The sequence below is a fragment of the Providencia sp. Je.9.19 genome, assembly GCF_051129765.1.
GTDB lineage: Bacteria > Pseudomonadota > Gammaproteobacteria > Enterobacterales > Enterobacteriaceae > Providencia.
This window is the reverse complement of the sequence record NZ_JBCPSS010000008.1, coordinates 1-57,671: the sequence shown is the minus strand read 5'-3', so window position 1 is coordinate 57,671 and position 57,671 is coordinate 1. Positions and strand designations below refer to the sequence as shown.

Sequence of the window (57,671 nt, the reverse complement as noted above, 5' to 3'; positions counted from 1 at the left end):
ACCAAACCCATTGTATTGCTTGAAGGTTTTTTTGAGCCTGCTGATTTACAGTTAATGGTTAAGTACCATATTGATACCGTGATCCATTGTACTGAACAGCTCGAAATGCTGGAAAATGCTGAATTGTCTAAATCGCTTAATGTTTGGATGAAGCTCGATACCGGTATGCACCGCTTAGGTGTACTACCTAAAGATGCCGAAGTATTTTATCAACGTTTACAGTCTTGCGAAAATGTTGAATTGCCTATCAATATTGTTAGCCATTTTTGTCAGGCTGATGCGCCTGAATTAGCGACTACAGCGAATCAAATAGCCTGCTTTAAACAATTTATTGCTAACAAAGCGGGAGCTAAATCCATTGCCGCATCAGCGGGTATTTTATTGTGGCCAGAAGCGCATTATGACTGGGTTCGCCCGGGTATCATCATGTATGGTGCATCTCCACAAGAGGGCAAAAGTGCCCAAGATTTTGGTTTACAGCCTGTTATGACATTAAAATCTTCACTCATAGCGGTCAGAGAGCATTTCGCTGGGCAAAGCGTTGGTTATGGCGAAACCTGGTGCAGTGAAAGAGATACTCGTTTAGGTGTGGTGGCAATAGGTTATGGGGACGGATATCCGCGTAATGTGCCGTCAGGCACACCAGTATTAATTAATGGTCGAAAAGTGCCTATCATTGGTCGGATTTCAATGGATATGACTGTCGTTGATTTAGGTCCTAATGCAGAAGATAAAGTGGGCGATAATGTTATTTTATGGGGAAGTGAACTACCTGTGGAAGAAATTGCAGCACAAACAGGCATCATCAACTATGAACTCTTAACTAAGCTGACATCACGAGTTGCAATGGAATATGTAGACGAATAGCTGACAAAGGGTTATTTTCACAATACAAAGCAAAATGATAACAATCCAGTAGGAGATATCCTGTGTTCCAACATGTTGATGCATACCCGGGCGATCCAATTTTATCGCTGATGGATGAATTTAATAAAGATACTCGCGATAACAAAATCAATTTAAGTATCGGTTTGTACTATGATGGTGAGGGCAAAACGCCTGAGCTTGGTACAGTCGGTACAGCTAAAGCGAAACTGCAAAAACTGCCCGCGAGCGCTTCATTATATTTACCGATGGAAGGTTTTAAAGATTATCGTACTGAGTTACAAAAATTAGTATTTGGTGAAGATTGCCCGTTACTTGCACAGGAACGCATTGCTACTGTTCAAACTATTGGTGGCTCAGGTGCATTAAAGTTGGGTGCTGATTTTTTAAGTATCTACTTCCCTAATTCTGACGTTTGGTGTAGCGATCCTACATGGGAAAATCACGCCTCCATTTTTTCTGGTGCAGGGACGAAAGTCCATTATTACCCTTATTTTGATGAGAAAACCAAAGGGGTAAAATTTGATGAAATGTTGGTAACCTTTAAGACATTGCCAGCAGATAGCATCATTTTGATGCATCCGTGTTGTCATAATCCTACAGGTTCTGATTTGACGCCTGCTCAGTGGGATGAAGTTACCAAAGTTGCACTAGAACACAAACTTATTCCATTCTTAGATATTGCTTATCAAGGCTTTGCGCAAGGGATTGATGAAGATGCATATGCCATTAGAACAATGGTAAAAGCAGGATTACCTGTCTTTGTGAGTAATTCATTCTCTAAAATTTTTGGTATCTATGGTGAACGTGCCGGTGGCTTATCTGTTATTTGTAAAAATACAGATGAACGCGACCGTGTACTGGGGCAATTAAAAGCAGGAGTACGTCGCCTGTATTCAAGCCCTCCATCAAATGGTGCAAAAATTGTTGCTGCGGTTTTAACTGACAGTGCAGAAAAAGCGAAATGGTTGGAAGAAGTTGAAGCAATGCGATTGCGTATTTTAGAGATGCGTACCGTATTGGTTGATGAATTGAAAAAAGCACTACCAGAGAAAAATTTTGATCATCTGTTAAAACAACGTGGTATGTTCAGTTATACGGGCTTTTCTAAAGAACAAGTTGCGCGTTTAAAAGATGAATTTGCGGTGTATTTAGTTGGTACAGGCCGTGTTTGTATGGCAGGTGTTAACCGTCGAAACGTACCACGTATTGTTGAAGCGTTTGCAGCGGTAAACCAATAATGAGCTTATTGATGACGTGATAAATTGATACGTTATCAGCTATAAAAAAACGCAGGATTTTCCTGCGTTTTTTATTGTCAAAAATGGTCTCAACTAAAAATAACTCTCGATATACGAGAAATTAGTAGCCACGATCCAAGATAGCTTTTAAGAAAGGTGCTGTATGAGACTTTTTACACTCAGCCACTTCTTCTGGGGTGCCTGCAATTAGAATTTCACCACCACCGCTACCCCCTTCAGGGCCTAAATCGACAATCCAGTCAGCGGTTTTAATTACATCAAGGTTATGTTCAATAACCACAATTGTATTACCTTGATCACGTAGTTGATGTAAAACAACTAAAAGCTGTTGAATATCCGCAAAATGCAGACCTGTCGTCGGTTCATCAAGGATATAAATGGTTTGTCCTGTCCCGCGCTTAGAAAGCTCTCGAGATAACTTAACTCGCTGCGCTTCACCGCCTGACAATGTGGTAGCAGATTGACCAAGACGAATATAAGATAGCCCGACATCCATTAAGGTTTGCAGCCTACGAGCAAGTGCTGGTACGGCATCAAAGAATTCACGAGACTCTTCGATAGTCATATCTAACACTTCATGAATACTCTTACCTTTATATTTAATTTCTAAGGTTTCGCGATTATAGCGTTTACCTTTACATTGGTCGCAAGGTACGTATACATCGGGTAAAAAGTGCATTTCGACTTTAATTACACCATCACCCTGACAGGCTTCACAACGGCCACCCTTGACGTTAAAGCTGAAGCGTCCTGGATTATAACCACGTGTACGTGATTCAGGAACGCCTGAAAATAGCTCACGGATGGGGGTAAAAATACCCGTATAAGTAGCTGGATTTGAGCGAGGCGTACGACCGATAGGACTTTGGTCGATATCAATCACTTTATCGAAGTGCTCTAATCCTTCAACATCTAAGTAAGGCGCAGGTGTAATGACGGTTGCACCGTTCAGTTGGCGCTGTGCAATAGGGAACAAAGTATCATTGATCAGTGTCGATTTACCTGATCCAGAAACGCCCGTTACGCAAGTAAATAGACCGACAGGTATTTTCAATGTGACATTTTTAAGGTTATTACCTTTTGCCCCAAACACCGTGAGCGTTTTATCTTTATTGATAGGCACGCGTTTTTCAGGAATTTCTATTCTACGTTCGCCGCTTAAAAACTTACCGGTTAATGAGTCAGGGTTAGAAAGAATATCGTCTAATTTACCTTGAGCAACAATTTGCCCACCGTGAACACCGGCACCCGGTCCGATATCAATGACATGATCGGCTGCACGAATTGCATCTTCATCATGTTCAACAACAATGACAGTATTACCCAAATTACGTAGGTGAATCAGCGTTTCAAGTAAACGATCGTTATCACGTTGATGCAGGCCGATTGATGGTTCATCAAGCACATACATGACACCTACAAGACCCGCCCCGATTTGGCTTGCAAGACGGATACGCTGAGCTTCACCACCTGATAAGGTATCCGCTGAACGGGACAGGGAGAGATAATTTAGTCCAACATTGACTAAAAACTTCAAGCGGTCGCCAATTTCTTTTAAGATTTTTTCAGCAATTTGTGCCCGTTGCCCACTGAGTTTCAAGTTTTGGAAAAACGTCATTGCGTGACCAATACTGTAATCAGCAATTTCAGGTAAGGTGGTATTTTCAACAAAAACAAAACGTGCTTCTTTACGTAAACGTGCTCCATTACAGGAGATACAAGGACGATTACTGATATATTTTGCTAATTCTTCGCGAACTGCGGTTGATTCAGTTTCTTTATAACGGCGCTCCATATTGTTGAGCACCCCTTCGAATGGATGATGGCGAACGGTAATATCACCTCTATCATTACGATATTTGAATTCGATGGTCTCTTTGCCTGAACCGGAAAGAATAATTTTTTGAATCTCAGGGGACAGCTCATCATAAGGCGTTTCAACATTGAATTTATAATGTTCCGCTAATGACATAAGCATTTGGAAGTAATAGAAATTACGACGATCCCAACCACGAATAGCACCACCTGCAAGTGAAATTTCGCTATTTTGGATGACTCTTTCAGGATCAAAAAATTGTTGCACACCTAAACCATCACAACTTGGGCAAGCCCCTGCGGGATTGTTAAATGAAAACAAACGTGGTTCAAGTTCCATCATGCTATAACCACAAATGGAACAAGCAAAGTTAGCTGAAAAAATTAACTCTTCAGCGCTGGGATCGTCCATATCCGCAACAATGGCAGTACCGCCCGAGAGTTCTAAGGCAGTTTCGAATGATTCGGCTAAACGTTGGGCAATATCATCACGAATTTTGAAACGATCGACCACAACTTCAATGGTATGTTTTTTTTGTAATTCAAGTTTAGGGGGATCGGAAAGATCGCAAACTTCACCATCGATTCTAGCGCGGATATAGCCTTGGGTTGCCAAGTTATCGAGTAACTTAACATGCTCACCTTTACGTTCTTTAACCACAGGCGCAAGTAGCATCATACGACGATCACTTGTCAACGCTAAAACGTTATCAACCATTTGACTGACCGTTTGTGCAGCAAGCGGAATATCATGATCAGGACAGCGTGGTTCACCAACACGGGCAAACAATAAACGCAAATAGTCATGAATTTCAGTAATCGTCCCCACCGTTGAGCGTGGATTATGAGAGGTTGATTTTTGTTCAATCGAAATCGCAGGTGACAGACCTTCTATATGGTCAACATCAGGCTTTTCCATTAAAGATAGAAATTGCCGTGCATAGGCAGATAGAGACTCAACATAGCGACGCTGCCCCTCTGCGTACAGGGTATCAAATGCGAGTGATGATTTTCCTGAGCCAGATAAACCTGTAATAACAATCAGTTTGTCGCGAGGGATGGTGAGATTGATATTTTTCAGATTATGAGTGCGGGCACCGCGTACTTCTATATTATCCATTTACCACTTCCCGGATGATTTGATAGTGAACAATCTTCAGTCAGATATTATCTCATAGTTTTTCCTGATTGGATATACAGTGTTTCTATACTCGTCATATTTATACTCGTCATATTTCAAGCCGCAGCGTTGTTGGCTGCATTCGCTAACCTCGGTCACATACTTGTGTATGCTCCCAAGGATTAACTCAATTGCCGCCTAGCTGCAACTTGAACTATTTAGAGTATATGTCATGAAGGTTAGGTTATATTTCAAGCCGCAGCGTTGTTGGCTGCATTCGCTAACCTCGGTCACATACTTGTGTATGCTCCCAAGGATTAACTCAATTGCCGCCTAGCTGCAACTTGAACTATTTAGAGTATATGTCATGAATGTTAGGTCATATTTCAAGCCGCAGCGTTGTTGGCTGCATTCGCTAACCTCGGTCACATACTGGTGTATGCTCCCAAGGATTAACCCAATTGCCGCCTAGCTGCAACTTGAACTATTTAGAGTATATGTCATGAATGTTAGGTCATATTTCAAGCCGCAGCGTTGTTGGCTGCATTCGCTAACCTCGGTCACATACTTGTGTATGCTCCCAAGGATTAACTCAATTGCCGCCTAGCTGCAACTTGAACTATTTAGAGTATATGTTATGAAGGTTAGGTTATATTTCAAGCCGCAGCGTTGTTGGCTGCATTCGCTAACCTCGGTCACATACTTGTGTATTCTCCCAAGGATTAACTCAATTGCCGCCTAGCTGCAACTTGAACTATTTAGAGTATATGTCATGAAGGTTAGGTTATATTTCAAGCCGCGGCGTTGTTGGCTACCGTTCTAATTATTTAGTGCCTATACTGAAATTAGCACGACAAATCTTGCTGCGATTTGGAAAGCGCTTCGCAAGTTAAATTTCTTGTTGTCAATTTCGTGGTGCAATACAGACAGGTCGTGGTAAACTTCACGACTAATCCAAAGATTAAATTGAATGCATCAGGAGTGTTAAATGGCCAGCAGAGGCGTAAATAAAGTAATTCTAATCGGGAACCTAGGACAAGATCCAGAAATCCGTTATATGCCTAACGGCGGAGCCGTGGCTAACCTGACTCTGGCAACTTCTGAAAGCTGGCGCGATAAGCAAACCGGTGAAACTCGTGAAAAAACAGAATGGCACCGTGTTGCTATCTTCGGAAAACTTGCTGAAATCGCTGGCGAATATCTGAAAAAAGGTTCACAAGTTTATATCGAAGGTGCTTTGCAGACGCGTAAATGGCAAGACCAGAGTGGTCAAGATCGCTATACCACAGAAGTTGTGGTTAATGTTGGCGGTTCAATGCAAATGCTTGGTGGACGTGGCGGCGACATGCCATCACAAAGCCAAGGTGGCCAAGGTGGTTGGGGTCAACCTCAGCAACCTCAAGCTCCAGCTCAACAATTTAGCGGCGGTGGTGCACCAGCACGTTCATCTGCGCCAGCACCACAAACTAATGAGCCACCAATCGACTTTGATGACGATATTCCGTTCTGATAATTGACCTAAAAGTCATTTAGCTGAAAATATAAGATCATAGCTTATATAATGCACCCCAACGTTGGAATTCAACTTTGGGGTGTTTTTTTATCGCTGAACTTGTTTAATTTTCGTTTTGGTACAGATTCTGACATCAGTATTAAAATAAATGATTTTGCAAAAGAGTGTGAATCATCCGCTTTTACGTATTATTATCGCAATATGGTAACAATATTAGCTGAGAGAAATATCATGATAATTAGAAACCTGATTAATGGGGAAGAAATGCAGTTATTTAAGGTCTTTAGCTGCGCAATACATGATATCGCATCAAAGGATTATACTCAGGAACAGATAAATGCGTGGGTACCTAAAAATACCGACATGGCTTTATGGACCTCTCGTATCAGAGCGTTAAAGCCTTATGTTGCGGTTATTAATGAGGAAATTGTTGGATATTCCGATTTACAACCTAATGGCTATATTGACCATTTTTTTGTTTCAGGGGACTATGCTAGACAAGGCGTTGGTACATCACTCATGAAGCATATTCATGAAGAGGCTAAGCTTCGTGGTATTAGCACTCTGACCGCAGATGTCAGTAAAACCGCCGAGGCATTTTTTCTACATAATGGCTTTTATGTTGTTGAGCGAAAATTTCCTGTGCGACATGGGGTTGTATTAGAAAATGCATCAATGAAAAAAATACTTATATCTTAACTAAAACATTAAAAATAACGCCTATCATTGAGTTTTACTCAAGACAAAGCCTGCAACAGTAGCAAATCAAACATCATCACTAAATTTGATTCGAATGAAGATATTTCAATAGTATCATTGTGATAGCTCACAGCATCGTCATAGATAGGGAAATGCAAATCTGACATGGACGCTAAACTGTTTGCGCTTGCACGGGTAAAGGCTACTACCGTCATACCTATTGTTTTTGCTATGCGTACTTTTTCTAAAACTTGCTCAGTTTCTCCTGAGCGCGAAACCGCTAAAAATACTGAGTAGCGAGATGCATTATTTATAAAGATATTTTTGCTATCACTGAGCCCAGATAAAAAGGCTTCTTTGCCTAATAACTGTAAACGCTTACTGATATATTGGGCAAATATATGCGAAAACCCCGCTCCATAAATAAAAAAAGCATTTTGCTCATTAATTAATTTAATAAAGGCGTGTTTTGTTACATCAGGTATTAAAGATTGTGTGTTTTGGTAATTGAGCTGAAATTGAGAAAATAAAGGATCGCGATTTTCAATGGATGATAAAGCAGGGCGCTCTTTTTGTGGGTTTGCAAGTTGTTGCTTACAATAATAAATTAGTTCACTGTAACCAGAAAAATCGAGCTTTTTACACAGCCGCATAATGGTAGTGGTAGAAACATAGTTGAGCGTTGCAAGCTCTCGGATCGTGAGTTGTCCTATTTTTTCAGGATGATGAGTCAGAAAAGAGAGTATACGGTATTCAGCTTTCGTTAAATCACCGGCCTTTGCAACCAAAGAGGCTAATCGATTGGACACTGAGATTTTCCCCTCTTCAAGTCATCTGAGAAATAAGATAAAAGAATGCTGATTGATAGTTAAGATTATCAGCATTCTTTATCCATTTCAGATGAAGTGCAAGTAAAGAGTTGTTTCTCTATTTAAGTCACAACCTTTGACGCTGATTACGCTATCAATTTACCTTCTTGATATTGTTTACGCAGCTCAGGCCAATAAGCTTTGTTCTCTTCAATCATATCATCCAGAATTTTTTTCGCGTGAACCATAGATGGAACGGTCTTATTTAATGTAAAAGCTTGTAACGCTTTTTCGTAATTTCCTTCAAGAGTCGCTTCAACTAATAGTTGTTCAGAGGCTAATTGTTGCTCTAACAGCGCTTGATGGAAACGTGGAATTTCACCAATACGAATTGGTTCTGGACCATGGGCTGTAATGTAAGCGGGAACTTCGACCATTGCATCGAAAGGTAGGCTAGCAATTGCCCCTTTATTTTCAACAATCACTAGATGACGTTGACGTAAATTAAAGGCTAATGAGCAAGCAACATCAACGATAAAGGAACCATGGACACCAACGTGGAAAGCATCAGGTAAAATACCGGTTTCTTTATAAACGCGAGCCGCTTCGAATAAACGCTTTTCACGACCATCCATCACTTCATTGGCACGAGTATACTCAGGATTTTGGTGCTCAACCATATCATTAGCCATTAAATAATATTGCAGATATGGGTTAGGAATATAATCTGGGAATGCTTCCATTAGAGGCTGAATATTACGCCAAGTTTTGACCCATGAAGGGTCTGAGTGTTGTGGATCAGTTTGTGCGGCATCTTCCGTTAATAAGCCAAATTTTGCGATGTGCTCACGTAACTGAGGCAGTTTCTCTTCACCTTTAACGCGTATAGATGTGAACCAACCAAAGTGATTTAGTCCAAAATAGTCTACATCAAGGTCATGGCGGTCAACATTGAGGATCGCTGCCATATTACGCATCGCAGCGACTGGCATGTCACAAATATTGAGTACTTTTGCATGAGGGCGTAAACGGCGAACACCTTCTGCCACAATAGCCGCAGGGTTAGAATAGTTCACAATCCATGCGTTATCAGCATATTTTTCTACAAAATCAATTAACTCAACCATTGGCAAAATGGTACGCAGTCCATAGGCTAGACCACCAGGGCCGCAAGTTTCTTGACCTACAACACCATGGCGCAGTGGGATTTTTTCATCTTGTTCACGCATGGCATACTGGCCTACGCGCATTTGAGCAAACACAAAATGTGCTCCACTGAATGCCGTTTCTGGATCTGTGGTGACGGTAAATTTAATGGTTTCGCTATGATCGCGAATTACTTTTTCGACTACTGGTGCGATAACATTTTGGCGATCAGCATCAATATCGTACAACCGAATTTCAGCAATTGGAAAGTCAGTTAAGCGCACCATTAGGCTTTTTACAATTCCTGGCGTATAGGTACTGCCGCCACCCGCGATACTCAGAATGAATGGGGGTTTATTCATGTTATTTCTCCTATTAAAGTACGGCTTCAACCGCTTCTCTCATTTTTTTGACATGCAGTCCATAGACTACCTGTACACTATTCCCATGGCGCACAACGCCTTTGGCACCTGTTTGTTTTAACGTTTCTTCATTGATGACATCAGCATCTTTTACAGTGACTCGCAAACGGGTGTAGCAGTTGTCAACACTGTCGATATTTTCTCTTCCACCCAGTCCTGCAATAATTTGCTCACCGACAGGTCCGGTTTCAGTAAGCGGTGTCGTGGACGGTGTAGTAGATTGCGGTTGTTGCTGATAATCCGCTTTACTATAGAGGCGCGTTTCTTCGTCATCCGCTTCACGTCCTGGTGTTTTAAGGTTGAATTTTAAAATTAGGAAACGGAAGGTGACAAAATAGAGCGCAGCCATAATCACACCGACTAAGATATACATAGGCCAGTTTGACTTTTCGATGCCTAATGGCAGGTTATATAAGACAAAATCGATGACGCCATTTGCGCCGATAGCATGGACATCGAATAGGTAGAACAGCATCATGCCGATGCCTGTTAAAATGGCATGAGCAAAGAAAAGGATTGGGGCGACAAAGAGAAATGAAAATTCTAAAGGTTCGGTGACACCCAGTAAAAGGGACGTTGCAGCAGCGGGGATCAAAATAGCCTTGGCGATTTGTTTTTTCTCTTTCTTAGCTAACATAATCATTGCTGCTGCGGCAGCGGTTAGGCCAAACATTTTTGAAATACCACGGGCATCCCACACCACGGTAGGGCTAAGCTTAGTGACCGACGGACACGCCATTTCAGCAAAATAAATATTGCGTGCGCCTTGGTATACGGTGCCACAAACTTCTTGTACGCCACCAAGCTCGGTATAGAGGAATGGGGTATAAACGAGGTGGTGTAAGCCCGTTGGGATCAGTATGCGTTCGAGAAAGCCATAAATCATCGGCCCGAAAGCACCTGCACCATGAATGCCAAGAGCCAGTTTGGTGATCCCGGCTTGAACAAATGGCCAAATTTCGCTCATCAGCACGCCAAGTAAGATCATAAAAGGAATGGTGATAATAGAGACAAAACAATGGCCTGAGTAGATTGCCATGATGCCGTTGAATTGACGGCCTGAATATTTGTTATAGAGCCAACCTGAAAATCCGCCCGTTAATATGCCTGCAAAAACGCCCATTTCTAGCACTTGTACGCCAAGTACTAAACCGTGACCTGCTGCTCTCATTGTTTCTATAGGCAGTAATTTATCTTGCTGGGTTAGTATGATATTCATAGCATTAATAAAAATGATAAATGCGACAAGACCAATAAGTCCTGCATAACCTTTATCTTTTTTAGCCAGTCCTACCGGGATACCAACGGCAAAAATGAGCGCTAAGTTACTGAGAAGGGATACCGCTGATTTAGCGAGTAATTGACCGGTTCCTTGGATAATAGGGTGATTTAAAAAAGGTAAGTATTCAGCAAGATTACCGTTACCAAATAGATTACCGAGTGCAATATACAATCCCACAATGGGCAAGATCAGTACGGGGCCATAAAGTGATTTACCAAAAGCCTGCAAGGCATTAATAATATTTTTCATAAAGTGTCTCGTTATTGTTATTTCACACTCAATACCATTTCAGCATCTTGCGTCGCCGACTAATCAAAATCAAGCTATCTAATTGATTTAAAAACATATCACTTTAAAAGTAACATGTTACCTTTTGCCATGTGATATAGCTCACTGACGGAATTTTAAATTTCCAATTTTTATACGGTGGAAAAACTAGAACTCATTTTAATTATTTAAGTAAGGAAGGTTTGAAGTAGTGACATAAAGAGCACGTATGAATTGACGCTGAATGCTTTAGGGTTGCTAGTATGGCTAAACATACAGATAAATATAATGTCATCTGACATTGATAAAATACTGAGTTTTAATTAAAGGAAAAAACAAGTGTCGACAATCATTTTAGCTATTATTCTCGGTATTGGTGCTACGATAGTGATGGATATTTGGTCATTAGTACTGAAATTATTCAAAATACCAACTCTTGGTATGTCTATGATTGGTCGATGGGTCGGTTATTTATTTAAAGGACGCTTTTTTCACTATCCTATTATGAAAAGTGACGCGATATATGGTGAAAGTGCGCTTGGCTGGGCTGCTCATTACGGTATTGGTATCATTTTTTCATTTATTTTTATCTATTTTGTAGGGGATAGTTGGTTTGCTCAACCTACATTTTGGCCCGCTTATATTTGGGGTGTTATTACAGTTTCGGCACCTTATTTTATGATGCAACCAGGATTTGGTTTCGGGGTTATGGGGTGTAAAACGCCGCATCCAAATAAAGTCCGTTTAATGAGTTTTCTGGCTCATAGTGCATTTGGTCTTGGACTTTATCTTACGGGATTAGTGATTAGCGACGTTATCTAAAAAAACGATAATAATAAATCCTAATTATTACTTTAACAAAATTATAAATTTATTTTTTATTCTAATAATATCAAAAATAAAAAATAGAACATTAAGAGTTTATTAATTTTAATTTTTAAATAGATTAAGCTCTAGTGGTATTTTACATAGAGCTTACTTTAATTGAGAGAATTTACGATTTTAAAATAATATTTTATCATATTGAACTATCAAGCTACCTTGGACCTTAGCAACAATGGGTCATTGTGTCTAAAACCCGAAACTCGATATATGGATGGTGATGTACCTAAATATGTTCTAAATCGTTTCGCGAATGATTGTTGAGAATCAAACTGGTATTTTAAAGCTATATCAATGATTTGAAGGTTTGTTGAGCAGAGGTCCTTTGCTGCTTCACTGATCCTTCTACGGCGAATATATTCACCAAGCGGCATGCCAACTATTTTTCGAAATACACGTTGTAAGTGCCATTTTGTGTATCCTGACTTTTTAGCAATATCATCAAGCAATAAACAACAAGTTAAATTTACTTCTATCCAATCAATTAATTCATTAATAATGATTGATTGGAATTGAGTGTGTTTTTGGCTATATAAAACTAATATTTCTTTATGCATAATTTATTTCCTACGGTTCTTATTTGCAGCATATCCCTCATTGTGTTGTTTTAAAATAAATAAAGATTAAACAAAGTATAATACAAATCGTGATTATGTAGTAACGAGTTTATTTATAAAAAATAAGTAAATTAAAATACATATTTCATATAAAACCAGCTATTAACATTCATGCTAAGTTGAGTGATAAGCGATTTTTCATATTTATCTACTGTAAATCCTAAATTTTCATATAGCTTTTTTGCACCAGTATTATTCTGTGCAACATATAATGAGATGTAATCTATATTATTGTTTTTACTTATGTATTCCATAATCCAGCGTAGAATATATTTACCAATTCCTTTACCTTGGAATTGGTTACTTACCCCAATGTAAGAGATATAGGCTTCATGATCATCCGGTGAGTGGTTGAATAACGAACAGATCCATGTGGCTTTTATTGTTTTTAATAACCCAAATTGTCGACTTAGTTTGAGTGCTGAACTTGCAAAATTTAGGTTTGTTACTGGCTTATCAGTTGCCATGCAGATACCAAAGGCTGCTATGATTTCGCCTTTATAAGAGGCAACAAATTGTTGCTCAGATTGTTCAATAAAATGTAATTTCCATAATTCATTGAACAAAGATTGTTGTTCGGCTTTTGACGAAAATTTAAGTTTGTTAAATTTATTAGCAAAAGACTGAAAAAATAGCACTGACGATGCTAAAACTGAGTTCTCAGAAAGAGGTTCTATGATTAAGCCGCTAACATCGAAATCCGATTTTTCATCTAACATTTTCAATCCCTTTTTAATTATAGCAACAAGTGTTTTAAACTCAGTAAATTGGACTTATTGCTATTCGACTAGTTTATAAAACTGATATTTTACATGATTCTCTTAGTGATCGCTTAGCTAGGAATGTGCGCTTTTAACCGCCAGTAGGTTAAAAGAATTAGCAGCGAAATGGCGATGGAGAGAATATTCATGCTTTGCCACCCTAAAGTGAAAAATAACACACCGGCACCAAGGCTTCCAACCCCACCAAAAAAGTAGATCAAAAAATCAGTCATACCTTGCACTTTGGCTTTTTCATGAGGTTCATAGCAGTGAGGTAATAAATTTGTAGTACTGATTAATATTAAATTCCAAGCAACACCAACAAAGATACCCGCTAATAAATAGTGATAAAAACTATGACCAATCAAGTTCATGACGGCAGATAACATAAGTAAAATGACGCCACAAAAAATAATACGCTTAGCCCCGAGATGATGTACGAGTAGTCCAGTAAAGAAAGAAGGGGCAAACATACCTAAAATATGAAATTGGAAAACAATTGCGATTGATGAAAAAGGAAAGTCATGCTGTTTCATCGACAGTGGAATTGAAGCGAAAGTGAAAACGACAATCGCGTAACCCACGGCACTGACAAAGGCAGTTAATCTTAATATTGGTTGAGAATACAAAATTTTATAACTGCGTTTTACTGCATTTTTCTCTTCGGATGTTTTAGTGATTTTCTTCAATGGAACGATGAGCAGCAAAAGAAATGCAATCAAATAAATACCGATTAACGCAGTGAACGGCCCTGCAAATGGATACTTTGCAAAAAATCCTTGAGTTGTTATTGCGAGGGTCGGCCCTATGAGCGCGGCGACAATACCACCACTCATGACTAACCCAATTGCTTTGGCATGTAGGTATTTAGGGGCTTCATCTAATGCCGCAAAACGAAATTGCTGTGCAGTACCAATTGCAATTCCTGTAAAGAATAAGCCAATCGAAAAATAAATGAGATTACTTTCTAAAACACCAATAATTGATAGAATAGCACCGATTAACCCGCCAATATTTCCAATAATAAAACCTATCCTTCTTGAATACCTTTGCATTAAATAAGCAATTGGAATGGTGGCCATAATTAGGCCAACATATTGACTTAATAAGGGAATTGTTGAATAGGTCGGATCTGTCGCGAGAGATTCTCCGATCACGACAGCAACAGAAAGTACAATCGCATTTCCAGTTATAAACAAAGAAAGAGAAATGGCTAACCACCAAACTGATTTTGGCATGAGATCCTCAATATATTAAAAATAAATGTTATTGTTATTGCTGTATTAAATGGAGTTTTCATGCTGTTATTTTTATAACTGCAATCATTTTGGTTTAAGTCATGAATCGAATCTTACAACTTCAAGTTGACTTTAAGTCAAGAGGGATTCGCAATATTTTCACTTTATTTTTATTGGTGATTTATTCTTATATTTTAAATAATATCAGAGTATTCAACTAATAGAATGGTTTGTGATTTAGATCTCATTTAATGCGTGTACGTTATAAAAATAAAAAAAAGGATTGTCAGGGGAAAAAAATTATGTTTTCTTAAAGACAGTTAAAAAATAAAAATGAATAATTTAAACAAGATAGATTAAACAGGAAGAACCCGTGAATATGACGACTAATCACTTAAACCTACTACTACTTACCGCGCCATGTGCCGCGGTGGTCGTGCGTGTGGTCGTGGTCGTGGGCTTAGCGCCGTAACGGGTCAAATCAACGCAGATTTTGAAACCCCGCCGGCGCAAACCGAGCGGGGTTTTTTATGACTCTTCGCTTGGACCCGCAGGCAAGTGAAGGATAAAAATTATGAGCGAGTCGGATACAATATCACCACGGAAAACCCGTTATACAGGCGCGGAATTAATTGTTCACCTCTTAGAAAAACATGGTATTACGCTTGTTTCCGGTATACCAGGTGGCGCGGCATTACCTTTCTACGATGCTTTAGGGCAAAGTAAAAAAATACATCACATTCTTGCACGCCATGAACAAGGCGCAGGTTTTATTGCTCAAGGGATTGCCCGCACAACGGGTAAAGCAGCGGTATGTATATCATCAAGTGGGCCGGGAGCTACTAATCTTGTTACGGCTATCGCCGATGCAAAACTAGATTCTATCCCTTTAGTTTGTATTACTGGCCAAGTTCCTTCTTCCATGATCGGTACTGATGCATTCCAAGAAGTGGATACTTATGGTATTTCCATTCCTGTGACTAAACATAATTATTTGGTACGTAATATCAATGAATTGCCACAAGTTATTTGTGATGCATTTCGTATCGCAGAATCGGGGCGTCCGGGACCCGTATGGATTGATATTCCAAAGGACGTTCAAACCGCAACCATAGAATTAGCTGAATTGCCTGATATTTCGCCTAAAGATAAACCACCTAGCTTTGAGATGGAAAAAGTCATTCAAGCAGCGAAAATGATCAATGAATCTAAGCATCCCGTTCTTTATTTAGGTGGCGGTGTTATTAGTTCCGAGTCAACGAGTACAGCTATCGCTTTTGCAGAAAAAGCTTCATTACCGACTACCATGACATTAATGGCTTTGGGGACGTTACCGATTCAGCACCCGCTTTATCTGGGGATGTTAGGTATGCACGCTGCTCGTAGTACTAATATGGTGATGGAAGAATCTGATTTACTGATTGTTATCGGTGCTCGATTTGATGACCGTGCGATTGGTCGCGCTGAAAAATTTTGTCCGAATGCAAAAATCATTCATGTTGATATCGATAAAGCCGAAATCAGCAAAATTAAGCGACCAGACATTGCTATCCATGCAGATGCAGGACAAATATTGGAATTACTGTTACCACTTGTCGAACGAAATGAGCGTAAAGAATGGTTGCAGCAAGTTAATGAATTAAAACAAAATTATGCTTTAGATCTAAGCGAAGCAGATAATCCACTTAGTCATTATGGGTTAGTACTTGCCACAGCGCGTGCTGCTGGGGAAGAGGCCATTGTGACCACGGATGTGGGGCAGCACCAAATGTGGGCCGCACAAGTTTATCCTTTGACGCGCTCACGCCAATGGTTAACGTCGGGTGGGTTAGGCACGATGGGTTTCGGTCTGCCCGCGGCCATTGGTGCAGCGCTAGCAAATCCGGATAAAACCGTGGTTTGTTTTACGGGTGATGGAAGTTTAATGATGAATATTCAGGAGTTGGCAACTGCGGCGGAGCACAATCTCAATATAAAAATCGTGTTAATGAATAATCAAGCTTTAGGAATGGTACATCAGCAACAAAATTTGTTTTTTGAAAATCGTATATTTGCTGCAGCTTATCCGTATCAGACTGACTTTGTTAAAATTGCGGCAGGCTTTGGTTTACAAACTTGTGACTTAAATAATGAAGCTGATCCTGAAATGGCGCTTGAGGCCATGATGAATAGAAAAGGCCCTTGTTTAATTCATGCCTTGATCGATGTAAATCAGAAGGTCTATCCAATGGTTCCACCCGGTGCCGCTAATATTGACATGATCGGAGCGTAATTATGACACTTGAATATCAACCAATTGCATTAGAGTTAATCGTTCGTAACCATCCGGGGGTGATGTCACATATTTGTGGTTTGTTTGCCCGCCGCGCATTTAACGTTGACGGCATTCTCTGTATGCCTATAAAAGGTAAAGATGAAAGCCGTATTTGGCTATTAGTTCAAAATGACGAACGTTTATCTCAGATGGTTAATCAAGTCGAAAAACTTGAAGATGTAAAAGAGGTTCGTTTTAGCGATGATTTACGTTTGTTTGAGACCATGCAAAATTATTTGCAGTAAGACTTAATTCTTCCTTTTAATCAGTCTGCAATCTGTGTTCAATTTTTTATGAACATAGATTACAGGCTGATTTTTATTTTAGAGTACGCTACTTTTATAGTGATATAAACGGTATTGAATCTCAAAATTGCAACATTTGTTTGTTTCTAGATTGAATTGTTTCTTAAAACGAACGGTAGTGATATAACAAGGTCATTGAAAAAAGAATCTCCATAAAGACGTCACTTATTGGGGAAAGCATTTATAAAGGCTGATTTTTATGCAGAATAATATTTATCTTACTGATACTTATCAATATGAAGTGGAAACGATACTACTAGCACAAGGAGAAGATGAAGAAGGGCGCTGGGTCGCTCTAACAGATAATATTTTTCATCCTCAAGGTGGTGGGCAACCCGTTGATACTGCTTGGATAAACAATGAGCCTGTTCGAATTAAGAAACAGCTTAATGGTTTAATTATTGCTTATATTCCGAATGAATTAGTTCTGAATGAAGGTGAACAAGTTAAAGCGCATATTGATGGTGAAAAGCGTCGTCGCTATGCGGCTCTGCATACAGCTGGGCATTTGTTAAACTGGGAATTGCGACGCTTTGGTTGGATGGCTCAAAAAGGACATCATTTTCCTGATGAATCACGCGTTGAGTTCACCATGTACTCTGATGATGCGACGCCTTTTGAACAGTTAGATAGTCAGCAAATTGAATTAATTGTTAATCAAAGCCTAAACAGTCAACGAGTTGTAGAAATCATTCAAAAGGGTGAACTACGCATTAGTTATATTGATCAAACGGAAGAAATGCCTTGTGGTGGTACGCATGTAAATGCATTGGAATGTATTGAGGATTTTTCTATAAAATCAATGAAATATAAGAAAAATGTATTGCGCATTAGCTATGATGCAAAACATATCGCGGTTTAAATGCCATCACTAAGATGGGAATACGTCATCACAACGGTGGCTTGTACATCTTCTTCCATGCATAAGTAGGCGTGGGGCAAATCACCACTAAATGCATAAAAATCACCTGCTTCCAGTACAATAGTTTGAGAGTCATTCAAACGTAACATGAGTGAACCTGAATGCAACATAATGTGTTCATGGGTTCCACTCATGTGTGCGGGGCTATTAATAAGAGCCCCTCGTTTCATATTCAGTTGCCAAATTTCTGAAATATTTCCCATATTAATGCGAAATTTAAACTGTTGTGAGTAATCTTCGTCAGAAGGCGATGATTTTACCAAATAGGGGTAGGCCTCATGCTGGCGAGTGAATAAATCACTTAAAGGAAAGCGTAAAGCAATCGCAATTGCCTCTAAAGTATCAATGCGCGGGTTAGAGCCGCCGGATTCTAATTTAGATAATGCGGCTTTAGATATTCCAGATAGGCGAGATAATTCATTTAAGGAAAGGTTTCTAGCTTGCCTTAGGAGGCGCACTTTTTGCCCAATCTTTATATTAATCCTTTTATCCATGACTCATCTTTCCTTAAGCTCTAATTTATTCTGTTAATTCTACCATCATGAAAATGAAATGTCAGAAAATCACCGATATAGACATATTATTTTGCAGATAATGTAGGGTTATTAATAATAAATATTTGATATTTTAACTGCAAAAAAAATAACACTATTTAATGTGCTTGGAAGAATTTATAGTAGGAAAATTGAAAAATTAAGGAATTCACGACTATGCCATTTGAATTATTATCTCTTGATATGGCAATTTGTTTTGTCACATTATTGTTTGCTTATTTAGTCTTTGGTATGGCAGGTTTTGGTTCCGCATTAATTGCAACGCCAGTATTGGCACTTTATCTACCTTTAAGCATGATTGTCCCCATATTAGCGTTGATCGATTTAACCGCGGCGGTTTTAAATTTGTTTAAAGATGGAAAAAATGCAGATTATCAGGAAATAAAATGGATTATTCCATTAATGGTAGTTGGAAGTTTAATTGGTGCAGCTATTTTATTAAAAACACGTCCTGATATTCTTGTTTTATTACTGGGGATTTTTGTTATTGGTTATGTGTTGAATGCTTTTTTTTCAAAGAAGAAAAAAACCCCGTTTTCTAAAGCGTATGTTGTGCCATTTAGCCTCGTTGGTGGGGTTTTTAGTGCTTTATTTGGCAGTGGTGGTTTTATCTACGCGATGTATTTATCGAGTCGAATTGAAGATAAACAGCGGTTTCGTACAACTCAAATGACATTAATTGGCTTTAGTACCTTAACTCGAGTGATTATCTTTTTAGTGATGGGCGTTTACCTTAACCTTGATATCTTATTGGTAGCTCTTGCTTTTTCACCCGCGATGTTGATAGGTACATGGGCAGGACGACATATTACATTAAGAATATCTCGAGAAGCTTTCTTGAAGACAATTAATATTGTTATATTAGTTTCAGGTATCGCTTTGTTATATCGCTATTTTTTTGTTCTTTAATTTTTATTACTCTATTAAGAACACAAATACATAATAAATTATTTTTATTTAATTTAGCGGGGTAATCTATAGGTTATGCTACAATTACCACATGCATTATGCTTTTTATTTAATTATTCGTGATTTTTAATCTCAACTAAATATTGTTTTTATGGAGTTTAATTCTGTTGCTTTTATTCAAGTAAGCAGATTAATGTCAAAATGAGTCCTGATAATCAGCGTTTACAAAATATTCGACGTTCACCTTCCTTTGCTATTTTTACAATCACAACAAGTATCGCCGTGATTGGTATTGTTATTGGCTTAAGTATTCCAATGGTGGCGCTTAGATTAAATAATTATGGTGTTGGCGAATTGTATATTGGTATTATTTCTGCCGCGCCAGCTTTGGGGATGTTTTTAATCGCCCCGGTGGTTCAACGTATTGTTCAATGGTGCGGTAAACGAAAAGCTATGTTGGCTGCGACCGTTATTTCAGCGATTAGTTTGTTACCTTTGCTGAGCTCCTTACCGCTTTGGTTATTATTTCCATTACGATTAATTACAGGTCTAGCGAGTGGTGTACTGATTTGTTTAGGGGAGACATGGATTAATGAACTGTCTTCTGAAAACAAACGAGGGCGAATATTAGCGATATATACGACGGTCTTTACTGTTAGTCAGTTACTTGGACCTTCTTTTATTGCTTATTACGGTGTTGAAGATAAATCGCCACTGTTGATTTGTACGTTAATTCACCTTATTTCAGTTGCACTTTTTTTATTGATGGATCAAAAAATAGGCGATCGCATTGCTAAGACAGCCAGTAAATCTCATTTTTCGATCCTTCAGTTTGTGAAAGTTGCACCGGGTATTTGCGCTGGAATTGTCTTTTTTGCCTTTTTTGATGGCACAATTCTGTCTATGTTTCCCATCTATGGCATGGGAATGGGGCATACAGAAGCCGTTGCAGCATTGATGATAAGTGCAATACTTGCCGGTGACGCAATTATGCAAATGCCTTTTGGCTGGCTTGCTGATCATATGAATCGAGAAAAACTGTATAGAATATGTGGTGTCGTGACCTTGGGGGCAAGCATATTATTACCCGTGGTGATCACTAATACTTATTTAATTTGGTTATTGTTATTTGTATTAGGCGCGACAGCAGGTGCAATTTATACGATTGCGTTAGTGCAAATTGGACAATATTTTAAAGGTAATGAGTTAATTATCGCTAATGCAGCAGCCGCAATGTTATGGGGACTCGGCAATCTTTCGGGGCCTTTATTAGCGGGTGTGGTGACAACTATTTCACCTTTAGGATTACCTGTCTTATTAATTTTGGGTGCGGCTGTATTTTTGTGGTTCACTCGTGAAAAATATAGCGCTCAAGTTACAGTGCAAGCCACACCGTAAGCTTTATTATTCAGTAGGTCTGTAGTTGGGCTCTTATCGTTAACTACAGATCTATAGCCACATTTTTGTACTGCACCACAGCTCAACTCATATTTAATCCATATGTAAAAACAGTTATATTCCTCATTATTATCACATTATGAATATCTTTTTTGGGTGTTTTTTCGAATAAATTGACAGAATTAATACAGCAATCGTATTAACCTAAAACGTAAAAACACTTGATTAACGACCCATTTTCAAACGATAATTGCTTTCCTCACAGTATCCCGTTCTCTTTTTTTAAAGCCAAACGTTTGCGTTATTGTTTTTATTGGGAATTATTTCTCAATTTATGCAATTTTTTTCAAAACGTAATCGATTACGTAAGGTTTGCTAAGTCTGCTTGATGCGATTAGTTAAGAAAAAGAATTCGGTATTTTTGAAAAAAATTACATCGCTAAATCAATTGATTTTAGACACTAACAGCAGAGGTACGCCATGTCAGGCCAACAGGCTTCATCCAATTGTAAATTGGATTCATATTTTAAGATATCAGCGCGAGGCTCATCAGTTCGTCGCGAAATCATTGCAGGCTTAACGACGTTTTTAGCGATGGTTTATTCTGTCATCGTGGTTCCTGGCATGTTAGGACAGGCTGGTTTTCCACCGACCGCCGTATTTATTGCAACCTGTTTAGTGGCGGGTTTTGGTTCTTTGTTGATGGGATTATGGGCTAATTTGCCGATGGCAATTGGTTGTGCGATTTCATTAACCGCGTTCACCGCGTTTAGCTTAGTTCTTGGGCAACAAATTACGATCCCTGTTGCGCTAGGTGCCGTCTTTTTAATGGGGTGTCTGTTTACTTTAATCTCAGTCACGGGCATCCGTAGTTGGATTTTACGCAATATGCCGATGGGGATTGCTCATGGTACGGGTATCGGTATTGGCTTATTTTTATTATTAATTGCGGCTAATGGTGTTGGCTTAGTAATTAAAAATCCAAATGCAGGACTGCCTGTTGCACTCGGTGAATTTACATCTTTCCCTGTGTTGATGTCTTTAGCGGGCTTGGCAGTTATTTTTGGTTTAGAAAAACGTCGTGTACCGGGTGGCGTTTTATTGGTTATTATCGCGATATCAATCCTCGGTTTGATTTTTGATCCTACAGTAAAATACCAAGGTTTCTTTAAGTTACCTTCATTTGGTGAAGATGGCCTTTCTCTTATGTTTAGCATGGATATCATGGGCGCTTTGCAGCCGATGGTACTTCCGAGCCTATTAGCGCTTGTGATGACAGCTGTATTTGATGCGACAGGTACTATTCGCGCGGTTGCTGGGCAAGCTAATTTACTCGATAAAGACGGTCAAATTATTGATGGCGGTAAAGCATTAACAGCTGACTCCGTGAGTAGCATTTTTGCGGGGGTTATTGGTGCGTCCCCAGCGGCTGTGTATATTGAATCAGCTGCGGGTACTGCTGCGGGGGGGCGTACAGGTTTAACGGCGGTCGTCGTCGGTGTTTTATTCCTCTTCATTTTATTCTTATCACCACTTTCTTATCTTGTCCCTGCTTATGCAACTGCGCCAGCGCTGATGTATGTTGGGTTGCTAATGTTAAGTAACGTCTCAAAATTAGATTTTGATGATTTTGTCGATTCGATGTCAGGTCTGCTTTGTGCGGTATTTATCGTTCTGACTTGTAATATCGTCACAGGTATTATGTTGGGCTTTGCATCACTGGTCATTGGTCGCCTATGTGCGGGTGAATGGCGTAAGCTGAACATTGGAACTATCGTTATTGCCGTTCTTTTAGTAGCGTTTTATGCTGCTGATTTGGCGATTTAGCCATTTTCATATCAATAGAAGGGTGGCATTAGTCGCCCTTTAACGTATTGTTGCGATTAATCTTAAAGTGTAAATTATTTCACCGTCACAGAGTGGGTTAAGGATAGAATATACATAGGTCAGTGAATTAAGTGGAAATACATATTTTCTGCGTGTGACTGGCTTGACTGAAAATTAGGGTCTGAGCGGTGCTATCTCTTACTATGCGGCGGCAGGCAATTAGTCTATCGTCGTTTTGTCAAATAGTAAGGGCAACATGGAAATTTTCTTTACCATTCTTATCTTGATCTTAGCAGTCTCTGTTTCCGGTGTGGTGACAAAAGTCATCCCTATCCGTATCCCTCTGCCTTTAATTCAAATTGCTATCGGTGCTTTGCTTGCATGGCCTCAATTCGGGCTGCATGTCACGTTTGATCCCGAACTTTTCATGGTGTTATTAATTCCGCCGTTATTATTCGTTGATGGCTGGAAAACGCCAACGCGTGAGTTTTTCCAAAATGGGCGTGAGATTTTCATTCTTGTACTCGTTTTAGTATTAGTGACTGTAGTGGGAATTGGCTACTTAATTTATTGGTTACTGCCAGGTATTCCATTAGTCGTGGCATTTGCATTAGCGGCGGTTTTATCTCCAACGGATGCGGTGGCATTATCTTCAATTGTGGGCAAAGGACGCATCCCAAAAAGAATGATGAGTGTTCTTGAGGGAGAGGCGTTAATGAATGACGCTTCAGGTCTTGTGGCATTAAAATTTGCCGTTGCCATCGCAATGGGCACCATGGTCTTTAGCGTTTCCGGCGTGACTATTGAATTTTTCATCGTTGCAATCGGTGGTTTGTTATCAGGTATCGCGGTGACTTGGGTGTACAGTAAATCATTACGACTCATGGGCCGTTGGAGTGGTGACGATCCTGCAACGCAAATTGTGTTCATGTTATTGTTACCATTTGCCTCTTATATGATAGCGGAACACATTGGTTTCTCCGGTATTTTAGCCGCAGTGGCGGCGGGTATGACTATCACTAAATCTGGCGTGATGCGTAATGCGCCATTGGCAATGCGTTTGCGTGCAGATAGTGTTTGGGGAATGCTTGAGTTTGTCTTTAACGGTTTAGTCTTCATTATGTTAGGGCTACAGCTGCCGGGTATTTGGGAAACCTCAGTTATTCAAGCCGAGCTTGATCCAAGCGTTGAAACTTGGATGCTCTTTACGGCTGTCATTGTGATTTATTTTGCTCTGTTGCTATTACGTTTTTGTTGGTTATGGTTGATGAAAAAGTTCAGCCATTTATTTTTGAAGAAAAAACCACTACAGTTCGCTAATTATACCTTTCGTGAGCTTTGTTTAGCCTCATTTGCGGGGGTTCGAGGCGCAATTACCTTAGCGGGTGTGCTCTCCATTCCGTTATTTTTAACTGATGGGTCACCGTTCCCTGCGCGTTATCAACTGGTCTTCATTGCCGCAGGGGTGATCTTATTATCCATTTTTGCTGGTGTTATTGCACTGCCATTGCTATTGCGTAATTTCAAGGTCGGCGATAAAGAAGCGGATATTAATGAAATACGGATGGCAAAAGCGGCAATGGCAGAAGTGGCGATTGTGAGCTTAAATAAGATGGAAGAACGTTTGTCTGCGGATGTTGAGGAGCAACTCGATTCTGAGGATATTATTGAAGTGGCTTCAAGGGTAACGGGCCATTTACGGCGTCGAACCGCAGGACAAGATGAAATTGATCGTAATTTACAGATTGAAGAGCTTGAAAGACGCTTTCGATTAACCGCTTTGCGTGCTGAACGTGGTGAATTATATCACTTACGTGCAACACGTAAGATAAGCAATGAAACGTTACAGACATTGTTAATTGATCTCGATTTATTAGAAGCAGTGCTGATCGAAAAAGAGCATTAAGACTAAAAACCGAGTATTCTACTCAACAATTATTGTTTGAGAGATTATTGAAAAAATGTGGTTACTCGTCATTACGACGCTGCTATGGGCAGCGTCTTTTAGCCTAATTGGTGAATATTTAGCAGGGCAGGTTGATAGCTGGTTTTCTGTTTTAATTCGCGTGTCTTTAGCTGCATTGGTTTTCCTTCCATTTCTACGTTGGCGCAATTTCAGTGCTAAAGTCATCATGTTGTATATGCTCGTTGGCGCATGTCAGCTTGGCGTGATGTATCTATTTGTTTTTCATGCTTATCAATACCTTACTGTTGCAGAGTTTTTACTCTTTACCGTTCTCACACCGTTATATGTCACCTTAATTTATGACTTATTGGAACGTCAGCCCTTACGTAAAGGTTATTTATTTAGTTCTCTTTTAGCCGTGATTGGCGCCGCCATTATTCGCTATGATCATCTGAGCGAATCGTTTTGGTTAGGTCTATTATTTGTGCAGTTGGCGAATATCTTTTTTGCTATCGGGCAAGTTGGTTACAAGCGTTTAATGGAAATTCATCCAATACCGCAGCATCAAGCGTTTTCATGGTTTTATCTTGGCGCAACATTGGTTGCACTGATTGGTTGGCTGCTGTTTGGTAATAAATCAATGATGCCGACTACCAATGTGCAGTGGGGGGTATTGTTGTGGCTGGGTGTGGCTGCATCCGGCATGGGTTATTTCATGTGGAATTATGGGGCAACCAAGGTGGATGCCGGAACCCTTGCTATAATGAATAACATGATGGTTCCAGCTGGTTTATTAGTTAACTTTGCTATCTGGCAACAACACCCGGATTGGCTGAGTTTTACCATTGGGTCGAGCCTGATAATTGCGTCTCTATGGGTGCATAGACATTGGATCCTTTCACCGGCTTCACATAAGAAAGATTATCCACGGCGTGCCCAATAGCTGTTTGGGTAAATGCTTCAATAGCTGGCTGACGCTGTTCTCCTTCCCGACATGCAGCGTACAGTCGGCTCCATAAACCACTACCTAAGGTTTTCGTCTTAACCAATCCTTGCTTCTCAAAAGAATCAACGGCCCAATGTGGTAATGCGGCAATACCCATTTTCGCAGCCACCATCTGAATCAAAATCAACGTATTATCGACAGTTTTTACATTAGGTGAAACGCCTGCGGGCTGTAAAAAATGACGCCATACATCAAAACGATGACGCTGTACCGGATAAATCAGTAACGTTTCATCTGCTAAATCATGAGGTTCAATAATCGGTTTTTTGGCTAAAGGACTCTCGTTTGAAACGACTAACTTCACTTCGTAATCAAATAGCGGAGTATAGTGTAGACCTTGATCTGCAAGGATATCGGATGTCATCACTAAATCTAGCTCTCTTGAAAGTAATTCAGGTTGAGGGTCAAAGGTGACGCCTGATTTAAATTCCACGTTCACTTGAGGCCAAGTTTGTCTGAATTGTTGTAATGCAGGGGTTAACCACTGAATACAACTATGGCACTCAATCGCGATGCGTAAAGCACAAACACCAGGTTCATTACAAACTCGGATGGCATCCCTCACCATGGGTAGCACTTGTTGTGCGAGTTGTAATAACACTTCCCCTTGAGGTGTAAATCGTAATGGCTGGCTTTTACGAACAAATAGCTTAAAGCCTAAACGATGTTCAAGATCGCTAAATTGATGCGATAGAGCAGACTGAGTCTGATGCAAATGCGTAGCCGTAGTGGCTAATGAGCCGTGTTGGCTGAGCGCTTGCAATGTTTTTAAATGTTTTAATTCGATCATGAGAAACCTTCACGGTGACAATGAATAATTTGCGCTTGTGCTTTATACAGTACCTGTTGATTATAGATGTGTAAACATCTAGACGGCTAAATATTTTAAGGGGTCAATATGTCTGTTATAAATCATACACTTGGTTTTCCACGTGTCGGTCTGAAAAGAGAACTAAAACGTGCGCAAGAAGATTATTGGGCAGGCAAGATTGATCAAACTGCTCTTTTAGAAACGGGTTATGCGTTACGTGTTCGCCATTGGCAACAGCAAAAAGATGCTGGCGTTGAGCTACTACCTGTCGGTGATTTTGCTTGGTACGACCAAGTGTTAACCACCAGCTTGTTACTGGGCAACGTACCTCCTCGTCATCAAAATGAAGATGGCTCAATTGATTTAGACACACTGTTTCGAGTGGCGCGTGGTCGCGCTCCAACAGGTAAACCTGCGGCAGCAGGCGAAATGACCAAATGGTTTAATACTAACTATCATTACATTGTGCCTGAATTTCAAAAAGGGCAAAAATTTTCACTGTCTTGGACCCAATTGTTTGATGAAGTGGATGAAGCGCTAGCGTTAGGGCACAAGGTAAAACCTGTATTAATCGGCCCAATTACCTACCTTTGGCTAGGTAAAGTTAAAGGTGAAGCATTCGACCGCTTATCGTTATTGAATGAATTATTACCGGTGTATCAGGAAGTGCTTTCGCGTTTAGCGCAAAAAGGCATTGAATGGGTGCAAATCGATGAGCCAGCACTGGTATTGGATTTACCGACTGAATGGCAACAAGCATATCAACACGCATATCAAGCATTGTCAGGAAAAACCAAATTATTACTGACTACTTATTTTGATGGCATTAGTCATCACCTTGATTTAATTAAGCAACTACCAGTTCAAGGTCTACATGTTGATGTTGTGGGGGGGACGGATGATATTGAAACCCTGCATCAGTCACTTCCTGCTGATTGGGTGCTATCACTCGGCATTATCAATGGTCGCAATGTGTGGAAAGGGGATTTAGGTGAAAAATTCTTGCGCGTTAAGCCACTACTGAGCAAACGTGCATTGTGGATTGGTTCATCTTGCTCATTATTGCACAGTCCAATAGATTTGAATGATGAGACACGTTTAGATGCAGAAGTGAAAAGCTGGTTTGCATTTGCACTGCAAAAATGTGAAGAGCTTGCATTACTGACGAAAGCGCTGAATCAACCAAATGAAACACATATTGCTGAACTTGAACAATACAGCGCACCAATTCGTGCTCGTAAAACATCAACTCGTGTGAATAATGCAGCGGTTACCCAGCGTTTAGCGGCTATTCGTGAAGGAGATGCTGAGCGTAATAGTCCTTATGAAAGTCGTGCCGAACGTCAACGCGCTCGTTTTAATTTACCCTTGTGGCCAACAACAACCATAGGTTCATTCCCTCAAACGAGCGAAATTAGAACGTTACGCCTTGATTTTAAAAAGGGTAATGTCGATAAAGCCCATTATCGTACCAATATTAGTGAACATATTAAGCAGGCGATTAAAGAGCAAGAATTACTTGATATCGATGTGTTAGTGCATGGTGAAGCTGAACGTAATGACATGGTTGAGTATTTTGGTGAGCACTTTGATGGTTACGTTTTTACACAAAATGGTTGGGTACAAAGCTATGGTTCCCGCTGTGTAAAACCGCCAGTGATTATCGGTGATATTAGTCGTCCAGAAGCGATTACAGTCGAATGGGCCAAATATGCTCAGTCTCTAACAGAAAAACCAGTCAAGGGCATGCTAACAGGACCTGTGACAATATTATGTTGGTCATTCCCTCGCGAAGATGTCAGCCGTGAAACTATCGCGAAGCAGATTGCATTAGCATTGCGCGATGAAGTGGATGACTTACAAAAAGCGGGTATCGGGATTATCCAAATTGATGAACCTGCATTGCGTGAAGGGCTACCATTGCGCAGAGATGAGTGGGCAGATTATTTGAAATGGGCAGTTGATGCCTTTAAATTAAGTGCAGCGATTGCGCAAGATGATACTCAGATCCACACCCACATGTGTTATTGCGAGTTCAATGACATAATGGATTCAATTGCTGCGCTAGATGCGGATGTGATCACTATCGAAACATCACGTTCAGATATGGATTTGCTAGATGCATTCGAAGATTTCCATTACCCAAATGAAATTGGTCCGGGTGTGTATGATATTCACTCACCAAACGTACCGAGTGTAGAATGGATTGTTGCTTTACTGAGAAAAGCAGAGAAACGAGTTCCTGTCGAACGTTTATGGGTTAACCCAGATTGTGGATTAAAAACCCGTGGCTGGCCAGAAACCCGCCAAGCGCTCGCGAACATGGTTGAAGCAGCGAAAAAATTACGCAGCGAACAATAACAACCAATCGATAAATATCATCAATAGAAGGCAGGGGATTTCCTGCCTTTTTGCTGCAATAAAAACAAAGTCTATAAACTTAACCAAATAGCTTCGCTTTAAGCATATCCATACCAACAGAACCGAGATCAACCTCTTCGGGTAAGACACCATTTGGAGTGGCTTTATCAACCAGTTTTGGTAAGTATTTCGCAACTAATTCAGTCGTTTCTTGCGTATCAAGGCCGACGTTCTGAGCCAATTCTTGGATATCTAAATTACCAAAAACTTGCACTAGCTGATTGACATCGATAGGTAAATTCGCATTTTCGCTGATCCATGATGCTATTACGTCATTTAACCCTTGTTGGTTAAACTTATCAATAACGCCATTAAGACCACCTTGTTTTTCAATCCATCCAATAACAGATTGGAACTGCTGCATTTTATCACCGGCGACCATCGTTATTAGTTGTTCGAACAAACCCATTGAAACTCCTTGTTGATAAATTTATCGCCACTACCTCTATGGAATAGGGCATTTTCAAAAAATAAGTAGTCGGTTATTGTCAGCAATTTGAACGAGGCGTCAATCAAAATAAAGTTTTCGCTGCTAACTAAATGTTATATGAAGAGATTTTACCCTGATTGTAGACAAATCAAACGGGCACATTGTGCTTCACATTTTTTATCACACTATTGTGTGAATGATTTTATGATTCATATATATATAATTTGTAAATAAAAACAATTAATTACAAATTAGTTGGTCGTTTTTTATATTATCTATAATGTGATGATCGTCATGTGTTTGTTAAATTTGTTATGTGAAAATTCACATCAATAACAAAGATTAACAATATCAGGGATCATTATGGGAAATTTCGTTAAGAATGTTGGCGTTATTGGCCTAGGTTCTATGGGGATGGGAATAGCTCAGTCACTCATAAAAAATAATATTCCTACCTATGGATTTGATTTAAACCAAGCTGCTTGCCAAACCTTACTTGATTATGGCGCAAAGGATGTCGGGCAAAATGCGGTGGAATTCGCACAACAGCTCGATGCTGTATTAATGGTTGTAGTTAATGGACGACAAGTTAACGCGATTTTATTTGATGGTGAAAAACCATTGGTTGAAGCCCTTAAACCTGAAACGATCATTGTTTTGCACAGCACATTATCCGCAGAACAAACTAAGCAAATAGCCCGACGTCTTGCAGCTTATCAACTATTACTTGTCGATGCTCCAATATCGGGCGGTGCGATTAAAGCTGCCGATGGCAAATTAACCGTAATGGCATCGGGAGCGCCTGAATTATTTGAACGGCTAACTAAAGTCTTTAATGCAATCTCTGAGCGTTTATACCGTATTGGAGATGATGTGGGCTTAGGTTCGACCGTGAAAACAATTCATCAGTTATTAGCGGGTGTTCATATAGCCGTTGCCGCAGAAAGCATGGCTCTGGCCGCTAAAGCGGGTATTAAGCTCGATGTAATGTATGACATTGTCACTCATGCGGCTGGTAATTCATGGATGTTTGAAAACCGTATGCAGCATGTGCTTGAGGGCGATTATACGCCAAAATCATCGGTTGATATTTTTGTTAAAGACCTTGGTTTAGTGATGGAAACGGGCAAGGCATTAAATTTTCCATTACCACTCGCTGCTACCGCTCATCAAATGTTTATTGCGGCAAGTAATGAAGGTTTTGGCCATCAAGACGACAGCGCAGTGATTAAAACCTTTAAAGGTATTTCTTTACCGGAGAGTAAAACATGACTGTGAAATTAGGCGTAATTGCTGATGATTTTACTGGTGCGACAGATATTGCAGGTTTCATGGTACAAAACGGTTGGTGTGTGGTTCAGTTACTAAATGAACCCAATGAAAATACCGTTGTACCACAAGATGTTGATGCCATTGTTATTAGTTTAAAGAGTCGGTCTTGTTCTGCTGATGAAGCTTGTCAGGCTTCAATGAATGCATGTCATTGGTTAAAGCAACAAGCACAGTGCCAGCAAATTTTCTTTAAATATTGCTCGACCTTTGATTCGACCGAAAAAGGCAATATTGGCCCTGTGACTGATGCATTAATGAAGTACTTAAAAACTGATTTAGCACTAGTTTGCCCTGCATTGCCTGTTAATGGAAGAACAGTAGTTCATGGTCACTTATTCGTAAATGGTCAGCTTTTAAATGAAAGCGGAATGCAGCACCACCCAGTGACTCCAATGACAGATGCGAATTTATTACGCGTTATGGAGAAACAATCACGAGGTAAAGCAGGATTGATTAAGCTTGCTGACGTTCAGCAAGGTTGTGATGCCATAACCTTGCAACTCACCAGTTTAGCTTTACAAGGTGTTAGTTACGCAGTAATCGACGCTCTCACTATGGATGACTTATTGCCTATTGCTAAAGCGGTTCAAAACATGCCATTGCTCACCGGAGGTTCAGGTTTAGGTGCGGCTTTAGCAAATGTCGACAGCCAGAGCCCATGGGGAAAAGATGCCGGTCATGGTAATAAACCTGCTGCTGTTGGACGAAAAACAGTCATTTTATCCGGTAGTTGTTCTGTTATGACTAATGTTCAAGTTCAAAGTTATCAACAAATTGCGCCAGCGAAAGCACTAGATGTTGGCGAGTGTTTGGATAATTCTCATTACGCGCAGTCATTAGCTAAATGGGTACAAGAACAGCAAGTGACGAGCTTGGCACCGTTGTTATATGCAACACAGCCCCCCGAGTTATTAAAGCAAATTCAACAAAAATATGGCGCATCACAATCAAGTTTGGCAGTGGAAAACGTATTTGGTGAAGTTGTGAAATTATTACAAGCTCAGGGATATAACACTTTTATTATTGCTGGTGGCGAAACTTCAGGGAAAGTTGTGCAGAGCTTAGGAACTGAGCAGTTAAGCATTGGAGCCCCAATTGCACCGGGAGTGCCGTGGGTTCAAGATTTGGCAAGCGGTAACTGGTTGGCACTGAAATCTGGCAATTTCGGTCAGAAGAATTTCTTCCAGTTTGCACAGGAGATGTTTAATGAGTGATGAAAAGGCGCTGCGCCAAGAATTAGCCGACTGGGCAAAGTCGATGTTTAACCGTGGTTATAGTAGCGGTGGTGCAGGAAATATTAGTGCGCGATTAGCGGATGGCAGCATTATTGTCACGCCAACAAACTCAAGCTTTGGTGATTTAGACCCGAATCGATTGAGTAAATTAGATGCACAAGGCAACTGGATAGGTGGTGATAAACCCACTAAAGAAGTTTCGATGCACATGGCAATGTATCTACAACGTCCTGATTGCCAAGCTGTTGTTCATTTACATTCACCTTGGTTGACTGCACTTTCGTGCCTGCCGGGGTTAGATAGCACTAACTGTTTACCTCCGATTACACCTTATTATGTGATGCGGGTGGGTAAATTACCGTTGATTGAATATTTACCCCCAGGGGATGACAGAATTGGTGAAGAAATTGCCCGATTAGCACCAAATCATAACGCGGTATTGCTATCGAATCATGGTCCAGTGGTTGGTGGTAAAACACTCAGGCAAGCTTTTTTTAATGCGGAAGAGCTAGAAGATACCGCACGTTTATATATCACGCTGCGGCCACATGGCTTCACTACATTAACGCAAGAGCAAGTTCAAGAGCTCGAAAGTCGTTATCCACAGAAATGAGGAGCAAGAGATGGCTAAATTTGCAGCAAATCTCAGCATGATGTTTAACGAAGTACCGTTTATACAACGTTTTGAGCGTGCAGCTCAGGCCGGCTTTAGTGGGGTTGAGTATCTTTTTCCTTATGAAGACGATGCCGATTCGATTGCGTTCGAATTACAAAAACATCATTTAACTCAGGTCTTATTTAATATGCCTGCGGGAAATTGGACTGCGGGTGAGCGTGGTATGGCATCAATTCCTGGGCGTGAAGATGAATTTGCGCAAGGGGTATTCACCGCCCTGAAATATGCGAATGCCTTAGGATGTAAGCAGGTTCATGCTATGGCTGGCAAGGTGGATACGAAATTCACTGCTGAACAACAAAAGGCCTGTTTTATTAAAAACATTCAGTATGCCGCCGATGTGATGGCACCGCATGGCATTCGAGTACTTATTGAGCCTATCAATACGCGTGATATGCCTGGTTATTTTCTGACAACACAAAAACAAGCTGAAGCGCTATTACCACTTATTGATCGCAAAAATGTTTTTATTCAATTGGATTTGTATCACTGCCAGATCATGGAAGGTGATTTAGTGAAAACAATTGAGCGTTTATGGGGTAAATTTAGTCATATTCAGATTGCTTCAGTTCCAGAACGCCACGAACCCGACAGCGGTGAAGTTAACTTTCCATGGATTTTCAAGAAATTAGATGAAATGGGTTATGAAGGTTGGCTTGGATGTGAATATCATCCAGCAGGTCGCACGGAAGCGGGGTTGGACTGGTTAAAACAAGCTCAGTCATAAATCGGAGAACCTATGATCCCTTCAGAGCGTCGTGATTTTATTTATCGTTACGTACATGAGTACCAAACTGTGTCTATTAATGATCTGGTTGATTTAATGAATGTATCTCATATGACGGTGCGACGTGATATTCGCATGTTAGAAGAGGAAGGGAAGGTTGTCGGGATTAGTGGTGGTGTTCGGTTGAATGACGTGTTACGCCAAGAATTACCTTGGAGTGAAAAGGCGCGGCTTCATCACCGTAGTAAGCGTGAAATAGGTCAGTTTGCGAATTCGTTGGTTGAAGATGGGCAAGTTATTTATCTCGATGCAGGTACCACAACATTTGAGATTGCCCGCGTGCTGGGTGAACGTTTTAACTTAACGATCGTGACAAATGATTTTTCTATCATGCAGTATTTGATGAATAAATCACAACTCAATTTGTACCACACAGGTGGTCAGGTTGATAAACGCAATCATTCATGTGTTGGTAATACCGCCGCCATGATGTTGCAAACACTCAATGTTGATGTAGCTTTTATCAGTACCAGTTCATGGGACTTACTCCATGGTGTTTCAACACCCCATGAAGAAAAAGTTCAAATAAAACAGACATTACTCGATGTAGCTCGGCGCTGCGTGTTGGTCTCTGACAGCAGCAAATTTGGCAAATATGGCATGTTCCGTGTTTGCCCTTTGAATCAATTGCACGACATTATCTGTGATGATCAGTTACCAAGTGATGCAGTGCAGCGGATAACAGAACAAAACATAAAACTTCATTTAATCAAAACATAAAAACATCTTACCTAGAAGCGAATAGCCTGCAATAGGTTATTTCAGGAGAATTACAATGAAAGTTATTATTACCGGTGGCGCTGGCTTTTTAGGCCAGCAGCTAGCCACTGCTTTGCTTAAAAATCGTCAGGGCTTAAATTTTAAACAACTTATTTTAGCGGATATTCAATGCCCTACATCACCTATTGAAGATTCGAGAGTGAGTTGTGTTGCTTTAGATTTAACGCAACAAGGTGCTGCAGATACGCTAATTGATGCGCAAACTGACGTTATATTTCACCTAGCGGCAATCGTCAGTAGCCATGCAGAAAGCGATTTCGATTTAGGCATGAAAGTGAATTTTGAATCCACTCGCCAATTATTGGAAGCCGTAAAAGCTAAAAATTCAGCCATAAAATTCATTTTCACTAGCTCACTTGCGGTATTTGGTGGCCAATTACCGGATGTCATCACCGACCTGTGCGTAGTTAATCCACAGTCTTCTTATGGCGCACAAAAAGCTATGTGTGAATTGATGGTTAACGACTATTCACGCAAAGGTTTCGTTGATGGCCGCGTCATGCGCTTGCCAACAATCAGCATTCGTCCTGGGGTACCCAATAAAGCGGCTTCATCATTTGCTAGCGGTATTATTCGCGAGCCATTAAATGGAATCGAAAGTGTCTGCCCAGTTTCACCTGATCTTGCGTTATGGCTATCTAGCCCTGAAACAGTAGTCAGCAATTTCATTCATGCGGTGAATGTACCGGCTGAGAAATTTGGTCAATCACGTATTGTTAATTTACCGGGTATTACGGTCACTGTGCAGGAAATGATTGATTCATTACGTGATGTTGCAGGACAAGAAACCGTCAATCTTATTCGTTTTGAGCCTGATGATGCGATTAACCGCATTGTCGCTAGTTGGCCAGGAAAATTTGATATTAGCCGTGCATTGAACTTAGGTTTTCGTGCCGATGGCTCATTTAGTGATGCGATTCATTCGTTTATCACTCATCACGGCCGCGCCAAGTAGGAGATAAACGATGTCCTATATTCCTGTTATTGGTCTTGCTGTAGCCATTTTTGTACTAATTTTTTTAGTATTAAGAACTCGTGTTCATGCGCTATTAGCCATGCTTATTGCTGCCACTATTGCCGGTATTTCTGGTGGTTTAACAGCAGCAGAAACTGTGACTATTATTACCAAGGGATTTGGTTCAACACTCGGTAGCATTGGTATTGTTATCGGGCTTGGGGTCATGATGGGAAGGGTGCTCGAAGTTTCGGGCGCAGCTGAACGGATAGCATTTAGTTTTATTAAATGGTTAGGTAACAAACGTGAAGAATGGGCACTGGCAATTACCGGCTATATTGTCAGTATTCCAATCTTTGTTGATTCTGCTTTCGTTATCTTATATCCATTAGCAAAAGCTCTCGCAAAAAATGGCAAGCGCAACTTGTTAACACTTGGTGTTGCCTTAGCGGGTGGTTTAGTTGTAACGCATCACTCCGTTCCACCAACACCAGGTCCTTTGGGTGTTGCAGGTATTTTTGGCGTTGATATTGGTGCGATGATCTTAGCGGGTATGGCACTGGCTGTGCCTTGTGTTATCGGTATCGTTTTATATGCAAAATGGTTAGCAGTTAAATATCCTGAATTTGTCCCTGCTGATTTAGAAAGCGGTGATTTACATGATATCCATGCGCGTTATATGGAAGAGAAAGCCAATAAACCGCTGCCAAGCCTATTTTTATCTTTATTGCCAATAGCTACTCCGATCTTGTTGATCTTTATTAATGCTATCAATGGATTATTACTAAAGACAGACACATTCCTAGGGATGAATGACAATTGGTACTTCCAAACATTTGAATTTCTAGGTGCGCCTATCATCGCGCTGTCTATTAGTGTGCTGATTTCAGTTTACACATTGATGCCAAAATCGACGAAAGAAGAAGTTATCGATCGCATGGAAGAAGGTTTGCAAGCGGCGGGTATCATTTTGTTAGTCACCGGTGCGGGTGGGGCGTTAGGGGCGGTATTACGTGATAGTGGAACTGGTAATATCTTAGCGGGGCATGTGGCAAGCTTGCCAATTACACCCGTTTTAATTCCTTTTATTATCGCGACGTTAGTACGTTTAATTCAAGGTTCCGGTACTGTCGCAATGATCACCGCTGCATCAATTTCAGCGCCAATCATTAGTCAGATACCTGATATTAACTTATTGGTTGCGGCGCAAGCGGCAACAATGGGGTCTCTGTTCTTCGGTTACTTTAACGACAGCCTTTATTGGGTAGTGAACAGAATGATGGGGATTAAGGACGTTAAACAACAGATTATGGTTTGGTCTATTCCAACAACAATCGCTTGGATGATAGGCCTTGTTGGTGTTCTGATCCTCGATGTAATTCTCTGATAGTAAATAGTTTTTTATTTATGCCACTAATTAAAAGTGCCTTTATTGGCACTTTTTTCAATTATTATTCACATTCAACTATACTGAACGCATCCTTATAGCAATATTACTGCGTTAATGTGATTTGGATCTCATTTTAATGAAATCAATATGATTGTGAATTCATTAAAGTAGATATTGGTCACTAAATATGTGTATGTTTATCGCTATATTAGTAAGAATTAATCAATTTAATGATGTCATTGAGTCAAGGAGTTTGATATGTCCGACGTTTTCCACTTAGGTTTAAAGAAAAGTGACTTACAGGGTGCAACTGTTGCGATTGTTCCTGGAGACCCTAACCGTGTTGAAAAAATAGCACGTCTAATGGATAACCCTGTACATCTTGCGTCATTACGTGAGTTTACCTCTTGGCGTGGTGAGTTAGATGGCAAGGCTGTCATCGTCTGCTCAACTGGTATCGGTGGCCCATCAACATCAATCGCAGTTGAAGAGTTGGCTCAGCTCGGTATTCGTACCTTCCTACGTATTGGTACAACTGGTGCAATTCAAGAAAATATCAATGTAGGTGATGTATTAGTCACAACAGGTGCTGTACGTTTAGACGGCGCTAGTCAACATTTTGCCCCGCTCGAGTATCCTGCTGTTGCTGATTTTACATGTACTAACGCACTGTATGCTGCTGCGAAAGACGCTGGTGCGACAGTTCATGTTGGTGTAACGGCATCTTCAGATACTTTCTACCCAGGCCAAGAGCGCTATGATACCTACAGTGGCCGTGTAATGCGTCACTTTAGAGGCTCAATGAAAGAGTGGCAAGATATGGGCGTAATGAACTATGAAATGGAATCAGCAACGCTGTTAACCATGTGTTCAAGCCAAGGTTTACGTGCTGGTATGGTTGCAGGTGTTATTGTTAACCGTACTCAACAAGAAATTCCTAATGAAACATTATTGAAAAAAACAGAAGGCAATGTACTTAGCATTGTGGTTGAAGCCGCTCGCCGCCTGCTGTAATTCCGCATTTACTGGCCCGCTTACGTATTTCGCTCGGTTGTGAATACAGTGTAGGTGGGCTTAGTTACTTTTTTGTTCACCACTTCTGTTCATCATTTATTACAATCTACTGTAAATTGCAGGTAGTTTTCTTATTCATTTAATCAATTAATCTGTTATTGTCTTATAACAACTATTAATATTTCGAGCCCAACATCATTCAAGCAGCAGGCAAGTGCTAAGTCATGTTATCCCGATAAATGCAGAAAAATGTGCAGATAAAGGAACTCAAGCGATGTCTACATCCCTGTAACTTGAGGCATGGTGGGTATAAAAGGGATAATTATGTCAACAACACCTTATCTTCACCCTTCGGTTCTCCCTTTAAAGGGTGGGATCAATTTTCGCGACTTGGGCGGAAAAAAATTATCAAATGGTAACAAAATAAAAGCGGGAAAGCTTTTTAGGTCAGGTGCTTTAGACCGTTTAACATCAGAAGATCAACATATTTTACAATCCCAAAATTTATTTCAAATTTTAGATTATCGTGATGACGCTGAAATTCGTGATAAACCAGATTTAGTGTGGGATGGTGCGCATTATGTCCATGCCCCCGCAAATCCATTAGCAAAAGAAGTCAGTGCAAACTTAGACAAGCTCACGCCAGAGATTTTAGACCAATTCGATCCCCAAGCTTTCATGTTTCGTTTATATGAACTGTTGCCATTGAATAACCCCGCTTATCATCAACTTGTTAATATGCTAAAACAACCTGAAAAAGGCGGAATAGTACAGCATTGCGCTGTGGGTAAAGATAGAACGGGTGTCGGCTCAGCGTTAGTTTTATTTGCACTCGGCGCAGATTTAGATACGGTAATGGAAGATTATTTACTGACTAACGAAACGCTTGCACCATTTCGTAAAATTTTATTAGAAGAACACGCACAAAGAATGAGTGACAGCATATTGAAGAAATTTGAGTATGTTTACTCAGTGCGGGAAGATTTCTTACAGACTGCGTTAAAAAGCATCGAGACGCACTATGGTAATGTCGATAAATGGTTAGAAAAAGATTTTGGTCTTGATAATAAAGGTCGTGACCTGCTGCAAAATCATTTCCTCGAATAGCAATATATTCAAGCTGCAATGAAACCACATTTATTACTCGTTCGTTGCAGCTTGATTTATTTGAATGTCATACTCTAAATAGTGAACTCACCAATTAACTCATGATAGGGGATTTCCTTGACTCTCAATGAAATAGTCACGGTTGTGACAGATTTTACTCGTGAACATGAAATATGGGCTCTGCCTATCATTTTCTTTCTCGCATTTGGTGAATCACTCGCTTTCTTATCTTTGTTGTTACCGGCAACCGTTATTTTATTGGCGCTAGGCGCTCTGATTGGTGAAAGTGGCATTGTATTTTGGCCATTATGGCTAGCGGCGGCATTAGGCGCGTTTTTTGGCGATTGGCTTTCATATTGGTTCGGTTTTCACTACAAAGATAATGTCCGTAAAATGTGGCCTATTTCTCGTAACCCGCAAATGATAGATAAAGGGCAACGCTTCTTTGATCGTTGGGGAATTTGGGGCGTATTCTTCGGCCGTTTCTTTGGTCCTTTCCGTGCTGTTGTTCCTTTAGTGGCGGGAATTTGTGTGATGCCACAACGTTATTTTCAATTAGCTAATATTACTTCTGCGATGGTTTGGGCATTCGGTATCCTTGCTCCGGGAGCCCTAGGTTTACATTGGTTTGCAAGTTGGTTTGGTTAAGCTGCGAAGCTGCTCGCAAAATATGGGTGGCAAGTCAAATTACCTCTGGACACTTATACAGTATCCCATTACCTTACACTAGGCTTTGTAAAGTAAGGATTTAACTTGTGGATACCTCTCTTTTGTATGCGGTTATTGGCGTTCTAAGCGGTATTTTAATTGGCGGCTTGGCTGCTTGGTTTTCTATTGCACAAAAAATAACGCAAAAAGATCAGGAACTGCAAAATGCTAACCGTCAGATGGCGGTGAGTGATGAAAAAATAATTCATTTAGCGCAATGGAAAGAAGAGTATGACCGGCTAGATCAAGAGCTAAGAACACAGCGAGATATTAATCGTGAGCAAGAAGCTGAATTAAGAGAAGCGATTACGCGTTTTGAGCAAAATCAGTTAGCTAATGAAGAAAAACAGCGTATTTTACAAAATAGTGAACAGCGGCTGACAACGCAATTTGAAAATTTAGCTAATCGCATTTTCGAACAAAATGAACGACGTGCTTCAGAGCAACAGCACAAAAGTTTATTACAGATGTTATCCCCATTTCGTGAACAACTAGATGGTTTTCGTCAACAAGTTCAACAAAGTTTTGGTGAAGAAGCCAAAGAACGTCATACGTTAACTTATGAAATTAGGCAGCTTCAACAGCTTAATAACCTCATGACCAAAGAGGCAGTTAACTTAACTCGCGCACTAAAAGGTGACAATAAAATACAAGGTAATTGGGGAGAAACAATTTTAACCCGTATCTTGGAAGTTTCCGGCTTGCGTGAAGGCAGTGAATTTGAAACCCAAGTGAGTATCAATACAGGCTATAATAGCCGCTATCAACCCGATGTTATTATTCACTTGCCTGAAGGCAAAGATGTTGTTGTTGATGCAAAGATGTCACTGGTGTCTTATGAACATTACTTTAATAATGAAGACCCTCATGAGCAGCAACAGGCACTTAAAAATCATGTCGCCTCAATTCGTAACCACATGCGTTCATTGAGTCGAAAGGATTATCATCAACTGCCGGGTGTGCGTTCGCTGGATTATGTGCTCATGTTTATCCCCATCGAGCCCGCGTACTTACTTGCGTTAAAAGAGGCGCCCGAATTACTTGATGAAGGTATAAAACAGAATATCATGTTAGTTTGCCCTTCTACTTTGTTAGTGGCAGTGCGCACAATTAACAATATATGGCGTTATGAACGCCAAGGTCAAAATGCACAAGAAATAGCAGAAAAAGCAGCGAAAATGTACGATAAGCTGCGTTTGTTTGTAGATGACATGCAGGTTTTAGGCTCCAGTCTTGATAAAGCGAATATTACTTACCAGTCAGCGATGAAACGCCTCGCACAAGGGCGAGGAAATTTAATCAGTCAGGCGGAAAGTTTTAAAGCGTTAGGGGTAGAAATAAAACAACCTATCGAGCCACAATTAGTTGAGAAGTCAGATCAATCGAATTGTGCGCAATCATAGACTTCTGGTAGGGTTTTACCTTAAAGGCTGTTACACTTCTTATAAAAGATTGAATGATAAGCAGGCATAAAAGAAATGACTGAACCAACTAAAGAAACCATTGATTTCGGTTTCCGTACTGTAGGCAAAGATGATAAAGCTGGCCTCGTAGCGAATGTTTTTCACTCTGTAGCATCAAAATATGACTTGATGAATGATCTCATGTCTTTTGGTATTCATCGTATTTGGAAACGTTTTACCATCGAAGCAAGTGGTGTTCGCCGTAATCAACGTGTTCTTGATCTTGCTGGTGGAACGGGTGACTTAACTGCTAAATTCTCTCGATTAGTGGGGGAAAAAGGCGAAGTCGTTCTGGCTGATATCAATGATTCCATGTTAAAAATGGGCCGCGAAAAATTGCGTGACCTAGGTATTGTGGGTAATGTTAATTATGTTCAAGCTAATGCTGAAGAACTCCCATTCCCAGACAACTATTTTGATTGCATCACAATTTCTTTTGGTCTGCGTAATGTGACTGACAAAGATAAAGCGCTACGTTCAATGTATCGAGTATTGAAACCAGGCGGACGTTTATTAGTGCTTGAGTTTTCCAAACCGATTCTCGAGCCTTTGAATAAAGCTTATGATGCTTATTCATTCCATATTTTACCTCGTATTGGTCAGGCGATTGTCAGTGATGCCGAAAGTTATCGTTATCTTGCTGAATCTATTCGTATGCATCCAGACCAAGAAACACTCAAAGCTATGATGGAAAATGCAGGGCTGGAGCAAGTTTCTTATAACAATATGACGGGTGGAATTGTCGCACTCCATAAAGGGTTTAAATTCTAAGATGGAAGCACCATCAGCAAACACCAAAAATCAAAATACAGTTTTGTATTCTTTGATGACAGCATTGATGGAAACCTCGCTTAATCATATGCTATTTAAGGAAACCGTCTTGAGACCCGCCAGAATGCGTTTGGCGGGTAAAGTCATGTCGATTGAGTTAAAAGAACTCAATAAAACAATCACATTAATTTTTGCAGAAAATCATGTGGATGTTTTAAGCCAATGGGCTGAACCTGCCGACTGTACGATCAAAACATCATTGTTTACCTTAATTAAATTAAAAGATAAGCAGCAACTTTCTCTGTTAATTAACCGTGGTGATATCGTTATTGAAGGGGATATGCAGATTGTTCAGCATTGGTCCTCTTTGTTAGATTTGGCTATTTGGAATCCAGCTCATTACTTATCACCTTATATCGGTGATGTGGCGGCCGAAGGGCTCAGTAAGGTATTACATAAAGGTGCCAGTCTGGCTTCTCATTTAGTTAAACGTCAAAAAATTTATATTAAAGATACGCTTATTGAAGAATGGAAAATGGCGCCTAGCCAATTAGAGCTAGCTTACTTTAGTGATGAAGTGGAGCAAATTTCAGGTTCTATGAGTGAATTAGAGCAAAGATTGCGTCAATTGGAGGAGAGTAATGACACCCGGTGAGATAAAACGTCTTTACCTTATTATTCGGGTTTTCCTCTCTTACGGATTAGATGAGTTAATCCCTAAAATAAAGCTTACACTGCCTTTAAGAATTGGTCGTTTAGGCTTTTTTTGGATTAAAAATAAGCATAAAGACAAAGATATTGGCGAAAGACTTCGTCTTGCATTGCAAGAGCTTGGTCCTGTTTGGATTAAATTCGGTCAAATGCTTTCAACTCGCCGTGACTTGTTCCCGCCTACGATTGCAGATCAACTATCATTACTACAAGATAAGGTCGCAAGCTTTGATGGAAAGCTCGCTCGTGGTTATATAGAAAAATCATTAGGTGGTCCTTTAGAACAGTGGTTTGATGATTTTGATGAGCAAGCACTCGCGTCTGCTTCTATTGCGCAAGTACATACGGCGGTTTTGAAAGAAAATGGTAAAAACGTCGTACTAAAAGTTATTCGTCCAGATATTTTGCCTATCATCAAAGCAGATATTAAGCTGATGTACCGCATTGCAAATTGGGTGCCTTTACTGCCTGATGGGCGTCGTTTACGTCCTAAAGAGGTCGTCCGCGAATACGAAAAAACATTGATCGATGAACTCAATCTTTTACGTGAGTCAGCCAATGCTATTCAGCTCAAACGTAACTTTGAAAATAGCTCAATGTTATATATTCCTGAGGTTTATGCGGATTATTGCCGTGAAAATGTCATGGTGATGGAGCGGATCTACGGTATTCCTGTTTCTGATGTGGCAGCGCTTAACGCTCAGGGTACCAACATGAAACTTTTGGCTGAGAGAGGCGTAAAAGTTTTCTTCACTCAAGTGTTTCGTGATAGCTTCTTTCACGCAGACATGCATCCCGGTAATATTTTTGTTAGTTACGAACACCCTGAAGATCCTCTCTATATCGGTATTGACTGCGGTATTATGGGCTCGCTTAATAAAGAAGATAAGCGTTATTTAGCCGGAAACTTTATTGCTTTCTTTAACCGTGATTATCGTAAAGTTGCTGAATTACACGTTGATTCAGGTTGGGTTCCGCCAGATACAAATGTTGAAGATTTTGAATTTGCTATTCGCACTGTCTGTGAGCCTATTTTCGAAAAGCCATTAGCTGAAATTTCATTTGGGCACGTTCTATTGAATTTATTTAACACGGCGCGCCGCTTTAATATGGAAGTTCAACCTCAGTTGGTTCTCTTGCAGAAAACCTTGCTTTATGTTGAAGGTCTAGGTCGCCAGTTATACCCACAACTTGATTTATGGAAAACCGCTAAGCCCTTTTTAGAAGATTGGGTTCATAGTCAAGTCGGTCTACCTGCAATCACTCGAGCCTTAAAAGAAAAAGCGCCTTATTGGGCCGAAAAAATGCCGGAAATTCCCGATCTTATTTATGGGGCGTTAAAACAGCATAAATTTTTACAGTCCAATATTGACCAGTTAGCATTACAGTTAAAGGGACAGCGTAGTAAGCAACGTAAATCCCAATATCTTTTAGGAATAGGTGCCACATTCATTCTTTGCGGTAGTTTATTCTTTATTTCAGACTTAACTCGAATTGCTATAGTGTTTATGGCTGCCGGAGCGTTATCGTGGCTAATCGGTTGGTGTAAGTCAGGGGATAACTAAGTAAACTTTGTTTTGTGACAAGTTTATAAAGCTGTAAAGATTTCCGTATTTAGAACAGGTTGTATATAATAGAACTAATAACAATTTGGTCTCAAAACTATAGAGGTATTAACAATGGAATCAACTATTGCAATGGCTGCATTCGGTAGTCCTTGGCAGCTTATTATTATTGCTCTGCTTATTGTTCTAATTTTCGGTACTAAAAAATTGCGTTCACTAGGTTCTGATTTAGGTGAGTCACTCAAAGGATTTAAAAAAGCGATGAGTGATGATGAAGCTGCTAAAGCAAAAGAAGAGCAAGAAAAGCAAGACGCTGATTTTGCAACTAAAAATATTACTGAGCAACAGACTACTGAGAAAAAAGATAGTCCGGTTGAGAGCAAAAATAAAGAGCAGGGATAATCCGTGTTTGACATAGGCTTCACTGAACTACTGCTCGTTGCAGTTATTGGTCTTGTTGTATTAGGCCCTGAGCGTTTACCTGTGGCAGTAAGAACTGTCGCTGGGTGGATCCGTGCAATGCGTTCAATGGCTGCCAACGTACAAAACGAGCTATCGCAAGAGCTAAAATTACAAGAGTTACAAGAAACTCTGAAAAAAGTTGAGGAGAAAGCGGGTATGGAAGCTCTTTCTCCTGAGCTAAAACAATCGATGGATGAATTACGTCAGGCTGCTCAATCGTTAAAAAGTGGTTATCAAGCAACAACGAATAATATCGAAGATGAATTGCATAAAGCAAAAGAGATAACCGAAAGCTACGATACAGCGGTGAAGGATGCTTCAGCTACTGGCCATTCATCGCAAGTATTAGAGTCTGATCCCGATCCAGAACACGCCGCTAAAATGGCTTCTGTCGTTGAAGAGCCAACAGCCGACCCTTCTAAAGTTGGTGAGTTGAGAGATCTTACGATGCATGAAAATACCCTGCAGCGCGATGCTAAAGTAACAAACTCCAATCAAACTGAAAGTGAAAAATAACCCATGGCTGTAAATGATACACAACCACTTATTAGCCACCTGATTGAACTTAGGAAACGGCTACTAAATTGTTTGATTACGGTTTTAATCGTATTTGCAGCATTGGCTTATTTTTCAAATGATATTTATCGGCTTGTTGCAGCCCCTTTGATTGATAAGTTACCCGTCGGTTCTCAAATGAGTGCGACAGATGTAGCATCTACGTTTTTTACCCCAATCAAGCTAACAATGATGGTATCAGTGTTCGTTTCGATACCGGTTATTCTTTATCAAATTTGGGCATTTATTGCGCCTGCGTTATATAAACATGAGCGTAGATTAATGTCACCGCTACTTATTTCAAGTAGTTTACTTTTTTATCTTGGAATGGCATTTGCTTATTTTGTTGTGTTTCCACTCGCATTTGGTTTTTTTGTTAAAACGACGCCAGAGAGTGTTAACTTCATTCCTGATATTAGTAAATATCTCAGTTTTGTCATGACGCTATTTATGGCATTTGGTGCAGCTTTTGAGGTACCGATTGCGATTATCTTGTTATGTTGGACAGGTGTTACAACGCCCGCATCACTTAAACGCAAACGCCCATATATACTCGTTGGCGCATTTATCGTGGGAATGTTCTTGACGCCACCAGATGTGCTTTCACAGACACTACTTGCGGTTCCTATGTATCTACTCTTTGAACTCGGTGTTTTGCTATCGAATTTTTACGTTGGTAAAAATAGAAGAAAACGCGGGGATGATGAAGAGGAAGAAGAAGGATCTGAGAGTTCTTAAAATAGCACTCTCATCAGCGATACCTACAAGAAGCTCATTTGATTAAATGGGCTTTTTGCTTATTAGGTATAAGTTTATTTGCCGCTAAAGTTCTTTCTTAAATTGCGTATTATCCATAATTTTGGCAACGCTCTTATTTAATATGTTGAGCAACAAAATAGAGCGAGACTCACCATTAGGTTCATCAAATATCGCTTTAACACCAGTAAAAGCACCTTCAGTGATAACCACACTATCCCCATGATTTGGAATATCGAGTGCAATTGAATGTGCTATCGGTTCTTGTTGTAATAATTCAATAATTTCCTCGGGAACTTCAGTAGGTAGCAGACCAAATCGAACAAAGTGGCTCACTCCACGTGTGGATTGAATCGTTGTAGTATGTATTTCATTATGATCGAACTTAACGAATAGGTAGTTTGGAAAAAGTGCCTCGATTACGTTTGTTCGCTTACCTCTAACCATTTTTTCCATTTCAGTCATCGGGGTCATACAGATGACATTCTGCCTATTCAAATTATCGATAGCTCTATCGATTTGACCGCGTTTGCAATAAAGCAGATACCATTTTTCCATTTTTTGAATTCCATCCAACAAAATTATGCTTATGATAGCAAATTAACGCATAACAATGTGACTAATGAACACTAGCGCAATATGATTACATACCTATAAGTATAGACTAATTCAAAGTTTACCTAAGTTGGGTTAAATAATATAGACACTTGTTATCTAGGAGAAATAATGGATATTTTTTTATTGAGTAATGGCAAACTTCCTGGCAACCCAGTATGGTTAAGCTATGCATTACCACGTATCAAAGAGATGATAGCACGTAAGGAAATTAAGAGTGCAGTATTAGTTCCTTATGCTGTTTTACGTGGTTCCCATGACGAAAGAGCAGACCAATTGACTGAAGCGCTTGGCATTAAAGTGACTTCGATTGAAAACTTCTCAAGTCCTGTTGAAGCTATTGAGCAAGCAGAATGTATTCTGGTGAGCGGTGGTAATACTTGGTGGTTAAATAAATGCTTGCATGAGAATGGTTTGATTGTTGCTATCCAACGCGCTGTAAGAGAGCGTGGTGTTCCTTATATTGGATGGAGTGCCGGTTGTAACGTTGCGACACCAAGCATTCGTACAACGAATGACATGCCTGTTAGCAATGCCGCTATTATGCCATCTCTGGGACTATTTCCATTGCAAATTAACCCTCATTATATTGATGCTAATATTTCAGGGCATATGGGTGAAACTCGTGATGAAAGGTTACAAGAATTTTGTGTGATTAATCCTCATGAAGTTGTTGTCGCGCTAAGGGAAGGCAGTGGGTTACAAATTAAAGGTAATGAACTTCATTACTTTAGTGGTAAAGGAGAAGGTTTTAAATTATTCCAACACAATAAGACGTTCCCTGAGCAATTAGATACGTTATCATTAAAAAAATTAGTGCCTTTTGATTGCCAGTAAAATGGTATATTTCGCCAGAAAAGAGATTGTTTTTTTAACACGTTAGATAGTAACTTGTAACCTTGGTCGGGGGTCTTATAATGAGACTCCCCCTGTAATTGTAAAAGAAGATAATGAAATACCGTGACCTTAGAGATTTTATCGCGCAGCTTGAAAAGCAAGGCGAACTAAAACGTATTACGATGGAAGTTGATCCTTATCTTGAAATGACTGAGATCGCCGATCGCACACTAAGAGCGGGGGGACCGGCCTTATTATTCGAAAACCCTAAAGGTTACAATATGCCTGTATTGTGTAACCTATTTGGCACTACAAAACGTGTGGCTATGGGGATGGGGCAAGAAGATATCAAAGCGCTCCATGATGTTGGAAAATTACTCGCTTTTCTAAAAGAACCTGATCCTCCGAAAGGTTTCCGTGATCTGATTGATAAACTACCTAAATTCAAACAAGTGCTGAATATGCCAGCGAAACGCTTAAGTTCAGCACCTTGTCAGGAACAAATTTGGGCAGGCGACGATGTTGACCTTACTAAAATACCAGTGATGCACTGCTGGCCAGAAGATGCGGCTCCGCTTATCACTTGGGGATTAACCGTGACCAAAGGGCCCCATAAAGAAAGGCAAAATTTAGGTATTTATCGGCAACAAGTGCTGGGTAAAAATAAATTAATCATGCGTTGGCTTTCTCATCGTGGCGGCGCTTTAGATTTCCAAGAGTGGTGCCAACAACATCCAGGTGAAAAATTCCCTGTGGCTGTAGCACTAGGTGCTGATCCTGCAACGATTTTAGCGGCAGTGACGCCAGTTCCTGATACCTTGTCTGAATATGCATTTGCAGGTTTGTTGCGTGGCAATAAAACGGAAGTGGTAAAATGTATTTCTAATGATCTTGAAGTTCCAGCAGGTGCTGAAATTATACTCGAAGGTTATATAGAACAGGGGGAGATGGCGCCAGAAGGACCTTATGGTGACCATACGGGATACTATAATGAAATTGATAATTTCCCTGTCTTCACCGTAATGCATGTAACTCAACGCCGTGATGCAATTTACCATTCAACCTATACCGGTAGGCCACCAGATGAACCGGCAGTGCTAGGTGAAGCATTAAATGAAGTGTTAGTGCCTATTTTACAAAAGCAATTTCCTGAAATTGTTGATTTTTATTTACCACCAGAAGGATGTTCATACCGTCTTGCTGTGGTCACAATGAAAAAACAGTATGCAGGACACGCAAAACGGGTAATGATGGGGGTTTGGTCTTATCTACGTCAGTTTATGTACACTAAATTTGTTATCGTCTGTGATGATGATATCAATGCGCGCGACTGGAAAGATGTTATCTGGGCAATAACCACCAGAATGGATCCCGCTCGTGATACGATTATGATGGAAAATACGCCTATCGATTATCTTGATTTTGCGTCACCTGTTTCAGGATTAGGATCGAAAATGGGGCTGGATGCGACAAATAAATGGCCAGGAGAAACTGACCGTGAGTGGGGTCGTCCGATAGTCATGACAGAAAGTGTGAAGTCTCGTATTGATGACATTTGGCAACAATTGAACATTTTTGAGAAATAAGAGGAAACCATGGCAACTTTGAGCTGCAAAGTCACATCTGTCGAATCGATCACGGATACAGTTTATCGGGTTATTTTGTTGCCAGATGGTCCTTTTCATTTTAAAGCGGGCCAATATTTAATGGTCGTGATGGATGAAAGAGATAAACGGCCTTTTTCAATGGCTTCCACTCCAGCAAATAAAGAATCAATCGAGTTACATATAGGTGCTTCAGATATAAATCTTTATGCCATGGCGGTAATGGATCGAATTTTAGATCAAAAACGTATTGATATTGATATTCCTCACGGAAAGGCATGGTTTAGAGAAAATAGCCAAAATGCGATGATTTTAGTTGCTGGTGGAACCGGATTTTCCTATACCCATTCAGTTCTACTCGCCGCGTTGGCAGAAAATCCATCACGTGACATTACATTTTATTGGGGTGGTCGCCAGTTAGAGCATTTATATGATCTCGGTGAGTTACAAGCGCTTTGCGAAGGCTACCCTAATCTAAAAATTGTTCCTATCGTAGAACAGCCTGATGAGCTATGGCGTGGTAGAACAGGAACGGTTCTTAGTGCAGTACTCGAAGATTTTGGTGATTTATCCACCCATGATATTTATATCGCAGGGCGTTTTGAAATGGCTAAAATAGCAAGGGATCGTTTTTGCAGTGAGCGAGGGGCTAAGGCGGAGCAGTTGTTTGGTGATGCTTACGAATTCATTTAATCCGTCATATTTCAAGTTGTAGGGTTGTTGGCTGCATTCAGCCCCTTGGGTCACATACTTTTGTATGCTCTCCAAGATGTCTTCATTTGCCGCCTACCTACAACTCGAACTATTAGGATTAAATTCTCTGTTAAGATTTCAAGTTGTTGGCTTATACAATTGTCATTTTTATTTGATGCTTATTCGAATAATAAATAGAAAAAATCCCGCCCCTGACTAGGCGGGAATATCGAGAAAATACGACAATGTTGTGGCAAAAACGTTTTAGATTCGTTCAATAATCGTTGCTATTCCTTGCCCGAATCCAATACACATAGTGGCTAAGCCAAACTGCTTATCTTTTTGTTCCAACTGATTTAATAATGCAGTAGTGATCCTTGAACCAGAGCATCCTAGAGGATGACCTAATGCGATCGCCCCCCCACTCAAATTCACTTTTTCATCTATTTGACTTTCAGGTAGTTTCAATCCTTTCATACAAGCGATAGATTGCGCAGCGAAAGCTTCATTGAGCTCAATAATATCGATATCATTTAATGAAAGTCCTGCGCGTTTTAAGGCTAACTCAGTAGCAGGAACTGGCCCAAATCCCATTATAGAAGGGTCACAACCTACAACGGACATAGCTCGAATTCGAGCTCTTGGCTTAATACCATGCTCTTTTGCATAAGTCTCACTGGTCAACAACATTGCCGATGCACCATCAGAAAGTGCTGACGAGTTACCCGCGGTAACTGTTCCGCTCACAGGATCAAAGGCAGGTCGTAATGTAGATAAACCTTGAAGACTTGCATCAAAACGAATGACTTCATCATAATTCATTGAAATCAAATTACCGTTAGCATCATGGCCTTCTATAGGGACAATCTCATGACTAAATTTTCCACTCTTTGTTGCAAGGGCTGCCAGTTGATGAGAACGTAGCGCAAAAGCATCTTGCTCTTCTCGGCTAATATTATACATTTTAGCCAACATCTCAGCCGTGAGTCCCATTGCCCCCGCTGCTTTAGCGACGCGTAAAGTTAATTTTGGATTAAAATCAATACCATGAGTCATGGGAACATGGCCCATGTGCTCGACACCACCAATTAATACTGAGTGAGCATCACCTGTCATGATTAATCGACTAGCATCATGAATAGCCTGCATCGATGAGCCACATAAACGATTAACAGTAGTTGCAGGTACTGTATGCGGAATATCGGTTAACAGCGCCGCATTTTTGGCAATATTAAAGCCTTGTTCTAACGTTTGTTGAACACAACCCCAAATAATGTCATTTAACTCTTTTTTATTTGCATTTGGGTTTCGCTCAAAAATGGCATTCATCAGGTGCGCAGAGAGGTTTTCCGCTCTAACATGGCGAAATACGCCACCTTTAGAACGTCCCATTGGTGTGCGTATTCCATCAATAATGACGACATTTTCCATAAGATTAACCCCTCACAACTTTTTTAACATCGACAGCCACAACAGGCGGCTTCGGGTAATATCGGGCATTGGTAGCCGCTTTTTCTTTTAGTCCAGTAGGTGCGTGATAAAGAGGACTTAAATCGGTAAAAGTTTCTGCGGTTTTAAGATAAGACTGGCTTCCAAGTGTATCTAAGTAGCAAAATACACCCCCACGGAATGGTGGAAATCCAAGGCCGTAAACAAGCGCAATATCTGCATCGGCTGGACTTTGAATGATCCCCTCTTCTAAGCAACGTACGACTTCATTGATCATTGGGATCATCATTCGTGCAATAATTTCTTCTTTTGTGAACGACCGTTTTGCTTGGCTGATCGAGGTTAATAATTCATCAGTTAGCGGATCGTTTATTTTTTTAGGTTTACCTTTGTTATCTTTTTCATATTGGTAGAAGCCCTTGCCATTTTTTTGGCCAAAACGTTGTTGCTCAAACATCACATCAATTGCATTTTTACCAGTTTTACTCATGCGCTTAGGAAAACCTTGAGCCATAACTTGCTCTGCATGGAATGCGGTATCAATACCAACAACATCAAGTAAATAAGCCGGGCCCATTGGCCAGCCAAATTCTTTTTCCATGATTTTATCGATTTCTCTAAAATCAGCACCATCTTGTAACAGCAAATTAAAACCTGCAAAATAAGGGAAAAGCACTCTATTTACGAAGAAGCCTGGGCAGTCATTGACTACAATTGGAGTTTTACCCATTTGATTGGCATATGAAACAACTTTGGCAATTGTTTCATCAGATGTTTTCTCACCACGAATGATTTCAACCAGTGGCATACGGTGTACCGGGTTAAAAAAGTGCATTCCACAAAAATTTTCAGGACGTTTTAGTGCTTTAGCGAGTTCTGAAATGGGAATTGTTGATGTATTTGAAGCTAAAAGCGTTTCAGCGGTGACTAAAGATTCAGCTTCTGCTAAAACCGCGGCTTTAATTTTGGGATTTTCAACCACAGCTTCGACAATAATTTGTGAATTTTCAATACCTGCATAGGATAATGACGGGCGAATTGATGACAGCGTTGTTGCCATTTTAGCGGCGGTGATCCTTCCTCTCTCAAATTGACCATTCAATAATTTTTGAGCCTCTTCAATACCAAGATCTAATGATTTTTCATTAATATCTTTCATTAAGACAGGCACACCTTTACTGGCGGACTGATAAGCGATACCGCCCCCCATGATCCCCGCGCCTAAAACAGTTGCTTGTGTTGGTACGCTGACATGATGAGCGAGCTTTTTACTCGTTGATTTGACTTGTTGGTCATTAAGAAAAACACTCACTAACGCACGTGCTACGTCGCTATGAGCTAGGGGAACGAATGCAGCTGTTTCGTGTTTCAATGCTTCATCACGGGTGCAATTTGCGGCTTTTTCTATTGTATTGACCGCTGCCATCGGTGCGGGATAATGTTTCCCAGCAACTTGGTAAACCATACCTTTGGCAACATTAAAACTCATAGTTTGTTCAATAGGACTGAGTTGTAATGGCGTTAATTTAGGCTGTCTTTTTTTCTGCCAATTAATGGCACCTGAAATGGCTGATTCGATCACTTCCAACGCGGATTGCGGTAATTTTTCTACATCAACAATTGCATCTATTAGTCCAAATTTGAGCGCTTGTGTTCCATTAATGTCTTTTCCAGCGGTAATGATTTCAAGCGCACTATCAAGGCCAATTAATCTTGGTAGGCGAACAGAACCACCAAACCCCGGCATTATTCCGAGTTTAGTTTCCGGTAAACCAATACGGATATCAGGGGATGCAATTCTAAAATCAGTTGATAACACACACTCACAACCACCACCGAGGGCATAACCATTAATTGCACAAATAGTGGGAACGGGAAGATCTTCAATTCGATTAAAAATACGATTGGCATAGCTCAGCCATTCGCTGAGAGTTTCTTTTGAGGCTTCAAAAAGAGATAAAAATTCTTTGATATCTGCACCAACAATAAACGCAGATTTGTCCGATCTAAAAATAACGCCTTGTAGATCAGAAAGTTGTTCAAGAACAGTAACGGCTTCATCAAGTGAAGCAACGGTATGAGTATCCAATTTATTAATTGGTCCTGGTGAGTTAAAAACCAGTTCTGCAATACCTGTTTTCAACCATTGAATATAGATTGTTTCACTTTGATAAAGCATGCTGCTCTCCTTTAGTATGACTGGAACATCTGGTATGACCAGATGAATCGAGTGTGACTAAAATGTTAATTAAATGCAAATGCTTAATAACAAAACTGGAATGGAGTTCACAGCAATTAAGATGAATAATGATTTAAATAAATGATATTATAATTGTATATCAATGAATTAGCTTGTATCTAAAACTGTGAGCATACCCGTTAATATCAGAACGTGCTAAGCTTGAATCTTCTAATTAATGCACAAAGGTTGAATGAAATGGAAAAACTGAATGTACTCTATGCTGAACATATTAAAACGCTACAACAAAGAACTCAGCAAGTTTTACAGCGCAGCCAATTAGACGCCATATTGATTCATTCAGGAGAACCATTACGTGTCTTTCTTGATGACTGCGATTATCCTTTTAAAGTTAATCCACATTTTAAAGCTTGGGTTCCAGTTACGGATGTTCCGCATTCATGGTTATTAGTGGATGGCGTTAATAAGCCTAAGTTATGGTTTTATTCACCAGTTGACTACTGGCACAGTGTTGAACCTCTGCCAAATAGCTTTTGGACAAAAGATGTCGAGCTAATTCATCTAAAAAGCGCCGATGATATTGGGCAATTCCTCGCCAGCCTACCAAAAGAGCATATCGGCTATATTGGTTCAGCGACGGAAAAAGCTGAAGCTCTCGGTATTTCTGCACAAAATATCAATCCAAAATCTGTTCTTGATTATTACCATTACCATCGTTCATATAAGACGGATTATGAATTATATTGTATGCGTGAAGCACAAAAAATGGCGGTAAATGGGCATTTATCGGCGTTTGATGCATTTCAAGCTGAAATGAGTGAATTCGATATTAATATTAGTTACTTACAAGCCACTGGTCATCGAGATACTAATGTTCCTTATGGTAATATTGTGGCATTAAATGAAAATGCGGCAGTTCTACATTACACCAAGTTACAACAAAAAGTACCAAGTGAATTACGTAGCTTTTTAATTGATGCAGGTGCTGAATATAATGGTTATGCCGCTGATATAACACGTACTTACGCGGCAAAAAGTAAAAGTGAATTTGCTGAGTTAATTGCTGATTTAAATATAGAACAGCTCTCACTCATTGATACGATTAAAGCGGGAGTTCGTTATACTGACTACCATGTTGATATGCATCATCGGATCGCTAAAATTCTGATTAAACATCATATTATTAAAGGCATTAGCGGTGAATCAATGGTAGAAAACGGCCTGACAACGCCATTTCTACCTCATGGTTTAGGTCATCCATTAGGGCTACAAGTCCATGATGCCGCAGGTTTTATGCAAGATGAAAATGGCACACATCTAGCGGCACCTAAAATGTATCCATTCTTACGTTGCACTAGGGTGTTAGAGCCAAAAATGGTTTTAACAATTGAGCCAGGACTCTATTTTATTGAATCTTTGCTGTCTTCATGGCGTGTGGGTGAATTTAGCCAGCATTTTAATTGGGAGAAAATCGAGTTCTTCAAACCTTATGGTGGTATCCGTATTGAGGATAATATTGTGATTCATCATAATCGTATTGAAAATATGACTCGAGATTTGCATTTACCTTAATGAAACCTTATTTGATACCGGCAGAAACGATTTCAGTTACAGAAGAAATTAAGAAAAGCCGATTTATTACATATTTAGCTCATACAGAAGGTATTGATGCTGCAAAGGATTATATTCAATCCATTAAAGCTCAATACCCTGATGCCCGGCACCATTGCTGGGCTTTTGTTGCAGGACGCCCTGATGACTCCCAACAGTTGGGATTTTCTGATGATGGGGAACCAACAGGAACCGCAGGTAAACCCATCATGGCTCAATTACTGGGAAGCCATTTAGGTGAAATCACCTGTGTTGTTGTGCGTTATTTTGGTGGTATAAAGCTTGGAACGGGTGGCTTGGTTAGAGCGTATGGAAGTGGTGTACAGCAAGCACTTAAAATCTTACCGACTCAAACAAAAGTGCCACAGAAAATTTTTGATCTAGTGTGCGACTATTCGCTAATTAGTGCGGTAGAGCAGTTGCTGGTACAGATGAATGGCATGATATTACGCAGTGATTATAATGAGTCTGTATCTTTGCAAATTACAATTCCTGCTACCCTTGAACAGGAAGTAAATGATAGATTACGCGATATAAGCCGCGGAGCCTTACAACTCACGCCTGAATTGAAATAGCCACTGGTTAGCAAGGAACCTGCCGAATGCATTTTCGTGCAATAACCCGTATTGTCGGGCTGCTCGTCATTATTTTCTCTTTTACTATGGTTGTGCCTGGTATTGTCGCGCTTATTTATCGCGACGGCGCTGGGCGAGCTTTCAGTCAAACTTTTATAACCGCTTTATTAATCGGACTTTTTTTATGGCTTCCAACTCGTAATAGTAAGCATGAATTAAAGGCAAAAGAAGGTTTTCTAATTGTGGTCTTATTTTGGACCGTGTTGGGAAGCGTGGGAGCATTACCTTTTATCTTTTCTGAAAAGCCTAATCTTTCAATTACGGATGCTTTTTTTGAATCATTCTCAGGGCTAACGACGACAGGGGCGACAACGCTAACAGGGTTAGACTCCTTACCAAAAGCTATTTTATTTTATCGACAAATGCTGCAATGGCTTGGTGGGATGGGGATTATTGTACTCGCAGTCGCTATTTTACCTTTATTAGGCGTCGGTGGAATGCAGCTTTATCGAGCAGAAATGCCGGGGCCTCTTAAAGATAATAAAATGCGTCCGCGTATTGCTGAAACTGCAAAAACCTTATGGCTTATCTATGTGCTTCTGACTATTGCTTGCGCTATCGCTTTGTGGGTAGCGGGTATGGATGTTTTTGATGCGATATCCCATAGTTTCTCAACGATTGCAATTGGTGGTTTCTCTACTCATGACGCCAGCATCGGCTATTTTAACAGTCCCGCCATAAATACCATTATTGGGATCTTTCTTCTAATTTCTGGCTGTAATTTCGGTTTGCACTTTGCGGTATTAACCGGAAGAAGCTTAGGTATTTATTGGCGCGATCCTGAATTTAGAGTGTTTATTAGTTTTCAATTAGTTTTAGTCATTGTGTGTACGCTAGTTCTCCTTTATCACTCTATTTATGATAGTTTCGGACAAACGTTAGATCAGGCTTTTTTCCAAGTTGTATCGATGGCAACAACGGCTGGATTTACAACGGATAGTTTTTCAGGTTGGCCTATTTTCTTGCCAATGCTTTTACTATGTGCCGCTTTTGTAGGGGGATGTGCGGGGTCAACCGGCGGTGGTTTGAAGGTTATCCGTATTTTATTACTTTCTTTACAAGGCTCTCGTGAATTAAAAAGGCTAGTACACCCAAATGCGGTTTATACCATTAAGTTAGGGCAAAGGGCCTTACCAGAACGAATCATTGAAGCTGTTTGGGGGTTTTTCTCAGCTTATGCCTTAGTGTTTGTGGTGAGTTTGCTGCTATTAATTGCGACTGGGGTTGATGAATTCACAGCTTTCTCTGCCATTGCAACGACATTAAATAACTTAGGTCCGGGGTTAGGCTCGGTAGCGGATAACTTCACCTCAATGAATCCAGTGGGTAAATGGATATTAGTTGTTACCATGTTATTTGGTCGTCTTGAAGTCTTCACATTGTTGGTTTTATTTACCCCAACATTTTGGCGTGAATAAGTATCATCAATATTTGAATGATTTTATATAGTAAAAGCATTGTTAGAATTGAAGCGATAATTAGATATACATAAGAACGATAAACGACAGAGGAGCAATGATGAGCTATTTACTTTTACACTCCAGTACGGATGGACAAACAAAAAAAATTATTTTAAAGATGGCAGAACAGTTACGTACCCAGGGATGTGAATGTGATATCCGTGACTTGAATACAGAGCAAAATTTAAATATATCGGCTTATGATAAAGTTCTTATTGGTGCATCGATTCGTTACGGGCACTTTAATAAGAAGCTTTTACGATTTACAACTTTGCACCAAGCTCAGTTAAATGCAATGAAAACGGGTTTCTTCGCGGTAAACCTGACGGCGAGAAAAGAAGGTAAAGATACAGCAGAAACAAATTCATATACGCGTAAGTTTCTGGAACGGTGTCCTTGGCAACCGACAATTAAATCTGTTTTTGCAGGTGCGCTCTTTTATCCTCGCTACAAATGGCTCGATAGAACAATGATCCGCTTTATAATGAAGATGACTGACGGGCCAACTGATCCCAATACAGAAATTGAATACACTAATTGGGATAATGTCACGGCTTTCGCAACAAATTTCGATAATCTATAGCGTGCTTTATCAACAAAATGTAGGTGTTTTGCTCGATTGGTTTAAAATATCAGCGGTTGAAAATAAAAATCAAAAAAACACTTGCTAGAATTCTCTGACTCCCTATAATGCGCATCCACTGACCGGGAACAAGACAACGCAAAGCGCGATGAACACTGAAACGGCAGCGAGAGAATCTGAAAAGATAAGCGAAAAA

The 57,671-nt window shown here is 40.2% G+C and carries 52 protein-coding genes (1 of these 52 running past the window's edge); 39 read left to right on the top strand and 13 right to left on the bottom strand.

The features are described 5' to 3' along the window. Positions 1-867: the 3' portion of an alanine racemase gene (alr, locus tag AAZR93_RS19620; RefSeq protein WP_434720806.1), read on the top strand. The gene continues 216 nt to the left of window position 1, outside the view; 867 of the gene's 1,083 nt are visible here — the last part of the coding sequence; its start codon lies off the left edge, out of view; the stop codon is at positions 865-867. 62 nt (positions 868-929) lie between these two features. Further along, positions 930-2,126 (top strand): aromatic amino acid transaminase, encoded by a 1,197-nt coding sequence (locus tag AAZR93_RS19615; RefSeq protein WP_434720805.1) that lies wholly within the window; start codon positions 930-932, stop codon positions 2,124-2,126. A 121-nt stretch (positions 2,127-2,247) separates the two neighbouring features. Here the strand turns inward: AAZR93_RS19615 and uvrA are convergent, their stop codons facing one another. Further along, positions 2,248-5,082 (bottom strand): excinuclease ABC subunit UvrA, encoded by a 2,835-nt coding sequence (gene uvrA, locus AAZR93_RS19610; RefSeq protein WP_336429517.1) that lies wholly within the window; start codon positions 5,080-5,082, stop codon positions 2,248-2,250. A 988-nt stretch (positions 5,083-6,070) separates the two neighbouring features. Between uvrA and AAZR93_RS19605 the strand changes: the two genes are divergently transcribed. Continuing rightward, positions 6,071-6,592, top strand: a complete 522-nt coding sequence (locus AAZR93_RS19605; protein WP_294104628.1) for a single-stranded DNA-binding protein — start codon at positions 6,071-6,073, stop codon at positions 6,590-6,592. A gap of 234 nt (positions 6,593-6,826) precedes the next feature. Beyond that, positions 6,827-7,294 carry a GNAT family N-acetyltransferase gene (locus AAZR93_RS19600; RefSeq protein WP_434720804.1) on the top strand — a complete coding sequence of 156 codons (468 nt, stop codon included), beginning with the start codon at positions 6,827-6,829 and terminating at the stop codon, positions 7,292-7,294. 38 nt (positions 7,295-7,332) lie between these two features. Here the strand turns inward: AAZR93_RS19600 and AAZR93_RS19595 are convergent, their stop codons facing one another. The 3 genes from AAZR93_RS19595 to AAZR93_RS19585 form a co-directional block, all read right to left on the bottom strand. After that, positions 7,333-8,103 carry a MurR/RpiR family transcriptional regulator gene (locus AAZR93_RS19595; RefSeq protein WP_434720803.1) on the bottom strand — a complete coding sequence of 257 codons (771 nt, stop codon included), beginning with the start codon at positions 8,101-8,103 and terminating at the stop codon, positions 7,333-7,335. A 146-nt stretch (positions 8,104-8,249) separates the two neighbouring features. After that, positions 8,250-9,611, bottom strand: coding sequence for a 6-phospho-alpha-glucosidase (locus AAZR93_RS19590; RefSeq protein ID WP_434720802.1), 1,362 nt, complete (start codon positions 9,609-9,611; stop codon positions 8,250-8,252). A gap of 13 nt (positions 9,612-9,624) precedes the next feature. Then, a complete protein-coding gene (locus AAZR93_RS19585; protein WP_434720801.1) occupies positions 9,625-11,202 on the bottom strand; it encodes a PTS transporter subunit EIIC in 1,578 nt (525 codons plus the stop codon). Between the two features lie 357 nt (positions 11,203-11,559). On the opposite strand from AAZR93_RS19585, the gene AAZR93_RS19580 reads away from it, so the two are divergent. After that, positions 11,560-12,042 (top strand): DUF2938 family protein, encoded by a 483-nt coding sequence (locus AAZR93_RS19580; RefSeq protein WP_294104588.1) that lies wholly within the window; start codon positions 11,560-11,562, stop codon positions 12,040-12,042. A 209-nt stretch (positions 12,043-12,251) separates the two neighbouring features. Here AAZR93_RS19580 and AAZR93_RS19575 read toward each other — a convergent pair whose 3' ends face one another. The 3 genes from AAZR93_RS19575 to AAZR93_RS19565 all read right to left on the bottom strand — a co-directional run bounded on the left by AAZR93_RS19575 (position 12,252) and on the right by AAZR93_RS19565 (position 14,718). Further along, positions 12,252-12,659, bottom strand: coding sequence for a helix-turn-helix domain-containing protein (locus tag AAZR93_RS19575; protein ID WP_434720800.1), 408 nt, complete (start codon positions 12,657-12,659; stop codon positions 12,252-12,254). 131 nt (positions 12,660-12,790) lie between these two features. Further along, positions 12,791-13,438, bottom strand: coding sequence for a GNAT family N-acetyltransferase (locus AAZR93_RS19570; RefSeq protein ID WP_434720799.1), 648 nt, complete (start codon positions 13,436-13,438; stop codon positions 12,791-12,793). Between the two features lie 113 nt (positions 13,439-13,551). After that, positions 13,552-14,718 (bottom strand): MFS transporter, encoded by a 1,167-nt coding sequence (locus tag AAZR93_RS19565; RefSeq protein WP_434720798.1) that lies wholly within the window; start codon positions 14,716-14,718, stop codon positions 13,552-13,554. A gap of 379 nt (positions 14,719-15,097) precedes the next feature. On the opposite strand from AAZR93_RS19565, the gene ivbL reads away from it, so the two are divergent. From ivbL to AAZR93_RS19545, 4 genes are all read left to right on the top strand, one after another. Continuing rightward, positions 15,098-15,190, top strand: coding sequence for an ilvB operon leader peptide IvbL (gene ivbL / locus AAZR93_RS19560; protein WP_294104581.1), 93 nt, complete (start codon positions 15,098-15,100; stop codon positions 15,188-15,190). Positions 15,191-15,292: 102 nt separating this feature from the next. Then, positions 15,293-16,990, top strand: coding sequence for an acetolactate synthase large subunit (ilvB, locus tag AAZR93_RS19555; protein ID WP_434720797.1), 1,698 nt, complete (start codon positions 15,293-15,295; stop codon positions 16,988-16,990). A gap of 2 nt (positions 16,991-16,992) precedes the next feature. Then, positions 16,993-17,277, top strand: a complete 285-nt coding sequence (gene ilvN, locus AAZR93_RS19550) for an acetolactate synthase small subunit (protein ID WP_294104577.1) — start codon at positions 16,993-16,995, stop codon at positions 17,275-17,277. 259 nt (positions 17,278-17,536) lie between these two features. Continuing rightward, positions 17,537-18,199, top strand: a complete 663-nt coding sequence (locus AAZR93_RS19545; protein WP_434720796.1) for a hypothetical protein — start codon at positions 17,537-17,539, stop codon at positions 18,197-18,199. Here the strand turns inward: AAZR93_RS19545 and AAZR93_RS19540 are convergent. Then, positions 18,196-18,753: a helix-turn-helix domain-containing protein gene (locus tag AAZR93_RS19540; protein WP_294104573.1), complete on the bottom strand. Its 558-nt coding sequence runs from the start codon at positions 18,751-18,753 to the stop codon at positions 18,196-18,198. The two genes, AAZR93_RS19545 and AAZR93_RS19540, sit on opposite strands and share 4 nt — an antisense overlap. Before the next feature lie 216 nt (positions 18,754-18,969). Here AAZR93_RS19540 and AAZR93_RS19535 point away from each other — a divergent pair, with 216 nt between their 5' ends. The 5 genes from AAZR93_RS19535 (at position 18,970) to AAZR93_RS19515 (ending at position 25,796) form a co-directional block, all read left to right on the top strand. Then, positions 18,970-19,722, top strand: a complete 753-nt coding sequence (locus AAZR93_RS19535) for a sulfite exporter TauE/SafE family protein (protein ID WP_434720795.1) — start codon at positions 18,970-18,972, stop codon at positions 19,720-19,722. 201 nt (positions 19,723-19,923) lie between these two features. Continuing rightward, entirely contained in the window at positions 19,924-21,120 is a 1,197-nt protein-coding gene (locus AAZR93_RS19530; protein WP_434720794.1) for an MFS transporter, read from the top strand. A gap of 480 nt (positions 21,121-21,600) precedes the next feature. Then, on the top strand, positions 21,601-22,947 hold the full coding sequence (locus AAZR93_RS19525) for an NCS2 family permease (RefSeq protein ID WP_294104568.1): 1,347 nt from the start codon (positions 21,601-21,603) through the stop codon (positions 22,945-22,947). Positions 22,948-23,203: 256 nt separating this feature from the next. Continuing rightward, positions 23,204-24,853: a Na+/H+ antiporter gene (locus tag AAZR93_RS19520; protein ID WP_434720793.1), complete on the top strand. Its 1,650-nt coding sequence runs from the start codon at positions 23,204-23,206 to the stop codon at positions 24,851-24,853. 55 nt (positions 24,854-24,908) lie between these two features. Continuing rightward, positions 24,909-25,796 (top strand): carboxylate/amino acid/amine transporter, encoded by an 888-nt coding sequence (locus AAZR93_RS19515; RefSeq protein ID WP_294104564.1) that lies wholly within the window; start codon positions 24,909-24,911, stop codon positions 25,794-25,796. Here the strand turns inward: AAZR93_RS19515 and metR are convergent. After that, positions 25,693-26,649 (bottom strand): HTH-type transcriptional regulator MetR, encoded by a 957-nt coding sequence (metR, locus tag AAZR93_RS19510; RefSeq protein ID WP_294104562.1) that lies wholly within the window; start codon positions 26,647-26,649, stop codon positions 25,693-25,695. The genes AAZR93_RS19515 and metR overlap by 104 nt on opposite strands. 108 nt (positions 26,650-26,757) lie before the next feature. Between metR and metE the strand changes: the two genes are divergently transcribed. After that, a complete protein-coding gene (gene metE / locus AAZR93_RS19505; RefSeq protein ID WP_434720792.1) occupies positions 26,758-29,031 on the top strand; it encodes a 5-methyltetrahydropteroyltriglutamate--homocysteine S-methyltransferase in 2,274 nt (757 codons plus the stop codon). A gap of 79 nt (positions 29,032-29,110) precedes the next feature. On the opposite strand, the gene AAZR93_RS19500 is transcribed toward metE, so the two are convergent. Then, positions 29,111-29,500, bottom strand: a complete 390-nt coding sequence (locus tag AAZR93_RS19500; protein ID WP_294104558.1) for a YidB family protein — start codon at positions 29,498-29,500, stop codon at positions 29,111-29,113. Between the two features lie 384 nt (positions 29,501-29,884). Between AAZR93_RS19500 and ltnD the strand changes: the two genes are divergently transcribed. The 17 genes from ltnD (at position 29,885) to tatC (ending at position 45,770) form a co-directional block, all read left to right on the top strand. Then, a complete protein-coding gene (gene ltnD / locus AAZR93_RS19495; RefSeq protein ID WP_434720791.1) occupies positions 29,885-30,793 on the top strand; it encodes an L-threonate dehydrogenase in 909 nt (302 codons plus the stop codon). Further along, positions 30,790-32,067 (top strand): 3-oxo-tetronate kinase, encoded by a 1,278-nt coding sequence (otnK, locus tag AAZR93_RS19490; RefSeq protein ID WP_434720790.1) that lies wholly within the window; start codon positions 30,790-30,792, stop codon positions 32,065-32,067. Before ltnD ends, otnK begins: the two co-directional genes overlap by 4 nt. Then, entirely contained in the window at positions 32,060-32,701 is a 642-nt protein-coding gene (locus tag AAZR93_RS19485; protein ID WP_336429483.1) for an aldolase, read from the top strand. Before otnK ends, AAZR93_RS19485 begins: the two co-directional genes overlap by 8 nt. Positions 32,702-32,711: 10 nt before the next feature. Beyond that, positions 32,712-33,491, top strand: coding sequence for a 2-oxo-tetronate isomerase (gene otnI, locus AAZR93_RS19480; protein ID WP_434720789.1), 780 nt, complete (start codon positions 32,712-32,714; stop codon positions 33,489-33,491). Between the two features lie 12 nt (positions 33,492-33,503). Further along, the gene (locus tag AAZR93_RS19475) at positions 33,504-34,271 is read left to right on the top strand and encodes a DeoR/GlpR family DNA-binding transcription regulator (RefSeq protein WP_294104547.1); all 768 of its coding nucleotides are present in this window, start codon (positions 33,504-33,506) and stop codon (positions 34,269-34,271) included. A gap of 55 nt (positions 34,272-34,326) precedes the next feature. Further along, entirely contained in the window at positions 34,327-35,286 is a 960-nt protein-coding gene (gene denD, locus AAZR93_RS19470) for a D-erythronate dehydrogenase (protein ID WP_294104545.1), read from the top strand. A 10-nt stretch (positions 35,287-35,296) separates the two neighbouring features. After that, positions 35,297-36,673, top strand: a complete 1,377-nt coding sequence (locus AAZR93_RS19465) for a GntP family permease (RefSeq protein ID WP_336431580.1) — start codon at positions 35,297-35,299, stop codon at positions 36,671-36,673. Positions 36,674-36,934: 261 nt separating this feature from the next. Further along, positions 36,935-37,690 carry a uridine phosphorylase gene (gene udp / locus AAZR93_RS19460; RefSeq protein WP_434720788.1) on the top strand — a complete coding sequence of 252 codons (756 nt, stop codon included), beginning with the start codon at positions 36,935-36,937 and terminating at the stop codon, positions 37,688-37,690. 324 nt (positions 37,691-38,014) lie between these two features. Then, complete coding sequence (locus AAZR93_RS19455) at positions 38,015-38,797, top strand: tyrosine-protein phosphatase (protein WP_294104539.1); 783 nt, start codon at positions 38,015-38,017, stop codon at positions 38,795-38,797. A 117-nt stretch (positions 38,798-38,914) separates the two neighbouring features. Then, entirely contained in the window at positions 38,915-39,445 is a 531-nt protein-coding gene (locus AAZR93_RS19450; RefSeq protein ID WP_434720787.1) for a DedA family protein, read from the top strand. Positions 39,446-39,552: 107 nt separating this feature from the next. Continuing rightward, entirely contained in the window at positions 39,553-40,908 is a 1,356-nt protein-coding gene (gene rmuC, locus AAZR93_RS19445) for a DNA recombination protein RmuC (RefSeq protein ID WP_434720786.1), read from the top strand. Positions 40,909-40,983: 75 nt separating this feature from the next. Continuing rightward, positions 40,984-41,739 carry a bifunctional demethylmenaquinone methyltransferase/2-methoxy-6-polyprenyl-1,4-benzoquinol methylase UbiE gene (gene ubiE / locus AAZR93_RS19440; protein ID WP_294104532.1) on the top strand — a complete coding sequence of 252 codons (756 nt, stop codon included), beginning with the start codon at positions 40,984-40,986 and terminating at the stop codon, positions 41,737-41,739. A 1-nt stretch (position 41,740) separates the two neighbouring features. Next, positions 41,741-42,394 carry a ubiquinone biosynthesis accessory factor UbiJ gene (locus tag AAZR93_RS19435; protein ID WP_336429474.1) on the top strand — a complete coding sequence of 218 codons (654 nt, stop codon included), beginning with the start codon at positions 41,741-41,743 and terminating at the stop codon, positions 42,392-42,394. Then, positions 42,381-44,015 carry a ubiquinone biosynthesis regulatory protein kinase UbiB gene (ubiB, locus tag AAZR93_RS19430; protein ID WP_294104529.1) on the top strand — a complete coding sequence of 545 codons (1,635 nt, stop codon included), beginning with the start codon at positions 42,381-42,383 and terminating at the stop codon, positions 44,013-44,015. The genes AAZR93_RS19435 and ubiB overlap by 14 nt, the downstream gene beginning before the upstream one ends. A gap of 114 nt (positions 44,016-44,129) precedes the next feature. Then, positions 44,130-44,417, top strand: a complete 288-nt coding sequence (gene tatA, locus AAZR93_RS19425; protein ID WP_294104527.1) for a twin-arginine translocase TatA/TatE family subunit — start codon at positions 44,130-44,132, stop codon at positions 44,415-44,417. A gap of 3 nt (positions 44,418-44,420) precedes the next feature. After that, complete coding sequence (gene tatB / locus AAZR93_RS19420) at positions 44,421-44,993, top strand: Sec-independent protein translocase protein TatB (RefSeq protein WP_434720785.1); 573 nt, start codon at positions 44,421-44,423, stop codon at positions 44,991-44,993. Between the two features lie 3 nt (positions 44,994-44,996). Then, on the top strand, positions 44,997-45,770 hold the full coding sequence (gene tatC / locus AAZR93_RS19415) for a Sec-independent protein translocase subunit TatC (RefSeq protein WP_294104524.1): 774 nt from the start codon (positions 44,997-44,999) through the stop codon (positions 45,768-45,770). 84 nt (positions 45,771-45,854) lie between these two features. On the opposite strand, the gene rfaH is transcribed toward tatC, so the two are convergent. Beyond that, positions 45,855-46,346 carry a transcription/translation regulatory transformer protein RfaH gene (rfaH, locus tag AAZR93_RS19410; protein WP_294104522.1) on the bottom strand — a complete coding sequence of 164 codons (492 nt, stop codon included), beginning with the start codon at positions 46,344-46,346 and terminating at the stop codon, positions 45,855-45,857. 168 nt (positions 46,347-46,514) lie between these two features. Between rfaH and pepE the strand changes: the two genes are divergently transcribed. The 3 genes from pepE to fre all read left to right on the top strand — a co-directional run bounded on the left by pepE (position 46,515) and on the right by fre (position 49,537). Then, entirely contained in the window at positions 46,515-47,240 is a 726-nt protein-coding gene (gene pepE / locus AAZR93_RS19405) for a dipeptidase PepE (protein ID WP_294104520.1), read from the top strand. A gap of 113 nt (positions 47,241-47,353) precedes the next feature. Next, the gene (ubiD, locus tag AAZR93_RS19400) at positions 47,354-48,826 is read left to right on the top strand and encodes a 4-hydroxy-3-polyprenylbenzoate decarboxylase (protein ID WP_434720784.1); all 1,473 of its coding nucleotides are present in this window, start codon (positions 47,354-47,356) and stop codon (positions 48,824-48,826) included. Between the two features lie 9 nt (positions 48,827-48,835). Then, a complete protein-coding gene (gene fre / locus AAZR93_RS19395; RefSeq protein WP_294104516.1) occupies positions 48,836-49,537 on the top strand; it encodes an NAD(P)H-flavin reductase in 702 nt (233 codons plus the stop codon). A 264-nt stretch (positions 49,538-49,801) separates the two neighbouring features. Here fre and fadA read toward each other — a convergent pair whose 3' ends face one another. Next, on the bottom strand, positions 49,802-50,968 hold the full coding sequence (gene fadA, locus AAZR93_RS19390) for an acetyl-CoA C-acyltransferase FadA (protein ID WP_434720783.1): 1,167 nt from the start codon (positions 50,966-50,968) through the stop codon (positions 49,802-49,804). 4 nt (positions 50,969-50,972) lie between these two features. Beyond that, positions 50,973-53,165 (bottom strand): fatty acid oxidation complex subunit alpha FadB, encoded by a 2,193-nt coding sequence (fadB, locus tag AAZR93_RS19385; RefSeq protein ID WP_434720782.1) that lies wholly within the window; start codon positions 53,163-53,165, stop codon positions 50,973-50,975. 258 nt (positions 53,166-53,423) lie between these two features. On the opposite strand from fadB, the gene pepQ reads away from it, so the two are divergent. From pepQ to hemG, 4 genes are all read left to right on the top strand, one after another. After that, a complete protein-coding gene (pepQ, locus tag AAZR93_RS19380; protein WP_294104511.1) occupies positions 53,424-54,758 on the top strand; it encodes a Xaa-Pro dipeptidase in 1,335 nt (444 codons plus the stop codon). Continuing rightward, on the top strand, positions 54,758-55,372 hold the full coding sequence (locus AAZR93_RS19375; RefSeq protein WP_434720781.1) for an IMPACT family protein: 615 nt from the start codon (positions 54,758-54,760) through the stop codon (positions 55,370-55,372). Before pepQ ends, AAZR93_RS19375 begins: the two co-directional genes overlap by 1 nt. A gap of 26 nt (positions 55,373-55,398) precedes the next feature. Next, positions 55,399-56,850 (top strand): Trk system potassium transporter TrkH, encoded by a 1,452-nt coding sequence (gene trkH, locus AAZR93_RS19370; RefSeq protein WP_294104507.1) that lies wholly within the window; start codon positions 55,399-55,401, stop codon positions 56,848-56,850. 100 nt (positions 56,851-56,950) lie between these two features. Further along, entirely contained in the window at positions 56,951-57,475 is a 525-nt protein-coding gene (gene hemG / locus AAZR93_RS19365) for a menaquinone-dependent protoporphyrinogen IX dehydrogenase (protein ID WP_294104505.1), read from the top strand. Positions 57,476-57,671: the final 196 nt, after the last annotated feature.

What these genes read in the sequence shown, in the direction of transcription:
- uvrA (WP_336429517.1), bottom strand. Translation starts at nt 5,082, where the DNA reads ATGGATAATATAGAAGTACGCGGTGCCCGCACTCATAATCTGAAAAAT.
- AAZR93_RS19605 (WP_294104628.1), top strand. Translation starts at nt 6,071, where the DNA reads ATGGCCAGCAGAGGCGTAAATAAAGTAATTCTAATCGGGAACCTAGGA.
- AAZR93_RS19600 (WP_434720804.1), top strand. Translation starts at nt 6,827, where the DNA reads ATGATAATTAGAAACCTGATTAATGGGGAAGAAATGCAGTTATTTAAG.
- AAZR93_RS19590 (WP_434720802.1), bottom strand. Translation starts at nt 9,611, where the DNA reads ATGAATAAACCCCCATTCATTCTGAGTATCGCGGGTGGCGGCAGTACC.
- AAZR93_RS19585 (WP_434720801.1), bottom strand. Translation starts at nt 11,202, where the DNA reads ATGAAAAATATTATTAATGCCTTGCAGGCTTTTGGTAAATCACTTTAT.
- AAZR93_RS19575 (WP_434720800.1), bottom strand. Translation starts at nt 12,659, where the DNA reads ATGCATAAAGAAATATTAGTTTTATATAGCCAAAAACACACTCAATTC.
- AAZR93_RS19570 (WP_434720799.1), bottom strand. Translation starts at nt 13,438, where the DNA reads ATGTTAGATGAAAAATCGGATTTCGATGTTAGCGGCTTAATCATAGAA.
- AAZR93_RS19565 (WP_434720798.1), bottom strand. Translation starts at nt 14,718, where the DNA reads ATGCCAAAATCAGTTTGGTGGTTAGCCATTTCTCTTTCTTTGTTTATA.
- ivbL (WP_294104581.1), top strand. Translation starts at nt 15,098, where the DNA reads ATGACGACTAATCACTTAAACCTACTACTACTTACCGCGCCATGTGCC.
- ilvB (WP_434720797.1), top strand. Translation starts at nt 15,293, where the DNA reads ATGAGCGAGTCGGATACAATATCACCACGGAAAACCCGTTATACAGGC.
- ilvN (WP_294104577.1), top strand. Translation starts at nt 16,993, where the DNA reads ATGACACTTGAATATCAACCAATTGCATTAGAGTTAATCGTTCGTAAC.
- AAZR93_RS19545 (WP_434720796.1), top strand. Translation starts at nt 17,537, where the DNA reads ATGCAGAATAATATTTATCTTACTGATACTTATCAATATGAAGTGGAA.
- AAZR93_RS19540 (WP_294104573.1), bottom strand. Translation starts at nt 18,753, where the DNA reads ATGGATAAAAGGATTAATATAAAGATTGGGCAAAAAGTGCGCCTCCTA.
- AAZR93_RS19535 (WP_434720795.1), top strand. Translation starts at nt 18,970, where the DNA reads ATGCCATTTGAATTATTATCTCTTGATATGGCAATTTGTTTTGTCACA.
- AAZR93_RS19530 (WP_434720794.1), top strand. Translation starts at nt 19,924, where the DNA reads ATGAGTCCTGATAATCAGCGTTTACAAAATATTCGACGTTCACCTTCC.
- AAZR93_RS19525 (WP_294104568.1), top strand. Translation starts at nt 21,601, where the DNA reads ATGTCAGGCCAACAGGCTTCATCCAATTGTAAATTGGATTCATATTTT.
- AAZR93_RS19520 (WP_434720793.1), top strand. Translation starts at nt 23,204, where the DNA reads ATGGAAATTTTCTTTACCATTCTTATCTTGATCTTAGCAGTCTCTGTT.
- AAZR93_RS19515 (WP_294104564.1), top strand. Translation starts at nt 24,909, where the DNA reads ATGTGGTTACTCGTCATTACGACGCTGCTATGGGCAGCGTCTTTTAGC.
- metR (WP_294104562.1), bottom strand. Translation starts at nt 26,649, where the DNA reads ATGATCGAATTAAAACATTTAAAAACATTGCAAGCGCTCAGCCAACAC.
- metE (WP_434720792.1), top strand. Translation starts at nt 26,758, where the DNA reads ATGTCTGTTATAAATCATACACTTGGTTTTCCACGTGTCGGTCTGAAA.
- AAZR93_RS19500 (WP_294104558.1), bottom strand. Translation starts at nt 29,500, where the DNA reads ATGGGTTTGTTCGAACAACTAATAACGATGGTCGCCGGTGATAAAATG.
- ltnD (WP_434720791.1), top strand. Translation starts at nt 29,885, where the DNA reads ATGGGAAATTTCGTTAAGAATGTTGGCGTTATTGGCCTAGGTTCTATG.
- otnK (WP_434720790.1), top strand. Translation starts at nt 30,790, where the DNA reads ATGACTGTGAAATTAGGCGTAATTGCTGATGATTTTACTGGTGCGACA.
- AAZR93_RS19485 (WP_336429483.1), top strand. Translation starts at nt 32,060, where the DNA reads ATGAGTGATGAAAAGGCGCTGCGCCAAGAATTAGCCGACTGGGCAAAG.
- otnI (WP_434720789.1), top strand. Translation starts at nt 32,712, where the DNA reads ATGGCTAAATTTGCAGCAAATCTCAGCATGATGTTTAACGAAGTACCG.
- AAZR93_RS19475 (WP_294104547.1), top strand. Translation starts at nt 33,504, where the DNA reads ATGATCCCTTCAGAGCGTCGTGATTTTATTTATCGTTACGTACATGAG.
- denD (WP_294104545.1), top strand. Translation starts at nt 34,327, where the DNA reads ATGAAAGTTATTATTACCGGTGGCGCTGGCTTTTTAGGCCAGCAGCTA.
- AAZR93_RS19465 (WP_336431580.1), top strand. Translation starts at nt 35,297, where the DNA reads ATGTCCTATATTCCTGTTATTGGTCTTGCTGTAGCCATTTTTGTACTA.
- udp (WP_434720788.1), top strand. Translation starts at nt 36,935, where the DNA reads ATGTCCGACGTTTTCCACTTAGGTTTAAAGAAAAGTGACTTACAGGGT.
- AAZR93_RS19455 (WP_294104539.1), top strand. Translation starts at nt 38,015, where the DNA reads ATGTCAACAACACCTTATCTTCACCCTTCGGTTCTCCCTTTAAAGGGT.
- ubiE (WP_294104532.1), top strand. Translation starts at nt 40,984, where the DNA reads ATGACTGAACCAACTAAAGAAACCATTGATTTCGGTTTCCGTACTGTA.
- AAZR93_RS19435 (WP_336429474.1), top strand. Translation starts at nt 41,741, where the DNA reads ATGGAAGCACCATCAGCAAACACCAAAAATCAAAATACAGTTTTGTAT.
- ubiB (WP_294104529.1), top strand. Translation starts at nt 42,381, where the DNA reads ATGACACCCGGTGAGATAAAACGTCTTTACCTTATTATTCGGGTTTTC.
- tatA (WP_294104527.1), top strand. Translation starts at nt 44,130, where the DNA reads ATGGAATCAACTATTGCAATGGCTGCATTCGGTAGTCCTTGGCAGCTT.
- tatC (WP_294104524.1), top strand. Translation starts at nt 44,997, where the DNA reads ATGGCTGTAAATGATACACAACCACTTATTAGCCACCTGATTGAACTT.
- rfaH (WP_294104522.1), bottom strand. Translation starts at nt 46,346, where the DNA reads ATGGAAAAATGGTATCTGCTTTATTGCAAACGCGGTCAAATCGATAGA.
- pepE (WP_294104520.1), top strand. Translation starts at nt 46,515, where the DNA reads ATGGATATTTTTTTATTGAGTAATGGCAAACTTCCTGGCAACCCAGTA.
- ubiD (WP_434720784.1), top strand. Translation starts at nt 47,354, where the DNA reads ATGAAATACCGTGACCTTAGAGATTTTATCGCGCAGCTTGAAAAGCAA.
- fre (WP_294104516.1), top strand. Translation starts at nt 48,836, where the DNA reads ATGGCAACTTTGAGCTGCAAAGTCACATCTGTCGAATCGATCACGGAT.
- fadA (WP_434720783.1), bottom strand. Translation starts at nt 50,968, where the DNA reads ATGGAAAATGTCGTCATTATTGATGGAATACGCACACCAATGGGACGT.
- fadB (WP_434720782.1), bottom strand. Translation starts at nt 53,165, where the DNA reads ATGCTTTATCAAAGTGAAACAATCTATATTCAATGGTTGAAAACAGGT.
- pepQ (WP_294104511.1), top strand. Translation starts at nt 53,424, where the DNA reads ATGGAAAAACTGAATGTACTCTATGCTGAACATATTAAAACGCTACAA.
- AAZR93_RS19375 (WP_434720781.1), top strand. Translation starts at nt 54,758, where the DNA reads ATGAAACCTTATTTGATACCGGCAGAAACGATTTCAGTTACAGAAGAA.
- trkH (WP_294104507.1), top strand. Translation starts at nt 55,399, where the DNA reads ATGCATTTTCGTGCAATAACCCGTATTGTCGGGCTGCTCGTCATTATT.
- hemG (WP_294104505.1), top strand. Translation starts at nt 56,951, where the DNA reads ATGAGCTATTTACTTTTACACTCCAGTACGGATGGACAAACAAAAAAA.